41 protein-coding genes and 7 pseudogenes (2 of these 48 running past the window's edge) are annotated in these 57,671 nt (G+C 56.0%); 22 read left to right on the top strand and 26 right to left on the bottom strand.

Translation table 11 applies throughout. The features are described 5' to 3' along the window. Positions 1–1,117, bottom strand: the 5' portion of a protein-coding gene (arnB, locus tag GE543_RS01360) for a UDP-4-amino-4-deoxy-L-arabinose aminotransferase (RefSeq protein WP_046269365.1). Its footprint begins 32 nt before the window's first position; only the first 1,117 of its 1,149 coding nucleotides appear in the window; it begins with the start codon at positions 1,115–1,117; its stop codon lies beyond the left edge, outside the window. A gap of 773 nt (positions 1,118–1,890) precedes the next feature. Between arnB and GE543_RS01355 the strand changes: the two genes are divergently transcribed. Continuing rightward, a complete protein-coding gene (locus GE543_RS01355) occupies positions 1,891–2,484 on the top strand; it encodes a DUF2946 family protein (protein ID WP_256664640.1) in 594 nt (197 codons plus the stop codon). Between the two features lie 265 nt (positions 2,485–2,749). Then, a complete protein-coding gene (locus tag GE543_RS01350) occupies positions 2,750–4,144 on the top strand; it encodes a PepSY domain-containing protein (protein ID WP_153220305.1) in 1,395 nt (464 codons plus the stop codon). Between the two features lie 95 nt (positions 4,145–4,239). Here GE543_RS01350 and GE543_RS01345 read toward each other — a convergent pair whose 3' ends face one another. The 10 genes from GE543_RS01345 to GE543_RS01300 all read right to left on the bottom strand — a co-directional run bounded on the left by GE543_RS01345 (position 4,240) and on the right by GE543_RS01300 (position 15,397). Next, positions 4,240–5,835, bottom strand: coding sequence for a gamma-glutamyltransferase family protein (locus tag GE543_RS01345; RefSeq protein WP_178118524.1), 1,596 nt, complete (start codon positions 5,833–5,835; stop codon positions 4,240–4,242). Between the two features lie 31 nt (positions 5,836–5,866). Then, positions 5,867–6,739 carry an ABC transporter permease gene (locus GE543_RS01340; protein ID WP_003410575.1) on the bottom strand — a complete coding sequence of 291 codons (873 nt, stop codon included), beginning with the start codon at positions 6,737–6,739 and terminating at the stop codon, positions 5,867–5,869. Beyond that, positions 6,739–7,683 (bottom strand): ABC transporter permease, encoded by a 945-nt coding sequence (locus GE543_RS01335; protein WP_004417667.1) that lies wholly within the window; start codon positions 7,681–7,683, stop codon positions 6,739–6,741. Before GE543_RS01335 ends, GE543_RS01340 begins: the two co-directional genes overlap by 1 nt. 28 nt (positions 7,684–7,711) lie before the next feature. Beyond that, positions 7,712–9,214: an ABC transporter substrate-binding protein gene (locus GE543_RS01330; protein ID WP_153220301.1), complete on the bottom strand. Its 1,503-nt coding sequence runs from the start codon at positions 9,212–9,214 to the stop codon at positions 7,712–7,714. Further along, the gene (locus tag GE543_RS01325; protein ID WP_371927064.1) at positions 9,211–10,344 is read right to left on the bottom strand and encodes an ABC transporter ATP-binding protein; all 1,134 of its coding nucleotides are present in this window, start codon (positions 10,342–10,344) and stop codon (positions 9,211–9,213) included. Before GE543_RS01325 ends, GE543_RS01330 begins: the two co-directional genes overlap by 4 nt. Beyond that, a complete protein-coding gene (locus GE543_RS01320) occupies positions 10,341–11,357 on the bottom strand; it encodes an ABC transporter ATP-binding protein (protein WP_153220299.1) in 1,017 nt (338 codons plus the stop codon). Before GE543_RS01320 ends, GE543_RS01325 begins: the two co-directional genes overlap by 4 nt. After that, the gene (locus tag GE543_RS01315; RefSeq protein ID WP_003401136.1) at positions 11,354–12,091 is read right to left on the bottom strand and encodes a FadR/GntR family transcriptional regulator; all 738 of its coding nucleotides are present in this window, start codon (positions 12,089–12,091) and stop codon (positions 11,354–11,356) included. Before GE543_RS01315 ends, GE543_RS01320 begins: the two co-directional genes overlap by 4 nt. A 289-nt stretch (positions 12,092–12,380) precedes the next feature. Further along, a complete protein-coding gene (locus GE543_RS01310) occupies positions 12,381–12,743 on the bottom strand; it encodes a hypothetical protein (RefSeq protein WP_003410564.1) in 363 nt (120 codons plus the stop codon). Continuing rightward, positions 12,740–14,104, bottom strand: a complete 1,365-nt coding sequence (locus GE543_RS01305; RefSeq protein ID WP_153220297.1) for an acyclic terpene utilization AtuA family protein — start codon at positions 14,102–14,104, stop codon at positions 12,740–12,742. Before GE543_RS01305 ends, GE543_RS01310 begins: the two co-directional genes overlap by 4 nt. Continuing rightward, positions 14,105–15,397, bottom strand: a complete 1,293-nt coding sequence (locus GE543_RS01300; protein WP_153220295.1) for a CitMHS family transporter — start codon at positions 15,395–15,397, stop codon at positions 14,105–14,107. Positions 15,398–15,528: 131 nt separating this feature from the next. Between GE543_RS01300 and GE543_RS01295 the strand changes: the two genes are divergently transcribed. Next, positions 15,529–16,428 (top strand): LysR family transcriptional regulator, encoded by a 900-nt coding sequence (locus GE543_RS01295; RefSeq protein WP_153220293.1) that lies wholly within the window; start codon positions 15,529–15,531, stop codon positions 16,426–16,428. A 67-nt stretch (positions 16,429–16,495) separates the two neighbouring features. Next, entirely contained in the window at positions 16,496–17,023 is a 528-nt protein-coding gene (locus tag GE543_RS01290) for an NUDIX hydrolase (protein WP_153220291.1), read from the top strand. A 154-nt stretch (positions 17,024–17,177) separates the two neighbouring features. Here GE543_RS01290 and GE543_RS01285 read toward each other — a convergent pair whose 3' ends face one another. Beyond that, the gene (locus tag GE543_RS01285; protein WP_032698902.1) at positions 17,178–18,014 is read right to left on the bottom strand and encodes a PhzF family phenazine biosynthesis protein; all 837 of its coding nucleotides are present in this window, start codon (positions 18,012–18,014) and stop codon (positions 17,178–17,180) included. A gap of 2,042 nt (positions 18,015–20,056) precedes the next feature. Here GE543_RS01285 and GE543_RS01280 point away from each other — a divergent pair. Beyond that, positions 20,057–21,207, top strand: a pseudogene (locus tag GE543_RS01280) (tyrosine-type recombinase/integrase). Positions 21,208–21,475: 268 nt separating this feature from the next. Here GE543_RS01280 and GE543_RS01275 read toward each other — a convergent pair. Then, positions 21,476–22,414: pseudogene (locus GE543_RS01275) on the bottom strand (hypothetical protein); the annotation flags it as partial. Between the two features lie 15 nt (positions 22,415–22,429). Next, the gene (locus tag GE543_RS01270) at positions 22,430–25,366 is read right to left on the bottom strand and encodes a DEAD/DEAH box helicase (RefSeq protein WP_057406808.1); all 2,937 of its coding nucleotides are present in this window, start codon (positions 25,364–25,366) and stop codon (positions 22,430–22,432) included. A gap of 310 nt (positions 25,367–25,676) precedes the next feature. Here GE543_RS01270 and GE543_RS01265 point away from each other — a divergent pair. The 9 genes and pseudogenes from GE543_RS01265 to GE543_RS01225 all read left to right on the top strand — a co-directional run. Continuing rightward, positions 25,677–25,838: pseudogene (locus GE543_RS01265) on the top strand (transcriptional regulator); the annotation flags it as partial. Positions 25,839–26,007: 169 nt separating this feature from the next. Continuing rightward, positions 26,008–28,365, top strand: a complete 2,358-nt coding sequence (locus GE543_RS01260) for a type I restriction enzyme HsdR N-terminal domain-containing protein (RefSeq protein ID WP_057406807.1) — start codon at positions 26,008–26,010, stop codon at positions 28,363–28,365. Between the two features lie 17 nt (positions 28,366–28,382). Further along, positions 28,383–28,821, top strand: a pseudogene (locus GE543_RS01255) (hypothetical protein); the annotation flags it as partial. 364 nt (positions 28,822–29,185) lie between these two features. After that, on the top strand, positions 29,186–29,710 hold the full coding sequence (locus tag GE543_RS01250) for a hypothetical protein (protein WP_144435850.1): 525 nt from the start codon (positions 29,186–29,188) through the stop codon (positions 29,708–29,710). Between the two features lie 140 nt (positions 29,711–29,850). Further along, positions 29,851–30,519 carry a hypothetical protein gene (locus GE543_RS01245; RefSeq protein ID WP_122220012.1) on the top strand — a complete coding sequence of 223 codons (669 nt, stop codon included), beginning with the start codon at positions 29,851–29,853 and terminating at the stop codon, positions 30,517–30,519. 470 nt (positions 30,520–30,989) lie between these two features. Next, positions 30,990–32,048, top strand: a complete 1,059-nt coding sequence (locus GE543_RS01240; protein WP_153220289.1) for a P-loop NTPase fold protein — start codon at positions 30,990–30,992, stop codon at positions 32,046–32,048. Positions 32,049–32,101: 53 nt separating this feature from the next. Next, positions 32,102–32,695, top strand: coding sequence for a hypothetical protein (locus GE543_RS01235; RefSeq protein WP_153220286.1), 594 nt, complete (start codon positions 32,102–32,104; stop codon positions 32,693–32,695). Positions 32,696–33,264: 569 nt separating this feature from the next. Further along, complete coding sequence (locus tag GE543_RS01230; RefSeq protein ID WP_235592753.1) at positions 33,265–34,125, top strand: SIR2 family protein; 861 nt, start codon at positions 33,265–33,267, stop codon at positions 34,123–34,125. Positions 34,126–34,243: 118 nt separating this feature from the next. Beyond that, positions 34,244–34,465, top strand: a complete 222-nt coding sequence (locus GE543_RS01225; protein WP_057406803.1) for a hypothetical protein — start codon at positions 34,244–34,246, stop codon at positions 34,463–34,465. Between the two features lie 203 nt (positions 34,466–34,668). Here the strand turns inward: GE543_RS01225 and GE543_RS01220 are convergent, their stop codons facing one another. After that, positions 34,669–37,479 carry a TrlF family AAA-like ATPase gene (locus tag GE543_RS01220; protein WP_153220284.1) on the bottom strand — a complete coding sequence of 937 codons (2,811 nt, stop codon included), beginning with the start codon at positions 37,477–37,479 and terminating at the stop codon, positions 34,669–34,671. 574 nt (positions 37,480–38,053) lie between these two features. Between GE543_RS01220 and GE543_RS01215 the strand changes: the two genes are divergently transcribed. Further along, positions 38,054–38,977: a hypothetical protein gene (locus tag GE543_RS01215; RefSeq protein WP_010404491.1), complete on the top strand. Its 924-nt coding sequence runs from the start codon at positions 38,054–38,056 to the stop codon at positions 38,975–38,977. 4 nt (positions 38,978–38,981) lie between these two features. Further along, positions 38,982–40,118, top strand: coding sequence for a hypothetical protein (locus GE543_RS01210; protein ID WP_010404489.1), 1,137 nt, complete (start codon positions 38,982–38,984; stop codon positions 40,116–40,118). 977 nt (positions 40,119–41,095) lie between these two features. Here GE543_RS01210 and GE543_RS01205 read toward each other — a convergent pair. Next, positions 41,096–41,263, bottom strand: coding sequence for a hypothetical protein (locus GE543_RS01205; protein WP_153220281.1), 168 nt, complete (start codon positions 41,261–41,263; stop codon positions 41,096–41,098). Positions 41,264–41,657: 394 nt separating this feature from the next. Beyond that, a complete protein-coding gene (locus GE543_RS01200; RefSeq protein ID WP_058877194.1) occupies positions 41,658–42,122 on the bottom strand; it encodes a DUF3429 domain-containing protein in 465 nt (154 codons plus the stop codon). Positions 42,123–42,487: 365 nt separating this feature from the next. On the opposite strand from GE543_RS01200, the pseudogene GE543_RS27315 reads away from it, so the two are divergent. Both GE543_RS27315 and GE543_RS01190 read left to right on the top strand, forming a co-directional pair. After that, positions 42,488–42,721, top strand: a pseudogene (locus GE543_RS27315) (GntR family transcriptional regulator); the annotation flags it as partial. Positions 42,722–42,964: 243 nt separating this feature from the next. Beyond that, positions 42,965–44,347, top strand: a complete 1,383-nt coding sequence (locus tag GE543_RS01190) for a GntP family permease (RefSeq protein ID WP_153220279.1) — start codon at positions 42,965–42,967, stop codon at positions 44,345–44,347. 140 nt (positions 44,348–44,487) lie between these two features. Here GE543_RS01190 and GE543_RS01185 read toward each other — a convergent pair whose 3' ends face one another. Then, the gene (locus GE543_RS01185; RefSeq protein ID WP_153220277.1) at positions 44,488–44,952 is read right to left on the bottom strand and encodes a DUF3429 domain-containing protein; all 465 of its coding nucleotides are present in this window, start codon (positions 44,950–44,952) and stop codon (positions 44,488–44,490) included. A gap of 333 nt (positions 44,953–45,285) precedes the next feature. Here GE543_RS01185 and GE543_RS01180 point away from each other — a divergent pair, with 333 nt between their 5' ends. Beyond that, a complete protein-coding gene (locus GE543_RS01180; RefSeq protein WP_153220275.1) occupies positions 45,286–46,005 on the top strand; it encodes a Type III secretion system effector HopBA1 in 720 nt (239 codons plus the stop codon). A 483-nt stretch (positions 46,006–46,488) separates the two neighbouring features. Continuing rightward, positions 46,489–47,559, top strand: a complete 1,071-nt coding sequence (locus GE543_RS01175; protein WP_153220273.1) for an alpha/beta fold hydrolase — start codon at positions 46,489–46,491, stop codon at positions 47,557–47,559. Positions 47,560–47,585: 26 nt separating this feature from the next. Here GE543_RS01175 and GE543_RS01170 read toward each other — a convergent pair whose 3' ends face one another. The 4 genes from GE543_RS01170 to GE543_RS01155 all read right to left on the bottom strand — a co-directional run bounded on the left by GE543_RS01170 (position 47,586) and on the right by GE543_RS01155 (position 52,279). Continuing rightward, positions 47,586–48,911, bottom strand: coding sequence for an FAD-binding oxidoreductase (locus tag GE543_RS01170; protein WP_153220271.1), 1,326 nt, complete (start codon positions 48,909–48,911; stop codon positions 47,586–47,588). A gap of 40 nt (positions 48,912–48,951) precedes the next feature. Continuing rightward, positions 48,952–49,620: a haloacid dehalogenase type II gene (locus GE543_RS01165; RefSeq protein ID WP_153220269.1), complete on the bottom strand. Its 669-nt coding sequence runs from the start codon at positions 49,618–49,620 to the stop codon at positions 48,952–48,954. A 191-nt stretch (positions 49,621–49,811) separates the two neighbouring features. Beyond that, positions 49,812–51,167, bottom strand: a complete 1,356-nt coding sequence (locus tag GE543_RS01160; protein WP_046235542.1) for an aspartate aminotransferase family protein — start codon at positions 51,165–51,167, stop codon at positions 49,812–49,814. 26 nt (positions 51,168–51,193) lie between these two features. Next, entirely contained in the window at positions 51,194–52,279 is a 1,086-nt protein-coding gene (locus GE543_RS01155; RefSeq protein ID WP_153220267.1) for a phosphotransferase, read from the bottom strand. Positions 52,280–52,566: 287 nt separating this feature from the next. Between GE543_RS01155 and GE543_RS01150 the strand changes: the two genes are divergently transcribed. Further along, complete coding sequence (locus GE543_RS01150; protein WP_153220265.1) at positions 52,567–53,250, top strand: GntR family transcriptional regulator; 684 nt, start codon at positions 52,567–52,569, stop codon at positions 53,248–53,250. Positions 53,251–53,404: 154 nt separating this feature from the next. Next, positions 53,405–53,845 carry a TspO/MBR family protein gene (locus GE543_RS01145; protein ID WP_024642940.1) on the top strand — a complete coding sequence of 147 codons (441 nt, stop codon included), beginning with the start codon at positions 53,405–53,407 and terminating at the stop codon, positions 53,843–53,845. 131 nt (positions 53,846–53,976) lie between these two features. Here the strand turns inward: GE543_RS01145 and GE543_RS01140 are convergent, their stop codons facing one another. From GE543_RS01140 to GE543_RS27695, 4 genes and pseudogenes are all read right to left on the bottom strand, one after another. After that, positions 53,977–55,155: a DUF2252 domain-containing protein gene (locus GE543_RS01140; RefSeq protein ID WP_103688520.1), complete on the bottom strand. Its 1,179-nt coding sequence runs from the start codon at positions 55,153–55,155 to the stop codon at positions 53,977–53,979. 195 nt (positions 55,156–55,350) lie between these two features. Continuing rightward, on the bottom strand, positions 55,351–56,109 hold the full coding sequence (locus GE543_RS01135) for an NUDIX domain-containing protein (protein WP_100071832.1): 759 nt from the start codon (positions 56,107–56,109) through the stop codon (positions 55,351–55,353). Positions 56,110–56,322: 213 nt separating this feature from the next. Continuing rightward, positions 56,323–56,907: pseudogene (locus GE543_RS27700) on the bottom strand (methyl-accepting chemotaxis protein); the annotation flags it as partial. Positions 56,908–57,180: 273 nt separating this feature from the next. Further along, positions 57,181–57,671: pseudogene (locus GE543_RS27695) on the bottom strand (MCP four helix bundle domain-containing protein) (its annotated part continues 274 nt past the right edge of the window); the annotation flags it as partial.

Raw genomic sequence — 57,671 nt, 5'->3', positions numbered from 1 at the left:
CACCGACAACCCGCTCGACATCATCGAGGGTCATGTCGGGAAACAGGGGTATGGAGCACAGCCTTGATGAATTCCATTCCGTGTCGGGCAGGCGGACGTCGGGGAAACGCTTGCGGTAATAGCTGTGCAGGTGAGTCGCGATGAAGTGAATGCCGGTGCCGATGTTTCGCGCTTGCAAGGCCTTCATGAAGGCGTCGCGATCCAGCCCGCAGCGCTCGGGATCGATACGCAGAATGAACAGGTGCCAGGCGTGTTGCTGGGCATGCCGGGGCAGGGCGAGAGGTAGAACAGGGCTGCTGGCCAGTCGTTCGAGGTAATGGCTGGCGAGCGCCTGGCGCTGTGCATTGATGGCATCAAGGCGTTGCAACTGCACCCGCGCAATGCTCGCATTGATGTCGGCCAGGTTGTATTTGAAACCAGGCTCCATAACCTCGGCCTGGGGCTTGCGACCCAGGGTCAGGCGGTCGTAAGCATCGACACCCAGGCCATGAAATTTGAGCTGACGCACCCGATCAGCCAGTCGCGCATTGTCGGTGACCAGCATCGCGCCTTCGGCACAGGTCATGTTCTTGATCGCGTGAAACGAAAAGATCGCAGTGCCCTGCTGGCCGACCGGACGTCCCTGGTAACCGGTGCCGGCGGCATGCGCAGCGTCTTCGATCACAGTGATGCCGTGCCGGTCGGCCAGCGCATACAGCGGGTCGAGATCGAATGCAGCGCCTGCGTAATGCACCGGCACGATCGCCTTGGTTCGCGGGGTGATGGCTTGCTCTATCAGCGCAGCGCTGGTCATCAGGGTGTCACGGTCGATATCGACGAACACCGGAGTGGCCCCCAGCAGGCAGATCATGTTGGCTGTCGACACCCAGGTTTGCGACGGCGTAATCACTTCATCGCCATGCCCTACGCCCAGCGCCAGCAGCGCAATGTGCATTGCCCCGGTGGCCGAAGACAGTGCCACTGCATGCTGCGCGCCGATCCGCGCGGCGAACTCCTCCTCCAGCTTCTGACATTCCGGGCCAGTGGTGATCCATCCGGAGCGCAGCACGCGCGTTACCGCAGCAATTTCTTCATCGCCAATGGACGGCCGTGAAAAGGCAAGAAAAGTTTGACTCATCTACAGAGACTCTCCGATTGACGCAGCAGGGCCGAACATAAAAAAGTCACACCACGAGTGCGCGTGAGTGCGGTGAACTTAGGCGTTCAACTATGAAAATAATGTCCAGACGCCGTTGCTTTTTTGTATCGCCTGGCAGGCTTTCGAATCATAGAGTAGGGTGAAAGCCAAACGAACGACAACGCCGTTATGCGTCCATGTAGAATTATTAATCTGCCGTTCAGGTTTCATCGAACGCGTCATGAACAGACAGCTTTAGTTCAGCTTGCTCATGATAATCATGGAAAGTTAAAGCGGATGAAGTGTGTTGCAGTTGCAGGTTTTTTTAATGAAGCTTTCATGACCGGGGAATGGGTTTTGCGTTGTTGGGCAGGGTCGAGCCTGACTCGAAAAGGTTGCTATTGACCAGGTTTCATTGGGGGGTCAGCTTTTTTCTCGGTTCTTCGAGACGCAGGCGTTGCATTCGCGTAAACCCCGGTCAGAAGGAAGCTTGCCGGGTGTAGAAAACATGACCGCTATCAAGTGATATATATAACCAGGCGGTAGGGTCGGGCAGTGCGGCAGAGAGGAAGTTTGCTGATAAGGAACAGGTTGGTATAGGTAATCATCGAGAAATGTTTGGGTGAGTTATAAGGTCAAGGCAGTTTCATGCAGGCGTGCTGATGGGGGCGAAGTGTTCAAGGCTTACTTCATGTGCCTTTATATTCGACACGCTCCTGTAAGGAGAGGGTACCGACGAAGTAGTTAACGATGTGTGTAGAACGACGGTCCGCTTGACTGCCATTGCCAGGTTTATTCTATGCAGCAAAGCAAAGGGCCACGCGGCGTGCTTTGCCTCGTGCGAACAGGTGGCGGACTCGGATAACCCATGCCACCCGTTTATCGACCCTGCGCAGGCTGCCGACCCGCTCACCCCGTTCTGTCTAGTTCCGGCCAGAGATGTTAAATTAGCCGCCATGAACTTCTTCCGAACCCATTGCTCGCCCATTGCCTGGATACTGTACGCAGTTGTCCTGTTCAATGGTCTTGCGTGCAGCATCGGTCACGGCCAGATGATGGCCGCCTTTGCGGGCACTGCAATGGCTTCGGTTTCCCATGCAGATCATGGGATGTCTGATATGCATGCCGGGCATCACACGATGCACATGTCCATGCACGATTCTTCCAAGAAGATGGACATGTCAGGCAGCATGAAGGCGCAGTCGGGAGAGTGTTCGTTTGCCGGCACACTGACGCTGGCGATGATTTTCTTCGTGGCGCTGGGCTGGTTGATCCGTGTCCGTCGTACTCGTTTTGTGTTGCCCGACTTCTGGCTCGGCAACCTGCCAAGGTATACCCTCCCGGGACTCAATCCACAGGCCCCTTAGGCTCTGTACGAAAAGTGGCTGCGCTCGGTGATGCTTCGTTAAAAACAGGCTCGGAATGCTCATTTACAACACGTAGAGTCGAACGCGACCCCGGCCGTTCCTCGTCTGTTTTTGCCTTGCCTGACCTTCGCTCGCCGACTTTTCGTATAGAGCCTAGTGCCCATCGTGGACGTGTGAGTACTACTCGCACGAACAACCGATATTGCCTTTACAGCCTGCCGGAAGGTCATTCCGGCGGGGCGCGTTCATACGTTGGTGAGTCCCTATGTCTGCATCGTTTTCAAGCCCGGAGCCACGGCCTTCCGGAGCATTTTTCGCCTTTCTGAAAAGGCTTCATTTTTACATCGGCGTATTCGTCGGTCCGTTCATGCTGGTCGCGGCCTTGAGTGGCGTCGTCTATGCACTGACCCCGCAGATCGAAGATTCGCTCTATGCGCGTGCGCTGCACACAGACAGCCGTGGTCCTGCCATGAGCTTGCAGGCGCAGATCCAGCGCGCGCAGGCATCGGCAGGTCCAGGCCTGAGCGTTGCCGCAGTGCGCCCGGCACCCCGGGAAGGGGATACCACTCGGGTCATGTTCAGCGATCCGGGCTTTGGCCCGTCAGAGCATCGGGCGCTGTTCGTGGACCCGGTGAGTGGCGAAATTCGCGGCGACATGAAGGTCTACGGTACCAGTGGCGTATTACCGCTACGTACCTGGATCGATCAGTTTCATCGGGGCCTTCTGCTGGGCGATGTCGGCAGGATCTACAGCGAGCTGGCCGCCTCATGGCTGTGGGTGGCTGCGCTCGGCGGTCTGGTGCTGTGGGCGGTTCGCCGTCGTCGGCAAAGTCGTGAACGCGGCAACGTGCGCCGCTGGCATGCAACCACCGGCGTATGGCTGCTGCTGGGCCTGCTGTTCTTCTCGGCCACCGGTTTGACATGGTCACAGTACGCCGGCGATAACATTGGCGTACTGCGTGCCTACTACGGCTGGTCAACGCCCAGTGTGGCCACCTCACTGGGCAAGTCGGCGGCGATGCCCATGTCTATGCCCATGGACGAGCACGCCGAGCATCATATGCACATGGCGCCGACGACACAGGCGTCCGAGCTGGACCCTGCCTTGTTCGACAGTGTTCTGGCCAAAGCGCGCGCCGAACATATCGATGCTGCCAAGGTTGAAATCAGGCCATCCGCAAGCAATGACAAGGCCTGGGTAGTCAGCGAGATAGATCGCAGTTGGCCGACGCAAGTAGATGCCGTGTCGATCAACCCGCAAACACTGGACGTGGTGGATCATGTCAAGTTTGCAGACTATTCGCTGCCCGCCAAGCTCACCCGCTGGGGCATTGATGCGCACATGGGTGTGTTGTTCGGTCTGGCCAATCAATTGGTGCTGGTGGTGTTCGCCAGTGGCCTGGCGGCCATGGTCGTCATGGGTTATGTGATGTGGTGGCGACGCCGTCCAATGCTTTCTCAACCACGCAATCAGCAGGCAACGCTCTTGAGTCTCTGGCGCTCGTTGAATCCGGGCGCGCAATGGGCGTTGATCCTGGGTGCACTGCTGACTGGCTTTGCGCTGCCCGTACTGGGCGTGAGTCTGCTGGGCTTTATCATCCTGGACGCGCTACTGGGCTACCGGCGAGCTGCAAGCCCCTTTGTCGAGGGCAAGGTGTAACCCTTAGTTGCGCGGATTACCAAGCGCATCGAGCAACTGATTCCCGACCAGGGCCGTCTGCTCGATGGCTTGTCAGTAGCGGATATCGCGGTCGCTCAATACGCTGCGACCGTTCCGTCCTTCCTCGGATCGGTCCCGCCCACGTACCCATGCGCGGTGCGCTGAATAATCTGCGCACCGCCGAAGGCAAACACGCCGCTTGGCTCTTCGACATCGATGTCGTGACCTTTGGCGCGTAGTGCTTTCACCACTTCGGGGTCAAACGCACGTTCCACGGCGACTTTCAGGCCGGCTTCGATTCTCCAGCGCGGTGCGTCGGCAGCGGCTTGCGGGTTCTGTTTGTAGCGCAGGATGCGCATCATCATCTGCAAATGACCCTGCGCCTGCATCGGGCCGCCCATCAAACCGAAGGACATCAGCGGCGTGCCGTCGGCATTCATGACAAAACCGGGGATGATGGTGTGGAACGGGCGTTTGCGCGGCGCGACGTAATTGACGTGCTGCGGGTCCAGCGAGAAGCCCGCGCCGCGGTTCTGCATGCTGATGCCCGTACCGGGTACAACCACACCCGAACCGAAGCCCATGTAGTTGGACTGGATGAACGAGATCATCATGCCGCTTTCATCCGCTGCCGAGAGGTACACCGTGCCGCCCGGTTTTGGCGAGCCGTGCCCGGGATTGGCGGCCTGATCGGTGATCAGCCGTGCGCGTTCCGTCAGGTAAGCCTGGCCCAGCAAATCGGCTGAGGGCACGCGCATGTGCTCGCTGTCGGCGACATGTTCGTCGAGGTCGGCCAGGGCCAGTTTCATTGCTTCCAGCACCGGATGAACCGTCTCGAGGCTGTCCACCGGGTGTTCACCGACGCCCAGTGCTTCGAGCATGGTCAGGCCGGCAAGGGTGGCAATGCCCTGGCCATTTGGCGGCAGTTCATGCACCACAGCGCCTGCGTATGGCACCGACAGGGTGTCGATCCAGTCCACGGTGTGCGTCGCCAGGTCGTCGAGGCTCATCACGCTGCCATTGGCGTTGGCATGGGCAATGATGGTTTGCGCCAGTTCGCCGCGATAGAACGCTTCGCCTTTGGTCTGCGCGATCAGTTCCAGCGTACGGGCGTGGTCCTTGAGCTGGATTTTTTCTCCGGCCATGGGGGCCTTGCCATCCGGCATGAAACACTCGGCAAAGCCCGGTTGGTCCTTGAGCAGATGTGCGCCGCGTTTCCACAACTCGGCGATAATCGGCGTGACCTGATAGCCGTCGCGGGCGTAGCCAATCGCCGGTTCGGCCAGGGTCGCGAAGGGCAGTTTGCCGTAGCGCGCTGACAGCTCCACCCAGGCCGATACCGCACCCGGCACGCTGACTGCAGGCCAGCCGCGTTGCGGCATCTGGCTCTGGCCTGCGAAGTATTCCGGTGTCCAGGCTTGTGGCGCGCGGCCGGACGCGTTCAAGCCTTGCAGCTTGCTGCCGTCCCAGACGATGGCAAAGGCATCGCTGCCGATTCCGCAGCCGGTGGGCTCGACCACAGTCAGTACCATGGCCGCGGCGATGGCAGCGTCGACCGCATTGCCGCCACGGCGCAGCATGTCCAGCCCGGCCTGAGCGGCCAATGGCTGAGAGCAGGCGACCATGTTGTTGCCCATCACCGGCGAGCGGGCCGACGCGTACGGTTGGTTGTAATCCAGATCATCGAACATAAGCGTTTCTCTTTGGCAGAAGACGAAAGGTTTAGCCCTTGGGGTCCAGCGCATCGCGCAGGCCGTCACCCAGCAGGTTGAAACACAGGACCGTGATGTAGATCGCCACGCCAGGCGCAATCGACATCCACGGAGCCTGCTCCATGAAATTCTTCGCAGTATTGAGCATCGAGCCCCAGGACGGCGACGGCGGTTGCTGGCCCAGGCCGAGGAACGACAGGCTGGCTTCGGCCAGAATCGCCGAGGCGATGGTCAGCGTTGCCTGTACCACCAGCGGCGACATCACGTTGGGCAGCACGTAACGCAGGATGATCCAGCGATCCGGCAGACCGATGGCGCGCGCACCTTCGAGGTAATCCTCGTGCTTGATCGACAGCACCTGGCCGCGGGTCAGTCGGGCAAAGATCGGCATCGCGGACAGGCCGATGGCGATCATCGCGTTGGTCAGGCTGGGGCCGAGAAAGGCGCCCAAAGCGATGGCCAGCACCAGAAACGGGCAGGACAGCAGCGCTTCCATGACTTGCGAAATGATCATGTCCAGCTTGCCGCCAAAGTACCCGGCCAGCAGACCCAGCGGCACGCCGATAAACATGGCGATGGCCACCGAAACACCACCGGCCAGCAGCGAGCTGCGGGCGCCATACAGCAAGCGCGAGAACAGATCGCGCCCCAGTTCGTCGGTGCCCATCCAGTAGATCAATGAGGGCGCCTTGCGTACCGCGAGGAAGTTGGCTTTGAGCGGATCATGGGGCGCAATCCAGGGCGCCAGAACCGCCGCCAGGACAAACAGCAACAACACCGCCGCGCCAAGCACCGCGCCTTTGTTGGCCAGGAATTTCTTCAGAAAAGGCGAGCGACTGCGGGGCAGTATCGCGCTGTGCGAGAGGCTGGCAATAGCGGTCATCAGGCAGTCCTCAGACGTGGGTTGATCAGGCGATAAAGCACGTCGGCCAACAGGTTCAACATCAGGAAGCCAATCGCGACACACAACACCACGCCTTGCACCACGGCGTAGTCACGGTTGAACACGGCGTCGACGATCATCTTGCCGAACCCCGGAATGCTGAACACCTGCTCGGTCAACACCGCACCGCCGAGCAACTCGCCGAACAGCAATGTCGTGAGGGTGATGATCGGCATCAACGCGTTGCGCAGCGCATGCTTGAGAATCACCGTGCGCGGGAACAATCCCTTGGCCCGGGCGGTGCGCACGTAGTCAGCGCGCAGTACTTCCAGCATGGCGCTGCGGGTATGGCGCATGAGAATCCCCGAAAGCCCGGCACCCAATACGAAGGCAGGCAGGATCAGGGTCTTCAGGTTTTGCCCGAAGTCCTCGCCCATCGGCACGAAGCCGGAGGCGGGCAGCCACTGCAGTTTCACCGCAAAGACCATGATCAGCAGAATGCCCAGCCAGAAGTGCGGAATGGAAATCCCCGACAGCGCCACCACGTTGGCCCCGTAATCCACGGCGGTGCCTTTGCGTACCGCCGAAATGATCCCGGTGGGAATGCCGATCAACAGCGCAATCAGCAGGGCCAGCACCGCCAGCTCAATGGTCACTGGCAGTTTCGACGCCAGCAGCGTGGTTACCGGTTGCTCGGTGCGCAGCGAAGTGCCCAGATCGCCGGTCAGCACGTTGCCGACCCAGTTCAGGTACTGCAACGGGATCGGGTCATCGAGCCGGTACTTGTCGCGCAGGTATTCCATGACCGCCGGATCGCGCTCTTCCCCGGCCATGGCCAGCACCGGGTCACCCGGCAGCAGCTTCTGCAGGGTGAAGACGAACAGCGAAACCAGAATCAGCGTCGGGATCGAGCTGAGCAGGCGTCGCAGGATGAACATCAGCATACCGGAACCTCGCAGGTGCGCCCGTCAGTCATTGCTTGAACGCGACATTGTTCAGACGAATCAGACCATCCGGGTTAGGGACGAAACCGGTCACGTTGTTACGCATGGCAATGATTCGCGGGTCGAAATACAGGTAGGCGGTCGGTACTTCATCGGCCAGCAAGCGCAGCGCGTCGTTGTAGAGTGCCTGGCGTTGTGCAACGTCGTTCACGGTGCGCGCCTTGTTGAGCAGTTCGTCGAGCCTGGCGTTGCAGTACTTGCCGTCGTTCTGACCGCCTTTGCAGGTCACGAACTGATGGATATCGCCATCCGGATCAGGACGGCCTGACCAGGCGCTCATGCCGATCTGGAAGTTGCCGCTCGCCTGTTCGCTGAGCATCGTCGCGTATTCAGTAGCAATCAGGTTGACCTTGAAGCCCGCTTCTTCAGCCATGGCCTGAATGATCTGCCCGACCTGTTGCGCGATGGGGTTGTTGGCCACTTTCAGGTCCACCGCCAACGGCAGTTTCACGCCGGCCTGAGCCAGCAGCGCCTTGCTTTTCTCGATATCGCGAGCCGGGATCGGCAGTTCCTTGTCGTAATACGGGCTGTTTTTCGGGAACGGCTGAGCGCTTGGCGCGTACAGACCCTCGAACACCACTTGGTTGATGGCATCGCGGTCGATGGACAGCTCAAAGGCCTTGCGTACGCGCTTGTCCTTGCCCATCGGCGAGTTGGCTTTTTCACCGTTGCCGATGTTGAACATCAGCTGCATGTAGCCCAGGCCGGGTGTGTTGTAGATCGCCAGCTTGCTGTCGGCCTTGACGGTTTTCACATCGGTTGGCGCAACACGCTCGATGATGTCCAGGTCGCCGGAGCGCAGGTTGGCCAGGCGCACCGAGGTGTCCGGAATCGGCAGGAACACCACTTTGTCGAAGTGATACGCCTGTTTATTCCAGTAGTTGTCAAAACGCTCCAGCACGATTCGATCCTGCTGCACGCGCTGGACAAATTTGTAAGGGCCGGAGCAGACCGGGTTGGAGGCGAACTCGCCTTGCGCGGCTTTCGGCGCGAGCATCATCCCGGCACGGTCCGATAGCTGAGAAACCAGCGTGGCATCGGCTTGCTTGAGCTTGATGGCGACGGTTTTTGCGTTTATCACCTCGACGCTGTCCACCGAGGCCAGCTCGCTTTTGCGCAGCGAGTCGGGGAGGGTGCGGGCGCGGTCGAGGTTGAACTTCACCGAGGCGGCATCAAAAGGTTCGCCATCGTGGTACGTCACGCCTTCGCGCAACGTCATGGTCAGGGTTTTACCGTCTTCGCTCCAGTTCCAGGCAGTGGCCAGTTGCGGCGAGTAGGTCAGGTCCGGGTTGACGTCCACCAGTTTGTCGCACAGCGCGGTGTAGACCAGGCGGCCGGAGTAGGTGCGCGAACGATGCGGATCCAGCACATCGGGATCGTCCTGAATGCCGATGCGCAACGTCGATTCGGCGAAGGCAGCGTTGGCGGCCAGCAATAACAATGTTCCTGTCACGACGTGTGCGATTTTCATGGCTGGCTCTCCACTGCAAGGGATTGATGGTGTTTGAACAGATTCAGGCGCTGCGTATAGGCAGCGCTGGGTGTCGGAAGGATCAGCGTGGCGCTGCCTGCGTTGGCGATTTCGCGCCAGAAGTGGCAGGCGACCTGGCGTTCGGCCTCGACGGTTTCCATGACCGGCGCAGCCTCCTTGCACAGCGCACGGGCGTGCGGGCAACGGGTATGAAAGCGGCAGCCTGAAGGCGGGCGGCTGGGGCTGGGCATGTCGCCGCCCAGTAACGGACGTGGCTGGCGCAGGTCAGGGTGGCTGACCGGCACGGCGGCCATCAGTGCTTGGGTATAAGGGTGCAACGGGTTTTCGAACAGCGCGTCGACCGGCGCCAGTTCGACGATTTCACCCAGGTACATCACCGCCACGCGGTCGCTCATATGACGAATCACGGCCAGGCCATGGGCAACAATCACCAGGGTCAGGCCGAATTGATGCTTGAGGTCTTCGAGCAGGTTGACCACTTGTGCCTGCACCGAAACGTCCAGCGCCGAGACCGGTTCGTCACCGAGGATCAAGCGCGGCTCGGAAGCCAGCGCGCGGGCGATGCCGATGCGCTGGCGCTGACCACCAGAGAATTCATGGGGATGCCGACCGCCGTGTTCCGGAGCCAGACCTACCGTGCGCAACAACTCGGCGACTTTGGCCTGACGGTCGCTGCGGCTGGCTTTACTGTGCAGCCAGATCGGTTCGCCAACGATGGATTCCACGGTCATGCGTGGATTCAGCGAGGCGAACGGGTCCTGAAAGATGATCTGCAGGTCACGGCGTACCTGACGCAGCTTTTCCGGCGTCAGGTTGGCGAGGTTGCGGCCCTCGTAAATCACGTCACCCGCAGTCGGTTGCAGCAGGTTGAGCAGCAAGCGGCCAAGCGTGGATTTGCCCGAGCCGGACTCGCCTACCAGTGCCAGCGTCTCGCCCTTGCGGACTGACAGGTTGACTTCATTGACAGCCTGTACCGGTGGCTTCTTCGGCTGCAAAAGACCGCTTTCCACGGCGAAGTGCTTGCTCAGGCCGATGCCTTCCAGAATGGGTTTCTGCGCGTTGCTGTCGGGGCTGACGCGCCCGGCGATGTCTGGTTTGGAAAGGTTCACGCACTGACTCCCACATGCTGTTCCAAAGGCGCACGGATGCACGCGGCGAAGTGTCCGGGGGACAACTCAAGCAGCGGCGGGCGTTCGTCTCTGCATTGCTGGATCACAAACGGGCAGCGTCCGGCGAAACGGCAACCGCCGGGCATTTCTGCCGGCGTCGGCACTCGGCCGTTGATCGTTGCCAGGCGGCCTTCACGAGGACCGATCGAGGGCATCGAGCCCATCAGGCCGATGGTGTACGGATGCTGCGGATCGTCGAACAGGGTTTTCACCGGGCCGCTTTCCACGACGCGTCCGGCGTACATGACCATGACCTCATCGGCGACTTCGGCAACCACGCCCAAATCGTGGGTGATCAGAATCATCGCTGTGCCGGTCTCGGTCTGCAGGTTGGCGATCAGCGAGAGAATTTGCGCCTGAATGGTGACGTCCAGCGCAGTCGTCGGTTCGTCCGCGATGATCAGCGCCGGGTCATTGGCCAGCGCCATGGCAATCATGGCCCGTTGCCGCATGCCTCCCGAGAGTTCATGCGGGTAGGCGTCCAGCCGCTGGCGAGCGTCCGGCACGCGGACTTTTTCCAGCATGTCCAGAGCCCGCTGGCGGGCAGCCTTGTCTGAAAGGCCCTGATGACGCATCACACTTTCAGCGATCTGCTCGCCAATGGTGAAGACCGGATTGAGGGAGGTCATCGGCTCCTGGAAGATCATCGCCATGCGGTTACCGCGCACGTCCAGCAGCCGCTCTTCGGACATACCCAGCAAGGCTTCATCGATCAGCAGCGAGTCGCTGGCGCCTACCTTGGCCGTGGTCGGCAACAGGCCCATCAGGCCCATTGAGGTCACGCTCTTGCCGCAGCCGGACTCGCCGACGATGGCCAGGGTTTTGCCGCGCTTGACGGAAAACGACACGCCGTCGACAACATTGGCGGGCGCACCGGCAAAGCGGACGGTCAGGTCGCTGATGCTGAGCACCGTGCCGTCGCCGTTTTCTGTGAGGTGGGCAGTGGCGCTCATAGGCTGGCCTCCAGGTCTTGGTTGATGACGGTGTTCAGGGCCTGTTGCAGCGCACGTAAATGGCCGCGCATGGCGGTGGCGGCCTTGATCGGATCGCGGCTTTCAATGGCGCTGACGATGTCATCGTGATCGTGGCTGTAAGTGTCGAGGCGGTCGGCATTGCGTGCCCGGTGACGCAAGTCGCGCCAGGCCGGGTCCAGACGGATCGCATCGAGCATTTCGAAGATGTCCAGCATCAGCCGGTTACCCGCCGCTTCGGCAATGGCGCGGTGCAGGGCGCTGTCCCACAGCTCGATGCCCTCGGCATCGGTCTGCTCGGCGACCTGCTGGCGAGTGGTGCGCTCGGCGAGGCGGCGCAGAATCGCCATCTGTTCACCATTGGCCCGTACCGCTGCCAGTGAGGCAAGTGCCGGTTCCAGGTGCAGACGCGCTTCCATGACCTCGGTGAAATTGGTCCGGCCGGAAAGCCGCGCGAAGCTCATGGCGGCGCTGGGTGGCGTCGGTCCGACAAAAGTCCCTTTACCTTGTCGGCGCCAGACCTGGCCTTCGGCCTCCAGCACCGACAGGGCGCGACGAACTGCGCGGCGGCTAACCCCGAAATCGGCTGCCAGATCGCGCTCGGTAGGCAATGCCCGCTGGGGGAAGGCTGCATGCTGGGCAACGATCTGGCGCAACGCATCCAGCGCCAGTTTCGAAGAGTTGTCGATGGGAATGTCAGGGTCGAACCTTTGCATCGTGGTACTCGCGCCAGACCGAAAAAAGAGGCCCTGAGCTGCCCGCAGGCAGGGGTTCCAGGCAAAAGGGCTGGTGCAAGAGCGATGCCAATGAAAATTGGTTCGGTTGATTTTGAGCGACAAGATGACCAGCGACTGGCGACGATCAAGCCTGGCGGGCCAATGTTCAAAGGTCCGCCTGACTGGTACGCGACGTGCTGAGAGGATTGGTTCGCCGGTGGGTGAACCAATTTTTCAACTGGTACGGATTTGTTGCATGAATGCGTGCAGGGTGCGCCAAAGTGCGCCGCTAGGGGGGCGACCGAAGTGTTGCATTGGCCGGCGCGGCTTGCCACTCCAAGGCCAGATCGAGCAGTGCGGCCCCCAGCGCCTTGCCGTGGGCATCGAGCGCCAGTGACCGTGTGACTCCGCCACGCAGGATGCCGGGCAGGACGAAGTTGAGCGCACCTACACGCGGCAGTTCGTAGCGCCTTACGGGGTGGCCATTCAGGTCCAGCAGTTCGGCAAAGTGTTCAGTGACCCGCTCCACCGTCAGCAGCTCAGCCAGACGTGGATAATCGTCGATGTGAAAGGCAACGATGGAGATATTCGAGACGTCACCCTTGTCACCGGTACGTGTGTGCGCGATGTCCCGCAGTTTGGTGGTGTTCATGTCAGGTCCTCCAGGTGTACGTGCAGGTTGACGTGGTCTCTCGGCACAAACAGTGACGCCACCGCGACCACCTGGCGGACTGACTTGCTCGCACCGCCGCCGCCGTACGGGCCGTTGGTGTAGAGGGTTTCTACTTCATTGCCAACGCGTACCGCATCGTTTTTGTCCACGCAACGCGCGGCCACCCGAAGGCGTACCTCCCAGGGCTCGCCCTCGGCTCGCGCTCCTAGGTGACTTCCATGCAAGGCGTTAACGCCGATCAGCTCGGCTCGAATGTCCTCACATGCCACGCCTGTCAGGGCCAGACGTTTGAGCACGATGTCCTTCGCCAACTGTCCGCGAGCCAGCGCGCCGGGGCCGCCGTAGGACATTTGTCCTTCGCCGATCCAGCCATCGAGAAAACCCACTGACACCTTCAGCGTCTCGGGACGTGCGCGTCCGTTCGCCCCCTGAACGCGTACTTCGTCTCTCGCGATGGAATCGAAGGCCGCATGAGTGAAATCTGCGCTGACATCGGGCGTCAGGTAGGCGGCAGGGTCATGCACTTCGTACAGCATCTGCTCGGTGCAGGTGGCGGTATCAATGCGGCCACCGGAACCCGCCACTTTGCTGATAACGGCGTTGCCTGCCGCATCTATCTCGGCCAGTGGGAAGCCCAGGCGGTCGAGGTCCGGGACGTCTTTAAAACCGGGATCCGCGAAATAGCCGCCGCTGACCTGGCCGGCGCATTCGAGCAAATGCCCGACCAGGGTCCCGCGGCCCAGCAATGCCCAGTCGTCCTCGGCCCAGCCGAACTCGAACATTTGCGGTGCGAGAAACAGTGACGGATCGGCGACCCTACCGGTAACGATCACGTCAGCATCGGCGCACAAGGCCTGGATGATTCCTTCCGCGCCCAGATAGGCATTGGCCGAGATGAGTCTGTCGCCGATGGATCGCAGAGACTTGCCGTTGTCGAGGGTTTGATCGGGCTGCTGCAGCAGGGCTGCGAGCACGTCATCGCCTGTCAGCGCTGCGACTTTCAAGCCGGTCAGACCAAGCTCTTTCGCTATCCGGCGTATTTCGCTTGCGGCGCCAAGCGGATTTGCAGCCCCCATGTTGGTGATGATTCGCAAGCGACGGCGCGTACCGTCAACGCCTTTGCCCACAAAAGGCAAGACCCGGCGCATGCGCTCGCTCAGCAATGGATCGTAGCCTGCTGATGGGTCTGCCAGACGCGACTGTTGTGCGAGCGCAATGGTACGTTCCGCGAGGCATTCAAATACCAGGTAATCCAGTTGCCCATGCTCGGCCAGCTCGATCGCTGGCTCGATGCGGTCGCCGGAATAACCGGCCCCTGAACCAATCCGTATGGTTTTCATTCAGAAAACTCCTATGACCATAGCGGTCAGGGTCATGATGACCGAGGCCGCAAACAGGAAAGGGATAGTGAAGCGCTGATGGTCGGCCAGTTCGATCTTGCACAGCCCGACCAGCAGAAAGGTTGCGGGCGTCAACGGGCTGACCGGGAACCCGGTGGTATGCACGCCAAGCAGCGACGCTTGCGCGACCTGCATCGGGTCAACGCCGAGCGCTTTGCCGACCTCGGCGACCACCGGCATGATGCCGAAGTAGAAGGAGTCCGGATCGAAAAGCAGGCTCAGGGGCATGGATATAAAGCCTACGACGACCGGGATCAGCTTGCCGTGCCCGGCCGGGATCTGGCCCACGGCCACTTCTGCCATGGCCTTCAGCATCCCGGTGCCTTGCATGATGCCTGTGAACACCCCGGCAGCGAGCAGAATACTGGCCATGGTCAGGGCTGTTTTGGCGTGTGCGTCGATACGTGCCCGTTGTGCGTCAACGGCAGGGTAGTTGATGCACAAGGCAATCACGGTGCCGAGCATGAACATCACCACCGGATCGACAACCCCCGCGATCATCGCGCCCATCACCACCAGCGTCAGCAGCAGGTTGACCCAGAACAACCGAGGCTTGCGCAGTTCACGCTCGGCATCGCTGAGCACGCGTTGGTGGGGTTTTACATCAAGATTCTCGGGGCCCAGGCCAAGGCGTCGCTCTTCGCGCCGTCCCAGGAAAAACGCGCAGGTGAAGACGAAGATCAGTCCGACGATCTGCACCGGAATGAGCGGCTGAAACAGATCCGAAACCGGCACGTGAAGGGCGGCGGAAGAGCGCAACACCGGGCCCGTCCAGGGCAGGAAGTTGACCCCCGCAGCCATCGCCGTCACGCACGCCAGTATGCGTTTATCCATGCCAAGGCGCGTGTACAACGGCAGCATTGCGGGAATGGTCACGAGAAAGGTCACCGCGCCGGAGCCGTCCAGATGTACCAACAGCGCCAGCAGTGCGGTGCCCATGACGATGCGCGTTGGCCGCGTACCGACCCGTTTGAGGATGCGATCGATGATCGGATCGAGCATGCCGGCATCCGTCATGATGCCGAAGAAGAGGATGGCGAATACAAACATCCCGACTACGGGCGCAACGTTCTTTATGCCTGTGATGATGAAGCCACTGGTTTGCAGACCAAAACCAGCGAGGAGGGCGGCGATGATGGGAAGGGCGATCAAGGCAACCAGGGGAGATATGCGTTTGCTCATAATGCTGACGAGCATGGCAAGGATGGTTATCACACCAATTGTGGCGAGCATAGGCTGATCCTCTTTGGCATCCCTGTGCGCGGCAGCGACGAGACACCCTATTGTTGTTTTGCAAGAGTAATAGCAACGACGCTACGCTCTGTGAATTGAAATATTCAGTGGGTCATGTTCGGAAAAACAAAATGAAGAATTCGATCCAGCACATCCGCGCCTTCCTGTCAGTGGCTCGGACCGGCAGTTTTTCCAAGGCTGCAGCCGCTCTCAACTTGTCGCCGTCTGCACTGACCGTGCAAATCCAGCAACTCGAGGATTGGCTGGGCGTTGCCTTGCTGGAACGAAGCCCACGCCATGTCTGCCTGACCGGCGCCGGGCAAAATGCGCTGTTGCCCATGGAGAAACTGCTGCTGGATCTGGACAACATCGTTAACGCCGCGCGGGACATCGCAGCCTCACGACGCGGCTTGATCAGCATCGCCGCCTTGCCATCGCTGTGTTCCGGCGTACTGCCTGCAGTGTTGAAGACGTTTCGCGAGCGGTTTCCCGGTGTCGAGGTCAGGCTGCGAGATGTCGTCGCGCAGCGAATCGACGCGCTTGTACTAGAGCGCGAGGTGGATTTCGGATTAGGCGTGCAGGCTAGACCCACCCATGGGCTGGAGTTCAACGCCATCCTGGAAGACCGGTTGTGCCTGTTCGCTCCAAAAGACCATCCCTTGGCGAATCGCCGCGCAGTGAGACTGAACGAGATAGCTGGTTTCCCGATCGTTCTTACCGGCAGGGAAAGCAGCGTTCGCGATCTGGTCGAGCGAGTGTTTGCTGACGAGCAACTGCCTTTATCTGCGGGTCTGGAAGCCAATTACATGTCTACCGTGCTTGCTTTGGTCAGACAGGGGCAGGGCATTACGCTTCTTCCGGAGTCAGCGGACGATGGGCGGGGAGACCTGAGGAAAGTGCCAGTCGATCATCCGGGTGTTGTTCGGCAGATTGGGCTTATTACCCGTACGGAGCAAACAATGGCTCCAGCCGTTGTCGAATTTGTTCGGTTGCTGGAGGATCTGCGTACGCTCGGCCGACACAGCTGTTGACTTGCTATGGGTACAATCACGCAGACAACTGCTTCGAATTCTCCAGCTCACTTGAAATGAAGACCCCATGCAACTCATTACCGAAATCATTCATCCCGAACTGAAGTCCACACAGGGCAGAATATTCCGACGCCATGCGGCACGCGGCATCGTATTGCGGGATGAAAAAATACTTTTACTGTTCACTGAGCGCTATAACGACTTCAGTTTCCCCGGAGGCGGCCTGGATGCCGACGAGGACGTTGTTACTGGTCTGAAGCGTGAACTTGAAGAAGAGACGGGTGCTCGTGAAATTCAGGTGCTCCAGCATTATGGTTACATCGAAGAATACCGGCCCTATTGGAAGCCCCAGTATGATCTGATGCACATGACTTCGCATTTTTACCTGTGCGAAGTCGCGCACCAGTTAGAGCCTGTGAGGATGGAAAGCCATGAAATAGCCAATGGCATGCGGCCCGTGTGGATCAGCGTAACTGAAGCCATTGCCCACAATGAGGCTGTTATGCAGCGCCAGGAATCTTCGATGGGGCAGTCCATACAGCGTGAGACCTTTATGCTGAGAAAAGTCGCCTCAGAGTTGATCGTCCACCGGTGAGCGTTTTATGTCTGGGTAAAGTGTAAGAGGGGCGCTTGTTGGTGTTGATGAATAACTCAACTAAATGACTGTTTAGTTGAGTTATCCATCTCAGGGGGTTTAAGGCTGGGCGAGGGCGGTTGTTCGGCAGCTCGACCTGATGTTTAATCATCTGCTAAAAAGAGACCCGACCGGTAATGCATTTTTGAACCTCCCCACCAACCCAGATGCGCTCGCCAATTTGTTCCACCTGAATTCGTCCGTGACGCCCCAAAGCCGTACCTTGGCTGACGGTATATCGTTTTTGCATTAGTCCGGCTGGTATTAGCCATTGGGCAAGGCTGGCATTAAGGCTACCAGTAACAGGGTCTTCGGCAGACCTGTCACTAATGAAGGCTCGAACTTCAATATCAGCTCCTGCATCTCGCCCGATCCAAGGCGCAAAGGCGCCTACGTTTAAACCGTTCAGTGCTGCATAGTCTGGATGTATTGCCAACAATTCTTCACGCGAGCGCAGCATTACCACAACCCAACCCGGACCGTTGTCTGCCCATTGGCTCGCAATAATACGGTCAGGTGCAACACCCAATCCATCGATGATGCGGTGCAAAACATCGTCTTCAACCGCACCTCCACGCAGCAATGGTGGTGCCGCGAAAGCCAGGCGAGTGCCGTCGCGGCGGATGTTAACTAAGCCTGCACCACACTCCTGAACGACTTCTTTACTTTGCGAAAAACCATTATCCCCCAGCCACACGTAACAGCTACCTAAGGTAGGGTGGCCAGCGAAGGGAAGTTCACGCATTGGCGTAAAGATACGTACACGATAATCCGCATCAGGATGGGTAGGACGCATGAGAAATGTAGTCTCGCTGAGGTTTGTCCAACGTGCGAACGCGGCCATTTGCTCGGTGGTCAGATCATCAGCGTCGCATACGACTGCCAGTGCATTGCCTTCCAATGGCTTATTGGCGAATACATCAACCTGGTGAAAACTCAGTGTATTGGGCATAAAGCTCTCGTCGGTTGGTTTGCGTGGGAACGGTAACCCTAAATACATCGCAGGATACTGTCCACATAGACGCGAGTTTGCCGCCTTGCGAATACTCGGCGAAGAGCCGGTTCTTGCGTTCAGGAGCCCATGGTTGGATCTGGTTCTCGACCCCAGCGCGCTCTTGAGTGTTTTCAGGCTCGTGATAGATCAACGTGCAGTACGTTCGAGCTTCTGCTTTTTCGCGGTCGCCACTGGGACTGTTTGCAGGGCCCGGAAGCGGCGATTCAATCGCCGCGATGAAGTGTTTGCATGGCTTCTGAAATGCGGTGGGACTGGGCCAGGCTGCGTAACATCTTGTTACGCATAATGTATATTATGTTAAATTGTGTATGTCTCTGTGTCTGCTTATGTATAGCCGCCTTCACCAACCTCCTAGCTCGTGTAGCCTTGATGCGTTCGCGAAAGTAGTAGAAATCCACCCTGGGCTTCCCTGAACCCCGCGTCAGATATGACCTCCAGCGTTCTTGCCGGGCTTGCACAGGACGTCGATTTTGCAAAAATGTGTAGACACCAAATATCGAGCTATCACGTTGTTATACATGAAGATTATTGGATTCTAGTCCTGGTTTTCGTCCATTGACGGCATAGCCCTTTTTTGCAAAAACTACGAGAATGGTTGCGCACTCATCTACTCACCCAAAATAGCCTGAAAGCCCCGGATTGCGTGGCCTGCAGCCAATTTTTCACAAACGACGATAAACGCCCACCTTTCATTTACTAGGAGAGACGTCAGCAGGTTCGGGGGCTGGATTGCTCCCCAGGCAGCCCTAGCGCCTGCAGGCCTTGCTGTGTCGGCCTACTGGGTGTTTTTCCGCACTAACACCGGCACCTCCGACGCGACGTCAGCCCAGTAGGTACTGACGCGCTCAATCCACTCCCCAGCGCGGGGAGTTAGCCCAACATTGCCGCTCAACCACGTCATATCCACATGCGTGCTCCCGTGAATCCGCCTAGTTAAGGGCTGTTTATTCAATAACAAGTAGAATCGCCATTTTTTCAACAATCTGTAGAAGTGTTCATTGTTCACTAATCTGTAGAAACGTAAAATGCAAAAACCTGTAGAAAATCATTCTTTCCTAATTCACTCTGATGGAATGAGTACATGAGCTGCTCGCGCTGCAAAAAAATACCTGCTGCACATCTGCACAATCAAGAGTCTGTTGCGCACTTGTAGGTACTGCAATAAATTTTGGCCATCGAGAGGTGCATCTAAATTCAATGCCGTAAAGACGTGTAAGCCCGTGTAAAGAGCCTAGGTCAGCACTAATTTCAGCCACTCACTGAAAACTAAGTATTAACTCTATTGCCCACTACATTTATCTGTAATGGCCTGGCCGGCCATAGGCCAATGCTCACTGGCATTGCGGTCGATTTCGCGGCCGGCCCCTCTAATCTTCTCGACATTCCCTGCGCGGGCTGAGACTGTCCCCGCCAGCCGCCAGCCGCCAGCCGCCAGCCGCCAGCCGCCAGCCGCCAGCCGCCAGCCGCCAGCCGCCAGCCGCCAGCCAACGCCCGGACTCGGCCCAGGCAAGCCAACCCTAAGGGGGAGCCACAAAGCCAACCCACACCTCCCGGCAATCCCGGTACTCAATTTACGTCAAAACAGAGTGATGCAGACATCCAAACTGGTACTCTCAATTAACAAGCAAACCATATGATAAGAAATACCAGAAAATAGAGTAAACGCCTCGGATGAATAACCCCAGCGACAATATACTTTTAAACCGAATAATCGGATATCTCAGGCTATATCGCTAGTGCGACTTCAAGCTTAAGTCAAGACTTAAGATCGAATTCTATCGATCATGTACGTACCATGAGATTTGAAGAGCGGAGTTGCGCGCAAGCACAGAGAGGACTAGTATCGGACATTATCAAACGATCATTCTATTAATCAGCTGATGGCGAGGGCGGGATTGTGAGGCACATCCTTCTAACTTCCAGTTACTACCAATACTGGAAGTTTCTCGCTGAAGCTAATCACTCGGTAAAGCCTTCTAATGTCTCAACTGCCGCGGCCTATATTTGAGTCCTATGAGATCTTCATTGATCAATGACTTTAGTTCGCCTGAGCCTGGCATGGTGTGTGTTCGAGTTTACCTGGACTCATTTGAGCCCATGGTTGAGGCACACAAGGGTTACCTAGCTGTGCGTAGTTTTCTGAGGTCATTCTCGGACAACAGTTTCACCTTCACGTCTTACCGCACACATGTGGAACGATTGCTCCTATGGTCGATGCTTGTTAAGCGCAAACCATTTCAGCCTGAAATCTTCCAAAGCTGCTCGTCGTGAGAAGGAAAGCTGCGGTCAGCACCCAGGGGTGGAACTACCCGAGAGCTACAAAGCGTCTCAAGGCACCATCAATCAGGTGTACTCAATCAGTAGTCGTTTTTTCGAACATCTGGTCGAAGACGGAGCAGTTGCTGCCAATCCGTTCCGCATGATCAAGAAAAAGGGGCAGAATCGGAGCACTCCGCAAGAAGAAGGCGCTCATCGCGCATTGACGCCTCTTCAGTGGGACTACGTTCTGGAAACCGCTGAACAGATGGCGTTGACCGAACCTGAGCGTCATGAGCGAACGCTGTTCATCGTAGCTACCCTCTTCGCCATGTACCTTCGGGTTTCAGATATCGTCGGCAGACCTAATTGGCACCCGATCATGGGAGATTTTCGACAGGACGAAGAAGGAAATTGGTGGTACCACGTCATCGGCAAAGGCAACAAAGCCGGGAAGATTGCCGTTAGAGACGAGTACGTCACTAAATATCTCAAGCGCTATCGGCGTTTCGTTGGCCTGCCCGAGTTGCCACAGTGGGAGGAAAAGACACCCCTGCTCACTACGCTGCGCGGCAGATCAGGTCTTTCAGGACGACAGGTGCGCGCCCTCCTCCAGGCTGTTTTTGATAACGCGTTGTCTCGGATGCGAGATGAAGACCGAGAGGAGCACGAGCTGATCAGCCTTAAAGCTGCTTCTGCCCATTGGCTTAGGCACACGGCGGCCACGTTCGATGCGCCGCTGCGCAGTGCTAAAGATCTGCAGCTGGACTTACGCCACAGCAATCTCAGCACGACTCAGAATGTTTATTACCACTCCCATGATCAGGAACGCAGCCGATCGGTGAAGAAAATTGGCATGCGTGACAGGGGTTGAATTGCGCAGATGGGGATGGCCTGATCACCCACCTTGGAATCATTTGCCGAGCAGGAACCTCATTACCCATTCGAATAGCCCATAGTATTCTAGTGAGTCTCCAGTGATATTGATCCGCTCCATACACGATTTGATTGTTACCTCGCATGCGTGGGCTATGAAGCGCGAGATGATGAGCAAGAGCTACGACCAGCATTCACCAACTGATGCGTTCCCAACCACATTAGCCCAACCGCCCTCCTCTGGCGGGGTCTTAGTCCCATTTAGCTCAAGGCTTTAACCCACTATCCCCACGGCCAGCTTCCACTTTAGCTCGGTTGGCTTCTATGGCTCTCAACGATGCCGTCCCACCTCTCTTTGTAAGATCGATTCCGATAATCTTGATGTCCTCTACGTTGGGAAATTTCGAAGCGATAGTCAGCCAGTGCTCCTGCAGTGCTGTGACCAAACCCTCAAACCGTTGCCGGCCCTTATTTGGTGTCACCCAGGTAACCTGCACGCCATTGCTCACGAGCAAAAAAATGCCGCAGCTTGAACTGATATCGCGCAGATAGTCCCCATAAAGCTGGTTCTCGAACCGCTCGAAGTGCTCTGTACCACTCCAGTTTTGCGAAAGCTTCAGCTCAACAGGTGCCGGCGCGTAAACCTGGCTATTTTCGAATCGATAATCAGGGCGCTTGTCGTCGGCCAGCTGTTCCTCTTGCGGGATCACGTAGCGTACTGCAGCGCGCGCCCTCAGCCAGTCACCTATGAATTTGCGGATGGACGTTTCCTGACTAATAGGTAGCAAAAGCTCCGAGATGCTCGAGTCGCTGTCCTTCAAATCATGCTTCAGGTCGAGCAGACGATCTATCGCCAGATTCCAGAGTTCACGATGGGTGGACTGCGTGCTTTCCAGTGACTCGTGGAGTTCGATGACCTTGGCTGGCTCCCAAGGTGGCGTCTTCGAATCAGCGGTGGCCTTTTGCTGAGCAAAATATGCAGTCCATGGGCGTAAACGCTCAGCGGGATGTGAATGAGCAATTTCCTCCAGGTCATGAAAAGCTTCCTTTCCCGGCGTCTCGCGAATGAATGCTAGAAGTCCATCACGCGCGCTTTGGGCGTCGTCCCTCAGGCCTGGTGAATACACCCCTTTGCCTGCGCGATCAATATCATCTTCGAGTCGTACATGAGTGTGAGTCAACAGGTACAGAGACTTTGCATGCTGTGACTATGACTCAATTTACGGGCTAGTCACCACCTTCACATCCGCGGCCGACACGCTCTTGATGTACGAGTAAGTAGTACCGAGCACAGCTAGTTGGGCAGCTGAAATTTTCGACACCGAAACCGCAGGCTGCACTATCACAAATTTGAAGATCATCTCGTGGTCGTGGCACTTGTTTCGCAACAGTTCCAAATCCTTTGGTTCACCCTTCAGAATTCTGTCAAACCCTTTCGGTAGCGATTGCTGATATCTGTACATCAACCGATCAAAGAATTTCTCATGGGTATAGAGCCACTTGACCGAGCGTGATGCCTGACCGCAAACCTCATAAACATCCTCCACCTGCGCGCGGGGTTTTGCTTTCTGACCCTTTTTCGCTGGACAGAACTTGCAGTGGTACAGGTCGATTTGAATAGCGCCTTTGCTTTCTCGGATAGCTACCAAGTCCGCGATCTCACCATTACCATCGTCATTGAAAATGAACGAGTAATCATTCTGAATCTGGCCAAAAGTAAACCCTTGGACGCTTTTGGGGTTTCGCGCAGCCTTCATGGACTCAACTTGGATCGGGGTCGCCCCCCAATCCCATGCCTCGATAAGCTTCTCGGGCAGCTTGAGATCCAAGCTATTGGGGCTGTAGGAGCGGTAATTTCCTTCCACCATTGACCCATCTACCGCAAGCAGTACCAGTGGGTTGGCATCTAGGTAATGCTCAAGCGAGCTTTCTTCCGAGAAGATTATTTTTAGTTCTGGGCAACTGACCTTAAAGCCATCGTTCAGCAGTCGGATGGTGATCTCTGGGAGCTGCCGCTCACCATCAAGCGCTGCAGCAGAGACGGGAACGGTCAGGTTGAGGTCGTTGGTACGTTGAGGTTTACCTAACTCAACGTCGAGCAAATTAAACACTTCTCCTTTATAAAGCAGTGAAATTTTCTGCTCATTCTCGATCGCGATGGACTCTGGCCAATCTGCGTAGAACAGTCCCTGCGGCCACCGGCCTTCAATCTTATCCGAGCGCATTACATCTCTGAGCACATCTGAGGATTTTATCGATCCATCGTTGAGCTTCAGGGAAGCACGCTTGCACCATTCGATCCAGTAAATGACGCTCTCTGAGTTCATTTCCCAGATCTTACCCTTGTGAGAACAGCCCACCGTGGTGCGCTTACCGCCCTCAAAGCCAGAAGCAAAAATGTTAGACTTCTTAGCGGTACCATTTTCGATTTCAGTGATGATTGCGTTGATGTCTCGACCGACATGCATCGTGAATCTCAGATCTTTGCGCGCCCGGGAAAGGCCAACGTTCTGCAGCTTCATGAGCTTGATGTCATGCAGGGTTCGGAAAACCGGCTCTCCACTAATACGCCTCGCACCCTTGGCAACCAGCCCTTGAAAACGTGCTAGCTGCGTCTCATCGCCTGATGAGTGAAGGAACAGGGTCTTGTCCGGAGCATAGTAGTAGGCAAGATAAAGGAGCCAATTGGTATCTGCGATTGCCGAGGTTTGCGCCCACCCTACAGGGGTATCACGACGCGTGACCATTATGACGGTGTCCTGCTCATCATTGATGGATAGAAACTGCAGTTGCTCCCTTTTCTGAGAAAAATACTGAGCTTTTTCAGGCTGCCAACTTTCTTGTTCGGCATGGTAAGCGACCGCGCTGATTTTGGGATTTGGATTTAAACCCAAGATCGCCTCAGAGTCCGGGTCATCCGAGAATTGCCCGCTGAACGCCTCTTTTTCAATCTCCCGGGTGATCTTGTCATTACTTACGTCTCGAATTACGGCACTCCAATCAGCGCTCTCCTTGTATAGAGCGGCCATTTGGTAATCCGTCTTTTGATTTGCAATGTTCGAGACGAATTTGGCCTCCCCAAGGGTTGGGTCAACCCGTGTTAGTCGGCCGATAAATTGTAGAGTGACAGCTGGACTTCGATGCTGATCATGAATCGCCGCGATTTTGAGCTCAGGCAGGTCAAACCCCTCACCTAGCATGTCTACGCAGACGATGATCTTGTGTTTTTTTTCTACAATATCAGTCATCAGCTTGGCTCGATCAGGCACCTTGCTGTGTATCAGTACGGGCGCCAGATCTTCATGCGTTTTGTAAAGATCAAATAGGGCTGTAGCACGCGCTTGAGATCGTGCTCGCACCATTAGCAGATGGTTGAAACCCTGCGCTCGGTCAGTTCGCAGCAGCTCCACTGCCTTGTCAGCCACCGCTTGATCAGCCAGTTCCAGGTTGTACTCTCGTACAGCATGAAACTCGATCGATTTGAAATACCCGTCATTTTGGGCCTCCTTCAGCGGGTAGTTGTAGATGATCGTTCCTTCCAAGGGCTTGTTGTCTTCACGGAACGGGGTAGCGGTGAACTGCAGGCAGGGCTTCTGTTTGAATGCGATCTTCACCCTGCCCCAGGTCTGGGCGGCCACGTGATGCGCTTCGTCAATGATCAAGTGAGTGCAAAGATCGGCTAAGGCTTGCAACGCTTCTGCGTTGAAACGCTGCAACGATTGAGGGGTCGCGATCACAACATTTGCCGCAGCAAGCTGTTGTACATCTTCAACTGACATCCCTGAACGAACAGCTATTACTACAGGGTTGAGTGCCGTCTCGGACACAGCACCAATCTCGCGAAGCTTTTTGAGATCGCATTTCTTCAAAAGCTGGGATCGAAGAGCATCTGAAGGAACAAGCACAAGTGTCCTGGCCAACCTGCCTGCGATGAGCAGCCCAAGCATGGTGTCCGTCTTGCCGGTACCTGTTGGCATCACAACCGTCGCGGTCGTAGAGGGGGATGTTACAAGGTGGCCCAACGAGGCATACAGCGCGGCCAGCTGAGGTTTCCGCAGGCCAGCTGTATTGGTTTCTTGCACTGCAAGATTAAAATTGAAGAGATGGTGCTGCCAACTTTGGTAGACGTCTGAGTACTTCCCTGCCGATTCGGCCATCGCGCTAACTCCTTAAGAATAAATACGTACCGTACTGATGGCCACATACTATCATTGACTCAAGGCTTGGACTCATAGCTCGCGACACATGACACGCCAAACCAGTGGAACCTAGGAGAGCCACAAGGGCCAACACTGTAGGGCTCCAAAACATTTTTGGCGCGTCCTGAGGCTGATTAGGCGTTAAGCCTCTGATCCCCCTACTATCTCGCGAAGCTGGTGAACGTATCCTCCGCTGGCTGATGCGAATAGATCCGTTTCCGGCTGCGGCTAACATCAGCGTCACTGTCTCTCGTGATTTGGAGTAGCAATGTCGAAACTCGCAGAATTCCGCCAACTCGAACGTCACCTCGTCGACCAGCTCGTAGCGCTTGAGGCCATGAAAGGCGACAAGGGCCTGGAGCAGGAAATCGAATTTGAAACCAAGCTGCGCAGTCTCTTGGGCGAGTACAACAAGAGTCTGAGGGACATCGACTGAGTTGATGTTCATCTCAGGCTTGGTAGTCCAAGCTTCCAAGTTCGCCGTTTCGCTATTATCGCTACGGCGTCCCCACCTCGATAGCCTCCGACGGGGCCTGGAAGCAAATCGACGTGAGTATTGACACCCGCCAAGCGCTAACTCCGGTTAGAAGGATATCCAATTGAGCATCAAGCAGCTGACGACGGAACCTACTGAAGCTGAATTCGAGGCTAGAATTCGAGGCGCAATCGCGCAAGCTTTTCCTTGGCTCGGCCCGGCAGCGATTAAGCATCAGACAAAATTCTCTGTGCGCCTTGGGCGCAAAAGTATTGAAATTGATTCCCGCCCTAATGAAGCCCGAGCAGACATCATCCTCTACAGCGGTAGTCGGCCTCTTGCAGTGCTTGAACTCAAGCGTCAAGGGGGTGTTCTGACGGATGGAGATGTTGAGCAAGGACTGTGCTACGCCAAGCTAGTCAACCCGGTTGCGCCACTGACCGTTGTTAGCAACGGTGTGGACACGCAGGTGTTTAATACGCTGACAGGGCAACCCTGGGCTCCTGAGTCGCCAGATGCACAGACCTTGGATAACCTGTTCAAGAATATCAGCCACTTTGCGGCTGCTCAGGTGAACGAAGCAGTTTCAGCGCTACTCGGCAGCGATTCCAGGAGCTGGATACCCGCGATTAACGCTGTGACTAGGGAGCAGTTGGATGAGATGATGGGCGATTTGAATGACGCTCAGCTCCCCTTCGCCAGAGACTTCTTGCTTCCCCGGGCCGCTACGGTGTTGTGCCTCGATTATTTGAATCAAGGGAACCGAGTGGTGGTGCTTTCGGGCTCGCCCCTCAGCGGTAAGAGCAACGTGCTTCGCGATATCTGCCGGCACGTGGAAACTGATCAAACTGCGGGGGTACTTTTTGTCGAGGCGGCGCATGGTGTTGGAGTGATACAGCAGATCGCTGACGCCCTGGAGAAAACGCTGGAATGGCAGTTGAGCAAACAGGAGGTGCGCCGATGGCTGCGCAAGCGGTCAGAGAGCTCGGGATCAAAGCTCATTGTGCTTATTGACGATGTCTCTAGCGGAGATCCGGTCGTGCGCAAAGAGATCGAGGATCTGGCTTCGAGATACTACAGCTCAGGTCTTCAGGTCGTACTGGCCCTGCATGACAACGCGGCGGATGTCCTGCAAACCTCTGAGAACTGGCTGAGCCGGTCGCCTATTGGAAGAATAGCAGTGCAGGTTAGCGTTGAATCACTTAGCGACGACGAGTTCCAAGATGCGGAGCAGGCAGTGCTGGGAATGGGGATGGCATTCGCACCAGGGGCGCAGTTTGCTCCTGAATTACGAGAACCGTGGATATTGCGCTCCCTCGCAAGCATCGCGATCGACTCTGTCGAAGATGGAGAGGACGGCCCCCCGCATTCGCTACTTCAGCTGCCGCCGCTGCTGGGTGTCGATGTCATCGCACATGCCCGGTCTCGTTTCGATGATCCAGAGCTCAACAGGCTATACCAAGGCATGGCCACTGCGCTGATGCTTGATGCCGATGACAGGGCGCGCGATCCCTCGCTGCTATTGTCATCGATACATACGTTTATGGTTCGCCGCCGAACCTTGATTGAAGCTATGCAGCCTCGAGACGTTGACGCTCTCATTCAGAAGGGATTTTTGCGGGCGTTCAGGCATGCATCGGGGGATGAAATGCTCTACGTGCGAATGCCCGAACTGGTGGCAAGCGAACTCGCGCACCAAGTTGGGGACAAGCTACTTAGTGTAAAATCGGATAACACGACGGCGTATCTTCGGATGGTTGAAGAATATTCCAGTGTGTTGCCCATGGGTGACCTGATCGTCGCGCAGGCCCTGTTGGACGCGTCACGTAACGCGCCAGATCTGATCACGAACGTTATGCAAATCATTCGAGATCAACCCGTCCAGGCGGCACCGGTAGACGGCCTGCAAGCAGGCGCGATCATGCCGAACGGGCAGTACCTGACCATCGTCTTCGAGGCCGGTAATGCAAGTATCACGATCAACGGGAAAACGCGCCGACTGGAGGGTGTCGACCCCTCGGAATTCGGTTCCACCTATTCTTTTGTCTATTCATGGACGGTACTCGGTCATCTGATTAAGTACTTGATTGTCGACGTAGGTAATGAGTCGGCCGAGTTGAACGAGATCCTCCTACAGGCATGCCAGGCTCCCCTACCCCTCAGGAAACCCGACCTACGTTTTCTGCCGCAACAAGAGATAACCACTGCTTCGGGTAAGAAAGTGTCACTCATGCTGCCAGATCAAGGCTTTCTGGACTCTGTCACCTACTCGCTTCTGCCCTTGTTAAGCAGTGGGCGAGAGATTGCGGATGCCTGGATCACGCAAGCTATAGCCACTCACTCTATCCATCTGCTGGGCAGGATCTCGACTGCGCTGAAGGTGATTACACATTCGGCGGACTCTGCGCTTGCACAATGGGCCTGCGAGACGCTGCGTACACGGATATATCCTGAACAAAAGCTGTGGTTAGCAGGGGCATGACCGTGTGTACGGCAACGGCCCTTGCAAAAGGTGTGACCGACGAGGAGCCTCCGGAGACCGTCGACCGTGAGGCGCTTGAAGTACATGCGTATCGTGTGCTCCTGGGACGGCCTTACTCTGAAATGGCCGCATTCGCCGGATACGCGGGAGGCTTGTCCCCTTTCGATACACACCATGGGGTGAAAGGCTTGGAGTTTCCACGGGTCATGGTAATTATCAACGATGAAGAGGCCGGAGATTTTCTCTTCAGCTATGAAAAACTGTTGGGTGTAAAGGCCCCCTCAGAAAACGATAAGAACCAGCAGGCCGGTAAGGACGCGACGCTTACTGTACGTCACTTGCAGCAGGGCTGAGGAAAACCTCGCTATTGTCGTGTACACCTCTCATCCCGAAACTGCCATGCAGCGCGCTATCGAGGCCGGTTGGCTTACCGCTGAGGAAGTCGAGATTCTGTGATCATGGTGGTCAACCTAGTCCGTGGCTATTTGATCGCCCCATTTCCGGCGCAAGCGTTGATGGCTGCGGCTCCCCCCTCAAAATTATGGTTCAGCAATAATTATCGCTGAGCCATAATTCCAAATAACGCAAGCCGTAAGCTTTGCACTGTCCGAAATTTCGAGGTACTCATCAAGGACGATCCAGCATGCCCGAAACGCTCACCACATCAGAGACTACCCTATAGTTCGCAATGCTCGGTCTGGGCGAATGCGGCCCTCTCCGTAGATCGGCCATCCCTTGTGCGGGTGAAGCCCCTTGCCCTACCAAGCACCCCACCATCGACTCAATCTGCCGCTAAGCGTGGGACTGCGATCAGATGCGAATGGCAGCAATGGATTTGAAAATGACACACTCAACACTTAAGACTTGCCTACAGATGATGAATTTGAAAAAAATGCTGTCCGAAACACTGGCAGCAGCGACGATGGTTCTTGCCTCGTTCGCACTGAACGCAGTTCAAATGGCCCATGGCGAAGAGGCACCTGCGATGGCCAGGATTTACACCCCTGAGCCATATGAACTCAGCATGGGCACCTTTATAGGTGTTGCGCTTGAGAGCCTCGACCCGAACTTCGTCTCGGGTATGGTCTACCAGGATGTGTACGACCATTTCAACAACGTGGCCATCCATAAAGGGAGCCGCCTGTTCGGGCATGAGGTAAACATAGTCAACGGCCGCCATGACGTCCTCTGGACTGAGATCAAACTGGTCACCACTGGTGAGACTTACACCCTCCAACCGCCGTTGCCAGCTACATCTCCTCTAGGAGATCGAGGGCTGAAGGAGTTTCGACCAGCGTCCCTCGCCGGCGCGATCTTGAGCAATGACCTTCGCCTCCCTCATTGATGCGGCAGTCCACAGCGTCCTTAGGACGCTGCTATTGAAGCTGGCATACCATCCGCAATTGACAAACCATAGGCCTCATTTTGTTCAGCATATTCAGATGGCTCCAACGAGAGAAGCGTCATTCCACGCAGCCAAACTTCATGATGAGTGATGACTACAAGGATCTGCCCGGCAGCCAAGGGCCCTCAGTCGACGATGTTCGCTTCGAAGCGATTGAGTTTGAAAAAGCCGTTAAAGGCTACATTGAGCGCCATACCGGAGAATGGCCTAAGGATGTCGGGCTCGGTAAGCTGATCCGAAATGAGTTACATGAATACCCAATGCACCCTGAACTTCCCGATCTCTGGCCGAAATTTTTACAAGAAGCCAAAGAGCTCAAAGCCTTGCGCAATAAAATTGTGCACTCCGACCCTTCCGGACTGCCTACATTGTCCGACCTTTACGAGCGCTTCCATCGTGCAAACACGCTGCTACGTCCATTCGGGTTTGTGGGCAGTACTTCGCGAGACAAATTCTGTGAAATGGAGTGGAAAGGAGATCATCTTCACTTCAAGATAAATGACGCCTGCTACGCGCTTAACGGCCCGGATATCAACAACCTGCTCAGCGAGCTCGACCCATCGAGTCGTGGGAAAGTGCATTTTAAAAAAGGAAAGCTTGTTAGCTCCAAGATGCTGGATTACGGCTATGAGCGATGCACGTACTACATCGAAGAATGCGAGCCTTTCGAGCTGGTTGAGGAAGAGTCCATGGCACTTCAAGATTTACTGATCTGTTTTCTCAATGACCCAATACTGAAGTATCCGTAAATTACTGTACCGATTGGCACCTGTCGTGGCTCGAATGCTGTACTGTCCACGCAGGGATTTAAAGCTGACAGAGTCTTTCAAGGATGGCTGAAGATACTGAGATCGAACTGCCCATCATCGCATTACGACTTGCGCCAGGTGACGGTGTCCCTGTCCGTTGCGGGACAATGCTGCTGTTTGCGGGACAATGCTGCTGTTTGCTGGGCTGATCAAGCTTGATGGCGACCTTTCGAAAGCCTGTGAGCCATCAGATGAAGCTGAGGGGCCGGCCTTCATCTGACTGTCCCACAGCAACGACCTGGCGCACGCCACACCTATTTTAAGAATCGCAAAGATCTTGCGCAATGCAGGGGGTATCGTCTTGCTCAACTAGCCAGTAAAAAAGAGGACGACGATTTTCTACAGCGAAGCCTCGTGCGACGATACATCCATCGATTACCAGACCGAGCCCTTACTTCGCAGGAGCCTACATGACGATTGCCCGGTGCAAGCAAAACCTTCTTGCCGCGCTTGACGACCAAACCAACCGTGTCATCGCTCTTTCCGGCAAATGGGGTACAGGCAAAACTCATCTGTGGCAGCAGATTCGCGTTGAGTCCCCCCATCTATCCATCAAGAATGCCGCTTCAGTTTCACTATTTGGTGTCAGCACTATCAACGATCTAAAGATGAAGATCGCTCAGGCGCTGCTGCCTAGACTGGACAGCGACAAAGCCCTTACCGCAAGCGTCACCACTGCTCTCGTTGGGCTCAAAAAGCTCGCGAAGTCGTTTCATTCAGGCTTTGGCGCTTTGGATGAGCTTGCCCTGCTCGCGCTTCCAACCCTGCTCAAAGACAAGTTTATCGTCATCGACGACATCGAGCGTAAACACGAAAAGCTCAGCATCGACGAAATACTCGGTTTCATTGACGAATGCGTCCAGAGCTCCAAATCTCGAATCCTCTTGGTGCTCAACGACGACAAGCTCATCGACAGGAAGGTTTGGGACTTGTTCCGGGAGAAGGTAATCGACCAAGAACTGCGACTGGATACCTCTGCGGCTGAGGCGTTCGAAATTGCTCAAGGCCTTGTCCCGACGATGTGGCCTGCCGAACTCCAAGCAGCCACCACCGCCTGCCATCTCACCAACATACGAATTCTTTGCAAGGTGATTCGTGTCACCAATCGACTACTCGAAGGCAACGGCGAGCTGTCCGCCGAAGTCATCAAACGTGTCGTGCCGACGATCGCACTGTTGAGCACAATCCACTACAACGGCTTGGTTAATGGCCCAACCTTTGATTACATCCTGAGCTACGATGGTGCGATGTTTGCGACAGTACGGGCAATACGTAAACAGCAAGCGAACTATGAAGAAACGGATGAAGATACGCTCCACGAAGAGTGGGACGCGCTGATCAGAAGGCTAGGCATTTCACAGATCGGCGAGTTCGAGACAGTCGTCGTGGGAGTACTTCAAACCGGATTGATAGACACCGGAGCAATTCGGCGCTCATTGAACGCTACCAGCAAGACGGACGCATTCTAGCGACCCGCAATCATGTGTCATCTTTCTTCACACGTCTGAACTGGCATCCGGAGGTGAGCGACGGTGAACTCACTTTGAAACTGCGAAACCTGATCCCAGTCGCTCATTTTATCGAGCCGCCTACCGTTAGCTATTTGATTGAAATTGCCGACGATTTGACGGGTAACCAGACACTGGGTCAGCAGTTTATCGACGCATGGACGGCAGCACTGGATGCGGCCTATCCAGATGGCCTAGAGTACTCGGGATCGGAGCTACATCGCCCCATACATCCTAAGATCGGAGCGGCTCTGGACGCAGCTTATGCTCGGCACTCGTCTGCAGTCACCTATGCCCAGGCATGCCAGCAAATACGCTTTGAGAGAGCCTGGGGCAGCTCAGAAGAGCACCTGCTGAAAACTATCAGCGAGGCTGAAATTGAAGTGGCAATACGCTCGGCTACCGGGGCTGACTTGGAAAATATCTTCCTGCAAAGCCTTAAGTTCACGGTGCAAAGGCAAAGCTATGAGAACAGTTTTGGAGACATCGGCGAACGCTTCGTCAACGTCTGTAAAAAAATCGTGGCCGCTGAGCCCAAGGGACGGTTCGCAAGCATCATCAACAGATATTTCAAGGCTCGTGGGCAGCAGGCGCTGTTGGAGCCCTGAGAGATACCATGATTGAATTTCGGGGATGGCTTTAGGATGGAGGCCGCCCCGGAACGCCGTTAAGATAGGAACGCTCGCCGAATTACAGCTGCAGTATCAATGCACCTTGTCCATAGTACGCGTCAGCGATCACCTGATTGCTTTACCATAAATGCGTTCAAGATGGCCCAGTGACCAGATAAGAACTGCCATTCAAAGGGAAGGCTGGAGTTGCGCCTGACCGGTGACCATGACACAAGACAAGGAAGGCGTTGATGCCCAATGAGCCTGCTGCTCCAGTTGCCCCTATTCCACCACCGGCACCGCTGCAAGCCCCCCCTCCGCCACCGCCTATTGCACTGGCACAGGATCGCACTGGTCTGCAGGCTTACCTCCCTCCAGGAGGCGAATGGTTGCCGCTCAATGATCACGCATACGCTGTACTCAACGGCGAGCCGCCCACAGAGCCAAATCAGACAGCGCAGTATCGCTCGGCTTTGGCAGACATGTTCTCTAATGCACTCCAAGTTCCCAATCTCTGCTTCCTAGCAGGGAGCGGAACGTCCCTTGGCCCGGTGGGAGGGCCCAGCATGGGCTACCTTTGGAGCTTGGCAATGTGCGAGCCAGCCTCAGGCACCCTGACCCTAGCTGCTTCCAGTGTCATGGACAAAGTCAGGTACCCCAACGGGTCGACAAACATTGAGCACTTCTTGTCTCAGTGTGATGCCTATCTATCGTTCAACGACGACCTTCAAGTTCGGGATTTCGTGAGCGATGTGAAGGCGTTGATTCTTGATGCCTGCTCGACGTTCCTGCAGACACCCCAGTCTGATATATCTGCCTACCGCCACCTTCTACAAAAACTTGCCAGGCGTCGAGTGCGAGATCCAAGACTGAAGGTTTTCACCACCAATTACGATATGTGCTTCGAGACAGCTGCATCAGATTTGGGCATGGTAGCGATCGACGGATTCTCTTACACCAGAAGGCGCAGGTTTGATGGCAAACACTTCACGTACGACATCGTGCGAAGAGAGGCGGATGCTCATGAATTCACTGAAGGCGTCTTTCAGCTCCTCAAGCTCCATGGCTCAGTCAGTTGGAGCCGCGAGGGCCTCGACATTTTTGAGGATGCCGCGCCAACACCAGCAAACGCCTGTCTGATTTACCCAGCGAAAGGCAAATATCAACAGGCATTTCTGCAACCTCACTTGGAATTGCTCTCGCGTTATCTGGAATGTCTTCGTCAACCCAACAGCTGCCTGATGGTGGCGGGCTTTGGCTTTAACGATGATCACCTTTCGGAGCCCATCTACTCTGCCATCCAGTCGAACCCAAGCCTGAAGCTCATCTTGTGCGATTTTCAGTGCATCCCTCACGTGCACAACCGGGGTTCCATGGTTCTAGTCCTTACTGGGGACGGTTCCATGATCTGGCCCGGCAGGGGTTAGACATCCACTTCGTCAGCGGTACGTTCAGCGATCTTGTCAGCTACATCCCTCATCTGCGCACTGCCTCACCGGCAGGGCAGCTCGCAAACGCTGTCCGGCGCATTGGAGCCAACCACTCATGACATCGCTCGATGGGATTCTCGCGAGTAACATGAAAATTGGCGTGGTATCGAGCGTCAGCGCCCAGCTGATCAAAGCCAACCTGGCGCACGCAGGCAACGTCAGTGGGCAATATCTTGGACAAAATATTGCCGCTGATGCGATTTTGACCCAGCTGCCGGAATTCATTGACCTCCCCAAGCTCACAGTGAACGAAGTATCTGCGCGGGATTTCGGATGAAGCATATAGGTCACTCAAAATCAGCAGCCTGGGTCAAAACCGCATCAGCGCCAATACCCATTAGGCCTTGCATAGATTGACGGAAACCCTCAAATCGATCCTTGGCAACACGGTTTTGCATGTGCAAACGACAGTAAAATACCGTGTGGGTATATGTGTCTGTTTAAGGGCCGCACGCGGTAATTCCGCCACGCCCCTGAGTGTTAAAAATGGTACTTATCATGACGTCGCTGAAATGCCTCCTCTGACCCCTCCATGATGTCCAGCACCGCTGTGGCACTTGCCTTAACATCCATCCCCCCTTGACTCAGTACCCGCCCTCTTCCGCCCACTGACTCCAGCGCATACACGAACTCACTATCAGCGTTCACAGGTAAGTTGGCGTTGTGCGTAGCCAGAATTATCTGCCGTTGTGTCTTCGCTTGCCGCAGCAGCGGAACCAGCTCGCGATAAATAAAGCTTGCATCAACCTCGTCCTCTGGCTGATCGATGACCAACGGCCCATCGCCTTTCACCAGCAGCAAGTTGAGAATCGCAGTGTTTCGTTGCCCTTCTGAAAGCTGATTACCCGATAGGCTTCCGATGAGCGACCCGTCTGCCCGGTGTAGCTCAATGTCCACCAAGTCAGGAACCCGGCTAACTCTCATGCTCCGCCACAACGGCATATTCGCAGCTACGTGAGGTATCAGCTCAGAGCTGAGCTGCTGCAAAACCTCAGGCAGCCGAGCAGGATCATCAAGAATCCAGGTAAGGTGTTCCCATGGACTGACGTGTTCGGTAGCAGCTGCCGCAAGGAAGCTTTTCCAGAAGTGTTCTCCGACATCATCCCAGATCTTACCCAACCGTGATCGACGGTCGGGCTCGATCGACATCCAGGGCTGCATAAAACCTGTAGCGTAACCGTAGGGCTTGATCTGCACCTTGATCGTGCCGTTAGTTTTGCGGGTGATCTCCTCAGCAGCCTGTTTGCGTAAGGCAAACTGCTCACCCCATAGAGCGACCAACTGCTCGAAGGCATCGGCCAAGGCCTTTTCGCTTCCCGCCAGTTTCTCCCATTGCTGCGACTTCGCATCAAGCGTGCTCTGTTTCGATTGCCTTGTGCGATCAATCTCCTGCATGCGAGTGACATCATTTGGCTGAATGCCCTTTTTCTCGCAAGCAGCGGTGAAAGTGTGGCGCGCAGCTTCGAGCTCTCCTGAAACCCGCGTCCATTGCTCGCTGTGATTGAAGAGCCTGTCCGCGTCTCGCTGCATGTCTGAAATCAGTGCCTCCAATCTCGCTTTGTAGCCAACGCGTAGATCGTTGATATCCGCCGCTTGTTGGGTAAACCAGTCTGCATGCGGCCAAAGCGCCGAGATAATGGCTGATGGATCTTCCACAGGAGTCAGGTTCTTCAGGGCTGTTTGCAAGCGATCTTTGTCTATCGTGTGCTTATCTATAAGACCGGTGAAGTATCGCTTGGCGTACTGGGCACGCTGAAACGCCTGCGCTTCTGCCTGGACATCTTGGCGCGCCTGCCACTGTCGATCCAGCTCGACCAATTCCTGCGTTAGGATCGTCATTTCCGAGCTAATGGCTTGCGCCTGATCCTGGTCGGCAAACAAGCTTCCTATCAACGCGACAAGGGTGCGCTCAGCGCCATATAGCCCTTCCAATTGCGCCGTGCATACCTCGTCGATCATTTCGAGAATCTGAGGCTGTGATCCAGGAGCGGTCAGTTCGCTCAATTGCTGCTGGCTATAAAACTGGATGGGTAGATGTCGTAGGTACGTGGGCAGGTCATGAGCATTGCCTTCAACCAGCTCTAACCCATTTGCCATGCTGAAACGCAGTGTGTCGCGCTGGCCGGGTATCCCATGCCAGTCGACCTCAATCATGACCTGTTCGGTAAACGTTTCCTTCGCCCGATCAACCTTCGCCTTCGCTTTTTCGGATAGCGCGTCTGCACCATCGCGGGCGAACATGATTCTGAGCAATTCGAGAATCGTCGACTTGCCACTCCCTCTCGCACCAATCAGGCAATTCAGGTTTGGTGAAAATTGAACGTCCTGGTCTTCTAGGTATAGCAGGCCGGTCATACGAACGGATGAAAGACGCGGATAGGAATAAAGGTCACTCGGCCGAGTCGTACCCAGCTTCAGACGCGAGCTTGGATCAAGAAAAGCTTGTTTGAGAGCTGCAATCGAGGGCGTCGAACATTTGACCCAGGTTGACCTATACCCGAGGGCATTGGCCAGGGGGATGCCGTGAGCATCTGCCTTGAGCGATTTAGCGTCAGAAGACTGTACGTAAGCCGGCTGTTTACCAGGTCGAGACCACTCACGGTTTTTTCCACGAAGGATATCTGAAACCTTCTGGCTAAGTGGAAATTGAGTGACCTCTACAGCAAGTAATCCCTGCAGGCCGTAATCACCTCGGTTCGACGACCGCTCCAGCAAGCCACTGTCGCTATCAGCGTGGGCGGCGATGACGATTCCATTGTTTTCGTCCTGAATCGTTTTTAGGAGTTCGGCCAGACTGACCCATTCATGATTGCGCCGCAGGGCTGCAGGAATGCCTTTTTCAAATCGCTTGTCCTCGGGCAAACCGAGCTGGGTCAATATTCGGTTAACACGTTCGAGATCGCCTGATTTTTTCGCTGGCTCAAAGAGGCAGAGAACGTGATAGCCGATGTCCACTTCGAACCCTGGCAAAATATGGATCGGCTCCCTGCCAAGGTCTCGGGCGACAGCCTTGTTCAGCTCAACCAAATGCGTCAGGAACCAGTCCCTGGGATTCGTCTGCTCGGAAAAATTGTGGTCGGTGAACCCAACGATCTGCAGCTCCAGCGTGTGACATCGGACTAGAAACGTTCGAGCTTTTGCCCGTATGCCGTCCTCAGACGGTTCCCCTTCAATTTTTGGCCGTCTCGGGTTGCCCAAGCGCAGGTCTTCATCACGCCAGTGCCTATTATCTTCAGGCGTCTGCACCTGAAAATCAGCCTTAAACCAGCGCATTCCATGATAATCGCCCATGCTTTTCCTTTTAATAAAAACGTCAAAGTTCACTAGCCTTGCGTGATGATATTTTATTCGAAATATTGGCGAGACGGGCTGGTGAATATCGCGCCTTCACTAGTCATGCACCCCAACTCCCGCCAAGTGCCACAAAGGCGCAGCATGACTAAAAACCGCTGCGGGAACGTGTGTTCGACCAGACACCATGTAGCTGAATCAACGGCCTGTGATAGCCTCACCTCAGTGCGCTTATGTCGGCCGGATAGTTAAGGTCGAGGAGATTCTGGGTTACGTACATCTTCCCGGCATTAACCGCACTGCTGGCACCGTAAGCCAACGCTAACATGATGCGAAATCGCGGGTTCATTCGGCCTGGCAGGGTGTCGGTGAATGCGTCTACAAAACTCGCTCCGCTCACCCTGCATGACCAAGTCGTAGGCTTGCGCATCGGCTTGATGGGTTAGCCATTATCCTGAAGCTAGACAATCCATCGCCGAGCTGGTGACAAATTGCTACTAGACATGATCCCTTAACGTCCGTAGCGTTCTGGCGGCATAGGGTTGCAAGACATTCATTATTCAAGGGACGTGTGATGGGCGAATGGTCAAAGAAACTGGGAGAGCGCGGTGAAAACATCACTGAGTCGCTGCTCAACTTGATAGGTTGGAAGGCAGCTCGCAAGGGACACGAGTTCGACTGTGTGAAGCCTGTCCTGCACAGCACGACCGGCAACCCCAGAAAAACTCATGGCGCCGATTTTGTCTTCAGTTGCCTATCCCCACTAGAAGATGGCGTCCTCAAGCACCTCGTGATTTCTTCGAAATTCACATCTGGCCCCTACCCGACTTCACCTGGGCCACTATTCAAAGACCATTTCTCAGACCTTGCCACGACAGTCGAATGCTTCAACCGCTCGCCTTTAAAAAGGTCGGTAAACCTGGGCTATCCAGGCGCGAGTGGTCAGTCGCTCGCAGGCATCCTTTGCTGGTTCAGCGCCGCATCGGACGCAGACGCAGACGTCGTCAGCCTGGTCGCAGGCTCGCGGAATCTGGACAACGCAAATTATGGCACGATCTACGTCATTGATAATCACCGAGCGAGCTTTCTCTTCGACACGATCACATACGCAAGAAATCGCTTCGGTGCAGACAATGTTCGCTTCCTCTACCCCTCCACCGGGAAAAACGTGAGCCCCATAGAGAGGGTCACAAACGGGACGATATTGCCTCCCGAATACCTCAACAGCGGCTTGATCCCATTCTTCATCCAGGAGCACGAACGGAAATCACTGCTTATCTGCTGCCAGGATCCTTTCAGCATCGAAGCGGTAAAACGCTTGATCGGGTTTTCGATGGATATCGCCATGGAATTTCCCGACAAGGTGGCCCTCGCGTTCCCTGACTACAACTACGTAGATCATGAGGAAATTGCAGACATCGCAAAGCTGTCGATCGCGAACAAGGAGTTCGCTTCAATCGTCGAATTCGAATCCTATCAAGCCGATTTCAGAGGATGATGCAATGAGTAATCAAAATATTGACTCTATCCTTCCCCAAGGTGAGGCGCTGCGTACATATCTGGCTCAGCCTTACATCGGTGCGGGCGATATCAAAACAGTTCTGAAGAGCCGAGGCGTATTCATCAGCAGCTCAGAAAAAGAGCACTCCATCCCTGCCCTGACCCTGTCCCTGATTCGCCCCAGCGAGTTTTCTAAGCTCCAACTCGCCTACACCACCAAGGAAGACAACCCCAAGATCACCACCCAGACAATCAAGTGGCAAGGTGAGGATACTCTGCTAGATGCGATACCTACCGTCATGGATGTGAACAAGTTGCTGGATCTTGACTTCGTGAACTTCAAGGTCTTGGGAACGCCGGAATTCTATCCAGTCAACAAAGATCTCAACACGATCCGGATGGACTACCTGCTGGAACGGGTTGACCGCTCCAAAAGCTGGGCTGACTCGCACAAAAATTTCAAAGGCTCCATCGAGATCAAGAAAAATAAGGCCCAAGACGAGCTCATCCTGATCTTCACACACACTGCGCCGGAAACAAAGACGACAAACAAGGCGATGTCGAAACATCTGATTTCACATTTCAAATCGGTCAAGCAGATCAGTGAAAGTGAGCAGGCGACCTCGATCCGTTTCTGCGATTTTACCAACGAGAACAGGTTCAATTACCTGTTAGGGCTCACGCAACACAGCAAATTGATCGCACTGTCCTTTGAGGAGGTCGTCGACATCGGGATCTCGCCCGACCCAGAGATCCTCCTCCCGTCAGCCCTGGACTGGATGAAGGAAAAGATTCGCAACCTGGACTTGAAGGGCTTCAGCCTTGAGCACTCTGACTTTCTTTCAGATGTGTCCTATCGCCCTAGCCTGTTCCTGCACAGGATCGATGCCAAGTTCCGATTCAGCACCTCGGGCCTTGATGGTGACTGCGTGATCTCGCTGGGCTTCCCAGAATTTTCTGCGGGCCAGAAAAAAGACAGTGAGATTGAATTGAGGATCAAGCAGATCAGCTTTGACAACACAGGCCGTTCTATCGACAAGAACGACGCAAAGGAAACGATTCTGAAGGAGTTGGAATCCGAGAAGATTGAGACCTTCAAGACCCTGTCGATTCCTGCCGGCGGTGCGGTTACGCCGTAGTCTTGGCTTGGGCTATTCATTGCACCTGCATGAAGACAGAAGAGGCTGACCAGGTTTCGGAATCTCCAAGCCCCCCCCGTACCTGTCCAGAAACAGATAGAAACGCCAGTCGTAGATTTCATTAAGGAGGAGAAACGTCTACGAGATTTGCTAAAAACCGTAGAAAGGCATCAGGTATATTCTAATAATTTGAAAAGACACGATTAAAAGCCTATATAAACCAATTAGGTAGACGATTCTACTCCTTTCGCAAACGCATCAACGCGAGTCGTCACAATGGCTCCGTGCAGCCCGATCTGTTTCCTGAGATCTTGCGGCCATCCTTTTACCCCGAAATCCTCTGAACCCCCCGAAACCGGGCATTCGATGGAGCGCAGCGCCAAACGCGAGATCCGTGGCTCCGGATCTGTAGGCAGTGCAAGGCATACCGAATACTCCAAGTGCTTACCCAAGAGATCCCATCGCGCCCCTACCCGTTCGAAGCTGTCGAATGCCTCAGCAGAATGCTTGCTGACTAACACCGGTGATGAACGACAGCGGCGCTCGGCTAAAGACGCCGCTGCGGCGATTTCAAATCATTGATGATGCCATCGATCGCAAGGCGCGCCTCGACCTCAGTCAGATGTATTCATGGTCACGCCCCGATCCGACTTACGCTAGGATTGACCTAGCGTGAAACGCGAGAAGCGTTACTGCTCCCACACCTACCCATTGAGACCAAAAAGGCTCGAGCCAGGCGTAGGTATCCTCGTTAAGCCAAACGCTGAACGCAGGCATGAGTGCAATCCAGGAGAGCCCGAGGCAGACTGGCCAGCTGTAGCGGAGGCCCACGCCTAGTAGCCCTCGGCCCAGGCAGTATCCAAAGAGCCAGGCCAGACCCAGCCTCCCCAGGACAACGCCGGTCGTGGCGATGTCTAGATGTACTTGGGCAGCCAAGGTGACCACAGCACAGAAACACAAAACCACGGCCCAACAGATCAAGATCCCGGCAGACGAGCTGCTGCTGTAACTTCCACGCATTGTTGTACCTCACTGATGATCAGTGATGTATCAATGCCCTTCAGCTGTTTTGATTTCAACTCAACTTCGAGCACTTTCTTCCCGGTCTCCTGAAATCGCTTGATGCCGGCGCCCTTGCGGGGCATCTTCCCTACTCTGCGTCTCTCCTGCCCCCAGCCTGGCGCTGGCCGTTTGAAGGCGTGTCATGGATCGGACACCGATTCAGTGATCGCGGCGGTCAGACCTGCACGCCGGTATGCACTCGGTTGAAAGCTTCGTTAAAACGCTGACGATTACGCACTCCCGTTACAATCGGAGCAGTTATAGGTTGAACAGTCCTACGGGGCAAATGGTGGTTCGCTCGAAGTGCGACCAGACAAGCGATCTTGGCAGACCTCCATCGTTGTCCAGGTCTTGCACGCCATAAAGCTCGACCAGCTTCTGCAGGAGCTCAATGTTTCCAGCTTCCCGAAGCTTGGTCATTGGAGGGATTTCTGCGCCAGCGCCGTCAATTCGCGATTGGTGCACTTGTGAGGTGCTTCATAAATGAAGCACCTCAACTATTGCGGCAAGCAGCAGGCAGACGCTAGCCACGGCGGTAAGCCGTAATCGCATCGGAAGGTACCAGGCAGGCAAGCTTATAACCCGCAAGAGCTGCCTGTCCTGCCAGAGGTGGACAACAAAGCCGATGACCATCAGCAAGCAACCCAATGGCATTGGCAGTAACGTGGCAATCCAGGCAATAAGTGCAGGGATGACACTCCAGATGAACCGGTCGCTGCGCTGCTCGGCTTTCATGTCTTGCGCGGTCATGGCGAAGCCCCAGTGCAAGGCGCCGACGAAGCTCAGGATGACGGCTCCATAGTTAACAAGCGCAATCGCAAACAGCGGCCGATAGTTGCCAGAGAACGGGATCAGCAGCGCCAGAGAAATAAACGGTAAAAGGCCGCCATAACCCAGCAGGCTGACGTGCTTTGGCAGAGAGGTTGAAGGCAACGCGTTCATGTGTATTCCTTGCAGTGAGCGACACTCAAGACTGTAGGCCCAAAAGCCCCGCTTGAGCGAGACATTGACGGCAGGTGGGCTCCGCCTCATTACCCGGCCTTAAGGGTAACCTCATATCGTGATTGAGCCGAGAGCAGTGACCATTTGAGTAAATTGAACGAGATTCCGCATCGGCCCCCTGCCCGGCTGAGGCTCTCCGAAGTGTTTGTCGGAATTCGATAGCCACCGTTAGCCTGATGATGAAAAACCGAGTGCTACCGGGACTCGACCCACACCCACAAGGCCACTCTTGACAATTTCTCATCGCCCGACAAATACTTCGCCTTGATTCATATAAATGACTATATAACAAGGTGAATCACTCAATGAATGCTGTGCACAACGAAAGCCGTATGCCCCTTTATCAGCACCTTGATGACCCCTTGGCTCAGCAGATTGCAAACATTCAGGGGCGCTCCGGCGAAGCTATTCCCACGGAGACGCCGCTTTCAGCTGAATACCTGCTATCAACCTGCATCGTACCCAAGGCGGTAGATGCGCGGGTCAACGCAGGTTTGCTGGAGCGTCAACAAGGGCGCCGCACATTCGTCCGTCGACCTCTTCGCTTGCCGGACATCAAAGGCCTCAACCTTGGTGCTGCATGTGCCCGCGCCCATATTCGCCCCACACCTAAACTACCTGACAGCATTGGCATAGCAGCAGAATACGGCGTGTTCGCCTTTCCTAATGCGGCCTTTGCACGCGGATGCTCCCAAGCTTGATTTTTAGCGTGCTTCGGCAGCGTTACGACTTTTTTCCAAGGCTGAGTACAGCCTCAGCGCTCCCATTACTGAGACCTCTTCATGACTACCCTAGATATACAACTTCTAATGACAGCGCTTGTCAGCGTCTTGGTGCTGGTGGCACTGATCGTGTCACGACTCAAGATGCACCCGCTTTTGGCCCTGTTGATCGTTTCCGTTGGAGTGGGCTTTGCCACCCAAATGCAGCCCGAAAGTATCGTCGCTCATTTGATCACTGGTGCCGGAAAGACACTGGGGGCAGTTGGGATCGTAATTGCGCTTGGCGCGATGCTCGGCAAAATCCTGGCTGATGCTGGCGTCACGGAGCAAATAGCCGAGGTCATCCTTAAGCGCACCTCGGATCGCATGATTCCTTGGGCAATGATGATGGTTGCGTTTGTAATTGGCATACCCATGTTTTTCGAGGTGGGTCTGGTGATCATGCTACCGCTGATATTCAGTGTGGCGCGAAAGCTGGAAAGCCAGGCTCGCTTCAAAGGCTCGGCGTATGTTTATGTCGGTGTTCCTGTGATTGCCGCGCTCGCCGCTATGCATGGCATGGTACCTCCGCACCCTGGCCCGTTGACGGCCATCGCCGCGCTTAAAGCCTCAGTAGGTCCGACAATGCTCTACGGCTTTATCGCGGCTATTCCAGCAATGATTCTGGGCGGTCCGCTATACGGTGCGTTCATTTCGAAGCGCATGAGCACCAGGCCTGACCAGGCATTACTTGATCAGTTTACTCTGGCTGAAAAAGCCGACAATCAACACCGTCCCAGCGTTTGGCTCGGCGCACTGGCAGCCCTGCTACCGGCGATCCTGATGCTGATAAATGCCGTCGCCGAGATGCTGCTACCCAAGGGCAATGCGATCCTGCAGATGGCCAGTTTCGTGGGCAACCCTCTGATATCCATGCTCTTAGGCGTGCTTTTCGCTGGCGCAAGCTTGGTACTGGCGCGTGGTGGCAACGCTGAAAAGCTGCGCGATTCGCTGGGTAAAAGCCTCAAACCTATTGCCTCCATCATCATGATCATTGCTGGAGGCGGGGCATTTCAGGAGATGCTGACGAGTGCCAAGGTAGGCGATGCGATTGTGCACTTGACCCAGCAGTCTGCCTTCCCTCCGTTGATCCTGGGTTGGCTGATTGCGATGTTGCTCTCGGTCTCTACAGGTTCCGCAACTGTGGGTATCGTAGGCGCTGCGGGCTTGCTGGCGCCGCTTGCGGGTGCCGATCCCAGCCTTAACCTGCCCTTGCTGGCATTGTCCATCGGCTGCGGTTCGCTGTTTTTCAATTATGCAAATCACGCAGGCTTCTGGATGGTAAAGGAGTCCTTTGGCATGACAATGGGAGAAGCCACGAAGACGATCTCGGTGGTTCAATCCATTGTGGCTGTGGTCGGATTGATTGTGGTGTTGATCCTGAATGCGGCTATTACAGTTTAAGCGCCCCGCCCCGCCCATGTGGCTACGCCCTCAAGCGCATGGGTGACCGGTGAGGAATCGGTTGCATGCTTCGATGGTCGCCCAGCGTGATGTTGTGCTCGAAGGTTTAGACCACTACAGCTCTCTGATTTTGAGAGGCTTCATAAATGAAGCACCTCAACTATCGCGGCAAGCAGTAAGCAGACGCTAGCCACGACAGTAAGCCGTAATCGCATCGGAAGGTACCAGGCGGGCAAGCTTATAACCCGCGAGAGCTGCCTGTCCTGCCAGAGGTGGACAACAAAGCCGATGACCAACAGCAAGCAACCCAATGGCATTGGCAGTAACGTGGCAATCCAGGCAATAAGTGCAGGAATGACACTCCAGATGAACCGGCCGTTGCGCTGCTTGGCTTTCATGTCTTGCGCGGTCATGGCGAAGCCCCAGTGCAAGGCGCCAACGAAGCTCAGGATGACAGCTCCGTAGTTAACAAGCGCAATCGCAAACAGCGGTCGATAGTCGCTAGAGAACGGGATCAGCAGCGCCAGAGAAATAAACGGCAAAAGACCGCCATAACCCAGCAGGCTGACGTGCTTTGGCAGAGAGGTTGAAGGCAACGCGTTCATGTGTATTCCTTGCAGTGAGCGACACTCAAGACTGTAGGCCCAAAAGCCCCGCTTGAGCGAGACATTGATGGCAGATGAGCTCCGCCTTATTACCCGGTCTTCAGGGTAACCCCATATCGTGATTGAGCCGAGAGCAGTGACCCGTTGCGCGCCACCGTTATTGCCCTTTCACGTGCGCAATAAAGCAAATCTTATGGCCTTCAGATATCAGGGAACTGACAAGCAAGTATGAGCCACTTAGACGACGGTGATGTCTGGAACCCTTTGGTGCGTGACATTCGATGTGATAGCGACACTCCCAACTAACGTGGCTCGAACAACGAAGGACATAAGATGCTAAATAGAATTTCATCATCCAGCCCGACCAGCTATGTCAGTTCAGGCAGCTCATCGGCAGGTATCAACCCCAGTATAAATGTCAGGCCTCCAAGGGGTGGGCCCGTTGATACGCTAGTCGGCGCAGCCAGTGACAACAACCTTGTGTACATTGGTGATGAGCACGGTAAGCTCTTCATACCTAAACTCATAACCGAGTCCGCTGCAAAACTTAAAAATGCAGGCGTCGACCACCTGGCGGTAGAGTTTGTAAAGCACTCCGATGGCGCCGCGTTCAGAGAAGCATTGAGCGATGGAAAAAGCGCTGTCAAACACTTTCTGGAAGCATCATGGGGTCGACACGGAGATGCTTGGCTAGAAAAGGTTTCTGAGGCGCTGTGCAGTGCTCATCGTGCAGGAATTTATGTTTCTGGAATTGATAGAAGAATGGCGATAGATCAGCCTAAAACGCCGATGCAAAAAATTTTGTACATGAAAAAGAGACTAGCTTTAAATGTAGCGTGGGATGCGGCGGCTTCAAGAGAGGCTTCCGCTGTCTGCGCGAACAAAAGTATCGTATGGGGCGGTGCCGGCCATTTCAGCAACAGCAAGACTGACGGACCAAAAGACATGCGGCCAGGCTTGGTAATCTCGTTTGATCTGACTGGAAGAGGCTCTAGCAGAATCAATGATGCTGATGAACATAGCCATATCGTGATCGCTGGCGAGGATAACTAACGAAAACCATTACTGGTTAATTTTCCTTAGCCATTGCATTTGACGTCCTGGCGAAATTCCGAGCAAGGTCATTGCTTCCGGCCAAACCGTTTATCGCTTCGACTGGGCTGACTGGGCTTTTGGCCCAGTCAACCCTCTTACGGGCGCAACTCACTCACCCCCCCTCCACCGCTCCCTCGCTAACGCGCGAACTCGCTTTTTTCAAGCCTGTTCTTCAAAACAAAGCTGCGCCAAGGTGTTAAGTAATGTTATATAAAAATTAACTTAACATTATCTGATCGTTGGACGATGATCCTTTCGACATCCATGACGCCCTGAAAAAAATACAAAACGGGACGGGAACCAAGATCCCCTGTATCGACACTGGGGACATTGCGCCGCGGTGGCACCATCCCAAGGGCCAGCGAAACGCGCGCCAAGTAATCACTCCTGCAGGCATCGGAACGCAGGACCTCCTAAAACAAAAACAATAGGACATAACTCATGCATAGATTCATTTCACGTCCCGCGATCGGGCTGTTGTTTTCTGTAGCTTTACTGGCCTCCGCCGTCAATGCCGCGCCCTTACCCGCCGCAATCGAGGGCGACTGGATTGCCCCGCAGTTCACCTTCCATACCGGTGAGAAACTCGCCAACCTCAAACTGCACTACATCACCCTTGGCAATCCCAAAAATCCCGCCATCCTCTTTCTGCACGGCACCTATCGGCCAGGCAGCGATATGCTGAGCAAGGATTTTGGCGGGGAGCTGTTCGGCCCTGGTCAGCCGCTGGATGCAAGCAAGTACTACATCATTTCCACCGATGGCATTGGCGTAGGCCAGTCCAGCAAACCATCGGACGGCTTGCGCACTCGGTTTCCGGCGTACAACTACGACGACATGGTTCAAGCCCAGTATCGCTTGGTCACCGAAGGCCTGGGTATCAAGCACCTGAGGCTGATCATCGGCAACTCCATGGGCGGCATGCAAACCTGGATGTGGGGCCAGAACTGGCCGCAGATGATGGACGCACTGGTGCCCATGGCTTCCCAACCCACCGAAATGTCATCCCGCAACTGGATGATGCGCCGCTTGCTGGTGGAGTCGATCAAGCAAGACCCGGCCTGGAACAACGGTAACTACAGCGTGCAACCGCCGTCCCTACGCTTGGCTAACGCGATGTTCAGCATCGCTACCAGTGGCGGTACTCTGGCGTATCAGGCGGCTGCCCCGACCCGCGCTCAGGCCGATAAGCTGGTGGATGAACGCCTCGGCGCTGCACAAACCGCCGACGCCAATGACTTTATCTACCAATGGCAATCTTCCGCCGACTTCAACGCAGCCCCCGGTCTGAAGAAAATCCAGGCGCCGGTGCTGGCCATCAATTCAGCGGACGATGAGCGCATCCCACCGGAAACAGGCCTGATGCAGGCCTCGATGAAAGAACTCAAGCACGCACGGCTATTACTTATCCCCGCCAGTGCCGACACCCGTGGTCACGGCACCACGAGCATGGCGAAGTTTTATAGCAAGGAACTCGGGCAGTTTATGCGCGAGACTGAAAAGGTGAAATAAATCCACCCCCTCGCCCCAGCTTCAGCTCAAAAGTCCGCCACCTTGCCCCAGGCGGACGTTTGAAAGCGGTCCGGATGATAAGGACGCGGATCAACAATGGGGCTCACACCGCTGACAATATCGGCAATAAGATGACCCGCGCCCGGGCCAATACCAAAGCCATGCCCGCTGAACCCGGCCGCGATCACCAACCCCGGCAGGCTGGACATTTCGCCGATACCGGGAACGCCGTCCGGTGTACTGTCCACGTAACCGGCCCATGACGCCTTGATCGACGTACCCTGCAGTGCCGGCACCAGTTCCACCGCGCGCTTGTAAGTCAGCGCAACCGCGGAGGCGTCAGCGTTTGGGTCGAGAATGCGCATTCTCTCCATCGGCGTGGGCTGGTCCAGGCGCCAGCGCTTCAAGCTTTCGTGGCCTGCTTGCCAGCCTTCCAGCCCCCCAGGCGCAAGGTTGCGCCAGCGGCGCTGAAACATTGGCAGGAATTGTGTAGAGAACCTCAGCAACTGCGGCGTGATATCGACTCGCCCCCGGCCACTGATCGCCAGCGTGTAACTGCCATCAAAGCGGCGGGTCATGGACGCGCCGGTGGTATGCAGCGCACTGGGAATTTCCTGGCTCGGTGCGGTGACCGAAAGTACGGTCTGACGAATCGTCGCTTGCGGGAAGCGAATACCATACTGGCGACAGAACGAAGATGCCCAGGCGCCTGCGGCAAGCACCGCGAGCCGGGTGCGGATGGTGCCTTTTTCGGTGACGACTGCCGACAAGCGACCGCCTTCGGTCTCGACGCCCCGCACGGCACAATCCTGATGAACGCTACTGCCCAGTGCCATGATCGCGCGTGCGACTGCGGGGGCTGCGCGGGACGGGTCGGCAATGCCATCGGTAGGCGCAAACACCCCGCCTTTCCAAGGCTTGCCCGTCGCCCTGCCCCGTTCGGCGGCCTGCTCGGCGGTGAGCATCTGGGTCTGCACGTTGACGGTACGCGCAAACTCGCCCCAGCGCGCCCACCCTTCCAGCTCCTGGTCGTTGTTGCTCAGGTAGAGCAAGCCGCACCGCGTAAAGCCGGTCTGTTCACCGGATTGCTCGGCGAATTGCTCCCACAGTTCCAGGCTTTTGGTGGCCATCGGTAATTCACGCGCATCGCGATTCTGCTGACGGCACCAGCCCCAGTTACGGCTTGACTGCTCGGCGCCTATGCGGCCCTTTTCGACCAGCGCGACCTTCATGCCGCGCCTGGCAAGGTAATAGGCGGTAAACGCGCCGATGATACCGCCGCCGATCACAACCACATCGGCCTCCGCCGGCAGATCTGCAGAGGTATGCACGGGAGTTAAAGGTGCTGGCATGTTCTGGTTATCCACATGAGTTCAAAAGAGAAACCTGTTGCTAGAGCCCGACCAGTCCGGCCAGCCCTCCGATATCCGCGATCTGGTGGTAGCCGAAAGCAGCATTGGCCGGCTGTTCATGCCCCCGGGCCACGAAGGCTTTGTGCTTGATCTTCATGTCGTGGGCCGACATCAGGTCATAGCGGAAGCTCGACGAAACGTGCAGCACATCCTCTGGCCCGCAGCCCAGGTTATCGAGCATGAATTCGAACGCCGCCAGACGTGGCTTGTAGGCCTGGGCCTGCTGGGCGGTGAAGACCTTGTGAAACGGTGCGCCGAGCTTGTCGACGTTTGACATGATCTGTTCGTCCATGGCGTTGGAAAAAATCACCAGGGGAATCTTGCCAGCGATTTTCGCCAAACCCGCCGGCACATCAGGATGCGGCCCCCAGGTCGGCACGGCGTCGTAATACACCTGGCCTTCGTCGCGGTATTCGATGCCCCAACGCTTGCACGTGCGCGCCAAGGCTGTCTTGAGAATCTGGTCATAAGGCAGCCAGCTACCCATGACCTGGTCCAGGCGATAGGCCGCGTAGTCCTTGATGAATTGCTCCATCCGCTCAACCGGTACTCGATCGGCAAACAGATCGCGCGTCAGGGCTGCGGTTTTGAAATTGGTCAATGTACCGTAGCAGTCGAAGGTGATGTACTTGGGGCGAAGATCGCTCATGAATGCGGTCCTTGATCAGTGATGAGGTCATTACGGCGCAAACGGCTGTGGTGTGCCGAGCATCTGGTCCTCATGGGTTTATTACACCATCATGAGGCCGTAAATAAGCGCTTAAACGCAGGGCTGTCTGGTACAAAACGCCGTTTAACAGGCCCGCCTCGGCAGACTTTATCGAGGCGCCTGGGTGGGCTTCACAACTCGGCAAAAACGCTTTCCAAGGCGTCTAGCAGGCGACCCGCCTCCCTGGCTGTCCAGATCAAGGGCGGGCGAATTTTCAGAATGCTCGCATCGGGTCCGGTGGCGGAAATGAGCACCCTTTTTTCCCGCAGATGGTTGACCAGGCGCAGAGCGGTCTGCATGTCAGGCGTTTTGCTGGCCCTGTCCTTTACCAGCTCGACGGCGAAGTACATGCCGGTGCCTCGCACGTCGCCAATCTGCTCATACCGCGCAGCCAGGTCTTTAAGGCCCGCCATGATCAGGCTGCCCACACGATTGGCGTTGGCCATCAACTGCTCTTCGGTAATGACATCCAGCGTTGCCTGGGCGGCCGCAATCGCCACGCTGTTGCCGCCAAAGGTATTGAAATAGCGCATGTCGCGACCGAAGCTTGCGACCACCTCCGGACGCACCATCAACCCCGCCACCGGGTAGCCGTTACCCATGGGTTTGCCCATGGTGATGATGTCCGGCTCCACCGCGTGGCGCTGATGCCCCCAGAAATGCGTGCCGCTGCGACCGAACCCTGACTGGACCTCATCGGCGATGAACAGGCCTCCAGCCTTGCGCACTACCTCGGCGATCGGCCCGAATACATCGACCGGATCACAGAAAACGCCATCGGACGAGAACAGGCAGTCGGCAATGAACGCCGCGACGCCGCCGCCATGGCGCTGGATATCGCGGATCTGCGCCGCCACCTGGTCGGCCATGTAGCGGCCCAGTGCTTCACGTGGGATGCGATAGGAGTCCGGAGCAGGCACCCGGCGCACGAACGGGTCGAGCTTGGCATTGATACCCAGCGACGGCGAAAAGGCTGCCACGGTCGCCGAGTTGCCGTGGTAGGCCTCGGCGGTGACGATGACCCCCGTATTGCCGGTGTGATGCCGTGCAATGCGGATGGCAAGATCGTTGGCTTCCGAACCGCTGCACGTGAACATCAAGTGCCCGTCGGCGCCCATCTCTCCGTCCGCCGTGGCGCGCAGCTGTTCGGCGTAGTCAAGAATGCCGTCCTGCATGTAACGAGTATGGCTGCACAGCTTATTCATCTGCTCAGTGATCGCGGCGATAACGCGCGGATTGCAATGCCCCACCGACACCACATTGTTGTAGGCATCCAGGTACTCGTTGCCGTCCTTGTCGTACAGGTAAGCCCCTTTGCCACGCACGACACCCACCGGCTCGTTATAGAACAATCGATAGGCAGGCCCCAGCAAATCGGTCCGACGCTGAATATGTTCACGTGCAGCAGCGTCGAGGCGATCAACGTTGGCAGGGTTGAAGCCGTTGGGCATGTCACCACGGATGGCCTGGATGTTTGAGTTGCTCATTTAAAACCCCCTAAGCAATGGATGAATCAGTGGGCGAAGTCCATCAGAAGCGCTGATATCTGTGACGGTGACCGGTTAAGCATCCAGTCCAGCTGGCCCCATCCGGGCGCCGCGTTCCTCAAGATGTAGGCACTGTTCTGCGGGAAAAGCTGCGAGCGCCAGGTGGTAATCAACGCTCTGGCAACCAGGCGCGCCATGGCCAGGTGCGGGATAAGGGCCAGCTCCTCAGGCGTGAGGTCGGCAACGTGCAGGTAGCCTTTGAGCAGATCCTTGGCGGGGGCAAAAATGTCGAGGTCCTGGCCGGGGTGCACTGCGAGCAACTGGTTCATCATGGCAGTGGACACATCGATGGCAATGGCGGTCTTGACCGTGTCGCCGAAATCGATGATCGCCCCGACGCACTGCGGGCGATGCGCATCGATGACGATGTTCGAGGTATTGAAGTCGTTATGCAGTACTTGTTGTCGGCACCCGGCGATCAACCCCTCGACCTCGCCAAAGCGTTCGAGCGCCCGCTCCAGCGAGTGCCGACGCGCGGGCTCGACGACACCATTGAGCAGGGGCTCAAGCACACGCAGGTGCTGCACATCCCAGCACACCTTGCGGGACGCTGCCGGGTGGGCGAAGTCGGCAGTCGCCAGCCTGAGGTGCGCGAGCAATTGGCCGATCTGCTCGCGCCCCTGGGTATTGAGGGTGGTTTTATCCAAGGGTGTGCCTGGCAGAAAGCTCAGAAGCCTCACCTGCCTTGATTCACCACTTTCCGTTACGACGGGGGTCAGGTACCCGCCGTCCAGCGCGGGGTAAACCCTGGGAATCGGCAATTGGGGCGCCCTGCGCCCAATATGCTGCATGACTTCGATTTGCAGCGAGAGCTCAACAGGAGCTTCCTGCGGGTTAGCGATCTTGAGCACATAAGACTGACCGCTTGAACAATCGCAGCGAAACGTATCGTCTTTTTCTGTGGCGAAGCGCGTCAACTGCGCGCTGATACCAAATTGCTCCAGCACAATGCGCCGGCCTTCTTCCAGCGACACTGGCGTGAAAGGCGCCGCCAAATCGCCCTGCAAGGCGATAAGGCTTTCGCTGAATTCTTCTTTTCCAATCACTTGCATCGCTGGACTCCTGAACGTGGAAGCCATGCATGGCACGACGTCGATGCGCAGATATTGTGCTACAACTATTTTTATTGGAAGCGAATATTTTGGCCGAAAGGCCTGATTTGCAGGTGATATATTTTAAAAACACATAATAATCATATGGTTGAAATGGTATGAAAAAATATTGAAAAATAAAATTGTTGTACAAATTAAAAAGAAGCTTGGGTGTTCACTGGTGTCCGCACACCCAGTCGTACTAGAATCGCGCACTCTACCGAGCCCCAACCCCCGTCGTGGTTACCATGATTCTTTCCAGCGCGAACATCGAAACATCCCCAGCCAGGCTCTCGGCGGTCGAAGCACTGGCCGCGAAGCTCAAGGCCAGGATCCTGAACGGCGACTTCGAGCCAGGCGAATTCCTGCGGGACGTCAAGATGGCGGAAGAGTACGAAGTGGCGCGCAACACGTTTCGCAGTGCCGCACAGTTGCTGGTGTCATTCGGCTTGCTGCTGAAAGTGCCTCATCGCGGATTCTGCATACCCGAGTTCGGCCCGGACGACGTCGTCGACATCGCCCGGCTGCGCGGGGTACTGGAAACTGAAGCGGTGCGCATGATCATCCTCAATGGCACGGTCCCGGCTGACGCGCTGGACGCCGTAGAAAGACTGCGCAATACCGCACCCGATACCCCACGCTCCGAAATTGTCACCGCTGATGGCGACTTCCACCGAGCGATTATCCGCGCCAGTGGCAGCGCACGCCTGCAGCGCAGCTATGCCATGCTGGAAAGCGAGATTGAGCTGCTGCTGGTACTGCAACAGCCGTGTTACGAGGACCCCAAGCAAATCGTCAAGGACCATGAGCACTTGATAGCCTGCCTTCGCAGTCGCGACTTCGAAACAGCCCGTACTGCGTTTGTCGAGCATTGGGAGGATTTGAGCGCCAAGCTGTTACGCGCACAGTTCGAGCGACGGCAATCGCTGTGAAGCCGTGCAACATCGCTCGTCATTCAACGCTGGGAAATTGCACCCTACGCCCTGCCCCTCACATCAAAAAAACGGACCTTTTCAACGCAAAGGCGTCCAACCTGGGTATCGCTACCACCGATCAGCCTCATAAGCCCTCGACCCAGGACAACCCATGACCTTCTTCATTTTCCTTCTAGCCTGCTGCGCCGCCGGAGCAACCGGCATCATCTTCAAGCCAGGAGCATGGTACGAATCTCTTAAGAAACCGAGCTTCACCCCACCTGACTGGGCGTTTCCGGTGGCGTGGACGACGATTTATCTGCTTCTCGCCTGGGCCGGCTATCGCTTGACGCTGATCCCCGGCAGCGAGATCGTGCTGGCCTTGTGGGCGGCTCAAATAGCGCTTAACACGTTGTGGACGCCGGTATTTTTTGGCGCGAACCGCCTCGTTGCTGCGATGGTGATTCTGGTTCTGCTGTGGATCGTGGTTGCCGCGATGATCGTAATGGCCTTGCAACTGGACATCATCACCGGGCTGATTTTGTTCCCCTATCTGGTCTGGCTCTCGGTGGCAGCGGCGCTGAACTTCTCCATTCTGCGCCATAACCGATAAGGGCCTGGCGCTCGCTGCGTTATGCTTTCCCGAAGAATATAAGCGGAATGTCGATTAACTGAATCATGTGCGCCAGGGACGGCCAACATCATCAGCTAATCTGTTCCGCTCATCTCGGCATTCATAAGGCGCTACAGCGCGTAGCGCCGACAATGCTCAAGGTAGCCTTGCTCGTGACTGCCGACCAGCTGGACGACACTCGACCATAGCCAGGAGGGAGCGTCCAGGGTATCAGACCGATTGGCTTGCAGATCCCTGATCCACGCCGCGCGTGTGGCCAGGTCCATCTGTCTGGCGTGGGCGTTACCAACCACTTTTGCGAGATACGCTGCGGCCTGCATGGCCTCTTGCTCAGTGAGCTCATCAAGCTCCAGCTTCATGTCCTGAGGAAGCAGCTCACGTATGAAGAACGAATGATCCAGCATTCGCACGGCAACCATGCGGCTACCCAGGCCGGGCGACAGGTTGCGGGCGCCCTCCACTACCCGTTTGCCATTGTCTCTGGGCATGCGAGCCCTCGCCGTACGTGGGGCCGCCGCTGCGATGGCTTCCTTGACGTCGAGCAAGCAGAACTCTTCATCCTCTTCATCACCAACACCCATCAGCACTGCATAGCGAAGCAGGCCCAGAGAGCTGCATCCTTTTACCCAATAGGCGGAGTCGAGTAAGCGCACACGGTCATCCTGCGACCTGCCTTTGAGCGAGGTCACCAGCGCATGAATCTCCGGCGTTTCACAAAGCTCCTTGATTGCATCGCGCTCCGCACGGGACAGTTGCCAGAAATGCTTGCCAAGCGGAATGGTCGGTTGCGTACCTTCGAAGCGTTCTTTGGCAAGATGCTTCCACGTGCGTTGCACCGCGCTGCGCATTCCGGCTTTCACTTGCGCAGGACGATCGGGCTCTTCATCGTCGTCGCCCATAAAAGCTTCTTCGTAGCCCTGCATCATCTCTTCCAGCATTCTTGCTGTGGTGACACCGGGCAGATCCGAGCCACGAGCAGCCGTCGCTAACGACAACCCCAGCCTCACCAGGTCATGGGCAGGATTACCGATGACGGCTTGATCGAGGTCGCGGATATGCATGTCGATGCGCCCTCTCGAATCCCCTGTGGGCCCCAGATTGCCGGCATGACAATCGCCACAGATCCAGACCGGCGGACCGCTGGGCAGGCGTCTACCCGACTGGCTGTGAAGCCACTCATAGAACTGGGCGGTATTGCCTCGAACGAACGCGTGCGCAGACCGCGCCATTTTTAGATTGCGCAGATTGATGAGGGATTTGAGACGTGTATTGGGGCGAGGCGTTTTCATCGGAAAACCTTGAAGAGGGTTATTCCATTGACTCTTCATGTGACGCGAATGTTTCAAGATATTTCAAATTTGATCAGTAGTCTCCATCCACTGCACAGCCCGACTCAGGCTACCCCGCTCCATTCCGGAACGCGTGCAATGCGCTAATTTTGCAGTGTCCGTGGGCAGTTCAATCCGCATGAATTGCCACAGACCTTAAAGCAGCGTTTCCGATTGATCACCCGTTGTGGTGAAAATCTCCTGTTTTTTATGAGCTCCGACATTGGCGGAATACTCGGTGGGAACGAGACCTTGGCTGAATGCGACATCCTTGAGCAACTGTCGGTTGGACATGCTATTGCTGTCGTCTGCCAGGTAGGCTTGCAACGCTACCCATTTGGCTTCCTCTATTTCGGCAGTGTCCAGGATGTTTATTCGCTGCGTCAGAGCCGTCATTCGGCAGATGAAGTGGATATTTGATTTGCCAAATTGGTAGGGATGTTTGGTAGTAAACGCCACAATGGATTCGAACTTCGATTCGATCCCGGTTTCCTCCAGCACCTCACGTTCGATTGAATCCTGAATTCGTTCAGCGTTGTCTACGTGCCCTCCCGGCAGCTTGAACCCCTGGGTGCCTCGCTCCTTCACGACAAGGAGTTCCCCTGCTTCATTAATCACGATGGCCCCCGCTCCTACAGTATGGGTAGGTATGAACGGGACGAATACCTGATCTAAAGGGCGCCGCACCAGAGTAAGTTGATCGGTCAGACAGCTATGGAAGGAGAACCCGGCAGCGGTGAAGATCGGAATACTCTGGGCATTGCTGATGGGCAGTGTGACCCAGGCCAGCGCCAGGCCCTCATTCTCGATGAGGATAACTAGCGCGTCGACAGCGTCTTGCAACGCTTGCGGATCATTTGGCAATGAAGCTGCGTTGACAATGATCCCGTTGAATCTGTCCCGTGTGAATTCCAATGTACACCTTTGGATTGGTCTATCTGCCAGGATTGTAATGAGGCGGGAGCAGCTTTGCGAATGCTCGCGGCTGGACAGGTCGACATTCTTAAGCAAGTCGCCTCTGCAAACTGGCGAGGTCGACCGTCAACAAGAGAAGAAAAAGAGAAGCAGTGTGCATTCCCGGCCCAAGCGGTCCAGACGACCAGACCGGGAATACACCTGCACACAACGTTACAGCTTGAACTGCGCAACCATGGTGTTGAACGAAGTCGCCAGACGCGACAGTTCATGACTGGACGCACTCGTCTGATTGGCGCCCGCCGCCGACTGTGCGCTCAGCTCCTGAATGTTGACCAGGTTGCGATCCACTTCGCGTGCCACCTGGGCCTGCTCTTCGGACGCCGAGGCAATCACCATGTTGCGCTCGTTGATCATCCCCACGCCGCTGGTGATTTTTTCCAGGGCGCTGCCGGCGCGCTGCGCGAGTTCCTGGGTGCTGGTGGCCGTCGCCAGGCTTTTGCTCATGGCAGCGACTGCACCGTCGGCGCCGGACTGCACGGTACCGATCATGCCTTCGATTTCCACCGTTGAAGCCTGGGTACGGTGTGCAAGGGCGCGCACTTCGTCGGCCACCACGGCAAACCCTCTACCTTGTTCGCCGGCGCGTGCAGCCTCGATGGCAGCGTTCAGCGCGAGCAGGTTGGTTTGCTCCGCAATGCTACGGATGACCTCAAGCACTTTGCTGATATCCCGGACGTGGCCAGCGAGCGTGGTCACAGACCCCGTCGACTCGGTAATTTCCCTGACCATCGTGCCGATGCCCTTGACGGTGTTATCTACCTGGCCACGACCGTTGGCGGCGTCGGTTGCCAGTGATTTCGACTCCTCCGACGTAGACACCGCATTGCGGGCTACCTCTTCAACAGCCGCTGTCATTTCGTTCACTGCCGTTGCAGCCTGTTGAATCTCGTCATTTTGCCGAGTAAGGCCGCGAGTACTTTCTTCGGTGACCGCGCCAAGCTCTTCGGCTGCGGAGGCAAGCTGATCGGACGCGCTGGAAATCTCCTGAATCGTGCGTTTCAAATTGCCCTGCATCGTGCCGATCGCATTGAGCAGGTGCCCCGCTTCATCGCCTCGGGTGCTGGAAACGCTCTGGGTCAAGTCACCCGATGCAATACGTTGTGCAACTTCGATAGCGCTTCTCAGTGGTCCGGTAATCATACGAGTGATCAGAATACCCAACATGATCGCCACCACAAACGCGATGACAATACCCGCCGTCAGCATGAATACCGAAGTGCTTTGCAACCTGTCAGCGGCCTCTGCGCCCTCTTTGATCTGGCGCTTGTTGGAGTCGATCATGATCTGCAGGTAGCCGCGAGCCTTATTGAACTCCCCATCGGCCAGCGCGTTGAGACGATTGCGCGCGTCTTCCAGTTTGCCTGCCTGCTGCAGGTCAAAGATGTTCTGGGAAGCAGACATGTAGGCTGGCATCAAGGCGTCGTACTGATCACCCGCTGCACGTTCATCATCCTCCAGTGGAGTCGCGCGGTAGATGGCATAGACTTTCTGCGCACGCT

This window comes from Pseudomonas sp. SZ57 (assembly GCF_009495975.1).
Taxonomy (GTDB): domain Bacteria; phylum Pseudomonadota; class Gammaproteobacteria; order Pseudomonadales; family Pseudomonadaceae; genus Aquipseudomonas; species Aquipseudomonas syringae.
Note: the sequence above shows the minus strand (reverse complement) of the source record. Positions and strands in the feature narration are given on the sequence as shown.

Excerpts from the sequence above, each read along its gene's own strand:
- GE543_RS01245 (WP_122220012.1), top strand. The coding sequence starts at position 29,851 with ATGATGAGTGATGACTACAAGGATCTGCCCGGCAGCCAAGGGCCCTCA.
- GE543_RS01230 (WP_235592753.1), top strand. The coding sequence starts at position 33,265 with ATGGGCTACCTTTGGAGCTTGGCAATGTGCGAGCCAGCCTCAGGCACC.
- GE543_RS01165 (WP_153220269.1), bottom strand. The coding sequence starts at position 49,620 with ATGAGCGATCTTCGCCCCAAGTACATCACCTTCGACTGCTACGGTACA.
- GE543_RS01310 (WP_003410564.1), bottom strand. The coding sequence starts at position 12,743 with ATGAACACCACCAAACTGCGGGACATCGCGCACACACGTACCGGTGAC.
- GE543_RS01145 (WP_024642940.1), top strand. The coding sequence starts at position 53,405 with ATGACCTTCTTCATTTTCCTTCTAGCCTGCTGCGCCGCCGGAGCAACC.
- GE543_RS01270 (WP_057406808.1), bottom strand. The coding sequence starts at position 25,366 with ATGGCCGAATCGGCAGGGAAGTACTCAGACGTCTACCAAAGTTGGCAG.
- GE543_RS01210 (WP_010404489.1), top strand. The coding sequence starts at position 38,982 with ATGAGTAATCAAAATATTGACTCTATCCTTCCCCAAGGTGAGGCGCTG.
- GE543_RS01240 (WP_153220289.1), top strand. The coding sequence starts at position 30,990 with ATGACGATTGCCCGGTGCAAGCAAAACCTTCTTGCCGCGCTTGACGAC.
- GE543_RS01140 (WP_103688520.1), bottom strand. The coding sequence starts at position 55,155 with ATGAAAACGCCTCGCCCCAATACACGTCTCAAATCCCTCATCAATCTG.
- GE543_RS01320 (WP_153220299.1), bottom strand. The coding sequence starts at position 11,357 with ATGAGCGCCACTGCCCACCTCACAGAAAACGGCGACGGCACGGTGCTC.
- GE543_RS01225 (WP_057406803.1), top strand. The coding sequence starts at position 34,244 with ATGACATCGCTCGATGGGATTCTCGCGAGTAACATGAAAATTGGCGTG.
- GE543_RS01200 (WP_058877194.1), bottom strand. The coding sequence starts at position 42,122 with ATGAACGCGTTGCCTTCAACCTCTCTGCCAAAGCACGTCAGCCTGCTG.
- GE543_RS01205 (WP_153220281.1), bottom strand. The coding sequence starts at position 41,263 with ATGCCCCGCAAGGGCGCCGGCATCAAGCGATTTCAGGAGACCGGGAAG.
- GE543_RS01345 (WP_178118524.1), bottom strand. The coding sequence starts at position 5,835 with ATGTTCGATGATCTGGATTACAACCAACCGTACGCGTCGGCCCGCTCG.
- GE543_RS01170 (WP_153220271.1), bottom strand. The coding sequence starts at position 48,911 with ATGCCAGCACCTTTAACTCCCGTGCATACCTCTGCAGATCTGCCGGCG.
- GE543_RS01220 (WP_153220284.1), bottom strand. The coding sequence starts at position 37,479 with ATGGGCGATTATCATGGAATGCGCTGGTTTAAGGCTGATTTTCAGGTG.
- GE543_RS01290 (WP_153220291.1), top strand. The coding sequence starts at position 16,496 with ATGCAACTCATTACCGAAATCATTCATCCCGAACTGAAGTCCACACAG.
- GE543_RS01175 (WP_153220273.1), top strand. The coding sequence starts at position 46,489 with ATGCATAGATTCATTTCACGTCCCGCGATCGGGCTGTTGTTTTCTGTA.
- GE543_RS01285 (WP_032698902.1), bottom strand. The coding sequence starts at position 18,014 with ATGCCCAATACACTGAGTTTTCACCAGGTTGATGTATTCGCCAATAAG.
- GE543_RS01330 (WP_153220301.1), bottom strand. The coding sequence starts at position 9,214 with ATGAAAATCGCACACGTCGTGACAGGAACATTGTTATTGCTGGCCGCC.
- GE543_RS01250 (WP_144435850.1), top strand. The coding sequence starts at position 29,186 with ATGGCAGCAATGGATTTGAAAATGACACACTCAACACTTAAGACTTGC.
- GE543_RS01160 (WP_046235542.1), bottom strand. The coding sequence starts at position 51,167 with ATGAGCAACTCAAACATCCAGGCCATCCGTGGTGACATGCCCAACGGC.
- GE543_RS01150 (WP_153220265.1), top strand. The coding sequence starts at position 52,567 with ATGATTCTTTCCAGCGCGAACATCGAAACATCCCCAGCCAGGCTCTCG.
- GE543_RS01340 (WP_003410575.1), bottom strand. The coding sequence starts at position 6,739 with ATGACCGCTATTGCCAGCCTCTCGCACAGCGCGATACTGCCCCGCAGT.
- GE543_RS01180 (WP_153220275.1), top strand. The coding sequence starts at position 45,286 with ATGCTAAATAGAATTTCATCATCCAGCCCGACCAGCTATGTCAGTTCA.
- GE543_RS01305 (WP_153220297.1), bottom strand. The coding sequence starts at position 14,104 with ATGAAAACCATACGGATTGGTTCAGGGGCCGGTTATTCCGGCGACCGC.
- GE543_RS01215 (WP_010404491.1), top strand. The coding sequence starts at position 38,054 with ATGGGCGAATGGTCAAAGAAACTGGGAGAGCGCGGTGAAAACATCACT.
- GE543_RS01190 (WP_153220279.1), top strand. The coding sequence starts at position 42,965 with ATGACTACCCTAGATATACAACTTCTAATGACAGCGCTTGTCAGCGTC.
- GE543_RS01155 (WP_153220267.1), bottom strand. The coding sequence starts at position 52,279 with ATGCAAGTGATTGGAAAAGAAGAATTCAGCGAAAGCCTTATCGCCTTG.
- GE543_RS01350 (WP_153220305.1), top strand. The coding sequence starts at position 2,750 with ATGTCTGCATCGTTTTCAAGCCCGGAGCCACGGCCTTCCGGAGCATTT.
- GE543_RS01295 (WP_153220293.1), top strand. The coding sequence starts at position 15,529 with ATGAAGAATTCGATCCAGCACATCCGCGCCTTCCTGTCAGTGGCTCGG.
- GE543_RS01335 (WP_004417667.1), bottom strand. The coding sequence starts at position 7,683 with ATGCTGATGTTCATCCTGCGACGCCTGCTCAGCTCGATCCCGACGCTG.
- GE543_RS01300 (WP_153220295.1), bottom strand. The coding sequence starts at position 15,397 with ATGCTCGCCACAATTGGTGTGATAACCATCCTTGCCATGCTCGTCAGC.
- GE543_RS01315 (WP_003401136.1), bottom strand. The coding sequence starts at position 12,091 with ATGCAAAGGTTCGACCCTGACATTCCCATCGACAACTCTTCGAAACTG.
- GE543_RS01185 (WP_153220277.1), bottom strand. The coding sequence starts at position 44,952 with ATGAACGCGTTGCCTTCAACCTCTCTGCCAAAGCACGTCAGCCTGCTG.